The 52,622-nt window shown below is 63.1% G+C and carries 47 protein-coding genes and 1 pseudogene (1 of these 48 cut by a window edge); 21 read left to right on the top strand and 27 right to left on the bottom strand.

The window, feature by feature from the left end:
• The 11 genes from NKK51_RS03935 to puuE all read right to left on the bottom strand — a co-directional run.
• On the bottom strand, positions 1-889 hold an 889-nt coding region (locus NKK51_RS03935), incomplete at its 3' end, for an ABC transporter ATP-binding protein (RefSeq protein ID WP_352551310.1).
• Positions 889-1,713, bottom strand: a complete 825-nt coding sequence (locus NKK51_RS03930; RefSeq protein ID WP_023813640.1) for an ABC transporter permease — start codon at positions 1,711-1,713, stop codon at positions 889-891. The genes NKK51_RS03935 and NKK51_RS03930, both read right to left, overlap by 1 nt.
• A 9-nt stretch (positions 1,714-1,722) precedes the next feature.
• Positions 1,723-2,682, bottom strand: coding sequence for an ABC transporter permease (locus NKK51_RS03925; RefSeq protein WP_127289704.1), 960 nt, complete (start codon positions 2,680-2,682; stop codon positions 1,723-1,725).
• Positions 2,683-2,698: 16 nt separating this feature from the next.
• Positions 2,699-4,285: an ABC transporter substrate-binding protein gene (locus NKK51_RS03920; RefSeq protein WP_352551307.1), complete on the bottom strand. Its 1,587-nt coding sequence runs from the start codon at positions 4,283-4,285 to the stop codon at positions 2,699-2,701.
• A 154-nt stretch (positions 4,286-4,439) separates the two neighbouring features.
• Complete coding sequence (locus tag NKK51_RS03915) at positions 4,440-6,425, bottom strand: CocE/NonD family hydrolase (protein ID WP_352551306.1); 1,986 nt, start codon at positions 6,423-6,425, stop codon at positions 4,440-4,442.
• A gap of 79 nt (positions 6,426-6,504) precedes the next feature.
• Entirely contained in the window at positions 6,505-6,924 is a 420-nt protein-coding gene (locus NKK51_RS03910) for a type II toxin-antitoxin system MqsA family antitoxin (protein WP_352551304.1), read from the bottom strand.
• Positions 6,921-7,226, bottom strand: coding sequence for a type II toxin-antitoxin system MqsR family toxin (locus tag NKK51_RS03905; protein ID WP_128302768.1), 306 nt, complete (start codon positions 7,224-7,226; stop codon positions 6,921-6,923). The genes NKK51_RS03910 and NKK51_RS03905 overlap by 4 nt, the downstream gene beginning before the upstream one ends.
• Before the next feature lie 59 nt (positions 7,227-7,285).
• Positions 7,286-7,879 carry a nucleoside deaminase gene (locus tag NKK51_RS03900; RefSeq protein WP_352551302.1) on the bottom strand — a complete coding sequence of 198 codons (594 nt, stop codon included), beginning with the start codon at positions 7,877-7,879 and terminating at the stop codon, positions 7,286-7,288.
• Positions 7,880-7,946: 67 nt separating this feature from the next.
• Positions 7,947-8,438, bottom strand: a complete 492-nt coding sequence (locus NKK51_RS03895; protein WP_023813633.1) for an ureidoglycolate lyase — start codon at positions 8,436-8,438, stop codon at positions 7,947-7,949.
• Positions 8,435-9,298, bottom strand: coding sequence for a bifunctional allantoicase/(S)-ureidoglycine aminohydrolase (locus NKK51_RS03890; protein WP_352551300.1), 864 nt, complete (start codon positions 9,296-9,298; stop codon positions 8,435-8,437). Before NKK51_RS03890 ends, NKK51_RS03895 begins: the two co-directional genes overlap by 4 nt.
• 10 nt (positions 9,299-9,308) lie before the next feature.
• A complete protein-coding gene (gene puuE / locus NKK51_RS03885) occupies positions 9,309-10,727 on the bottom strand; it encodes an allantoinase PuuE (RefSeq protein WP_023813631.1) in 1,419 nt (472 codons plus the stop codon).
• 203 nt (positions 10,728-10,930) lie between these two features.
• Between puuE and uraH the strand changes: the two genes are divergently transcribed.
• The 4 genes from uraH to xdhC all read left to right on the top strand — a co-directional run bounded on the left by uraH (position 10,931) and on the right by xdhC (position 16,196).
• Entirely contained in the window at positions 10,931-11,305 is a 375-nt protein-coding gene (uraH, locus tag NKK51_RS03880) for a hydroxyisourate hydrolase (RefSeq protein ID WP_352551298.1), read from the top strand.
• A gap of 3 nt (positions 11,306-11,308) precedes the next feature.
• Positions 11,309-12,790, top strand: a complete 1,482-nt coding sequence (gene xdhA / locus NKK51_RS03875; protein WP_352551296.1) for a xanthine dehydrogenase small subunit — start codon at positions 11,309-11,311, stop codon at positions 12,788-12,790.
• Positions 12,790-15,141, top strand: coding sequence for a xanthine dehydrogenase molybdopterin binding subunit (gene xdhB / locus NKK51_RS03870; protein ID WP_352551319.1), 2,352 nt, complete (start codon positions 12,790-12,792; stop codon positions 15,139-15,141). The genes xdhA and xdhB overlap by 1 nt, the downstream gene beginning before the upstream one ends.
• A 62-nt stretch (positions 15,142-15,203) precedes the next feature.
• The gene (gene xdhC / locus NKK51_RS03865; RefSeq protein WP_352551295.1) at positions 15,204-16,196 is read left to right on the top strand and encodes a xanthine dehydrogenase accessory protein XdhC; all 993 of its coding nucleotides are present in this window, start codon (positions 15,204-15,206) and stop codon (positions 16,194-16,196) included.
• Positions 16,197-16,208: 12 nt separating this feature from the next.
• Here the strand turns inward: xdhC and NKK51_RS03860 are convergent, their stop codons facing one another.
• The 3 genes from NKK51_RS03860 to NKK51_RS03850 form a co-directional block, all read right to left on the bottom strand.
• Positions 16,209-17,465 (bottom strand): LLM class flavin-dependent oxidoreductase, encoded by a 1,257-nt coding sequence (locus tag NKK51_RS03860; protein WP_352551293.1) that lies wholly within the window; start codon positions 17,463-17,465, stop codon positions 16,209-16,211.
• Positions 17,462-18,475, bottom strand: coding sequence for an LLM class flavin-dependent oxidoreductase (locus tag NKK51_RS03855; protein WP_352551291.1), 1,014 nt, complete (start codon positions 18,473-18,475; stop codon positions 17,462-17,464). Before NKK51_RS03855 ends, NKK51_RS03860 begins: the two co-directional genes overlap by 4 nt.
• A gap of 103 nt (positions 18,476-18,578) precedes the next feature.
• Complete coding sequence (locus tag NKK51_RS03850) at positions 18,579-19,499, bottom strand: LysR family transcriptional regulator (protein ID WP_128302775.1); 921 nt, start codon at positions 19,497-19,499, stop codon at positions 18,579-18,581.
• A gap of 162 nt (positions 19,500-19,661) precedes the next feature.
• Here NKK51_RS03850 and NKK51_RS03845 point away from each other — a divergent pair, with 162 nt between their 5' ends.
• The 4 genes from NKK51_RS03845 to NKK51_RS03830 all read left to right on the top strand — a co-directional run bounded on the left by NKK51_RS03845 (position 19,662) and on the right by NKK51_RS03830 (position 24,180).
• Entirely contained in the window at positions 19,662-20,879 is a 1,218-nt protein-coding gene (locus NKK51_RS03845) for a urate hydroxylase PuuD (protein WP_352551289.1), read from the top strand.
• A 1-nt stretch (position 20,880) separates the two neighbouring features.
• Positions 20,881-22,197: a guanine deaminase gene (gene guaD, locus NKK51_RS03840; protein WP_352551288.1), complete on the top strand. Its 1,317-nt coding sequence runs from the start codon at positions 20,881-20,883 to the stop codon at positions 22,195-22,197.
• A gap of 217 nt (positions 22,198-22,414) precedes the next feature.
• Positions 22,415-22,918, top strand: coding sequence for a heme-degrading domain-containing protein (locus tag NKK51_RS03835; RefSeq protein WP_352551286.1), 504 nt, complete (start codon positions 22,415-22,417; stop codon positions 22,916-22,918).
• Positions 22,915-24,180 (top strand): glycerate kinase type-2 family protein, encoded by a 1,266-nt coding sequence (locus NKK51_RS03830; RefSeq protein WP_352442654.1) that lies wholly within the window; start codon positions 22,915-22,917, stop codon positions 24,178-24,180. The genes NKK51_RS03835 and NKK51_RS03830 overlap by 4 nt, the downstream gene beginning before the upstream one ends.
• Positions 24,181-24,243: 63 nt before the next feature.
• Here NKK51_RS03830 and NKK51_RS03825 read toward each other — a convergent pair whose 3' ends face one another.
• From NKK51_RS03825 to NKK51_RS03810, 4 genes are all read right to left on the bottom strand, one after another.
• Complete coding sequence (locus tag NKK51_RS03825; RefSeq protein WP_128302780.1) at positions 24,244-25,707, bottom strand: UdgX family uracil-DNA binding protein; 1,464 nt, start codon at positions 25,705-25,707, stop codon at positions 24,244-24,246.
• A 2-nt stretch (positions 25,708-25,709) separates the two neighbouring features.
• A complete protein-coding gene (locus NKK51_RS03820; protein WP_352551284.1) occupies positions 25,710-26,945 on the bottom strand; it encodes a putative DNA modification/repair radical SAM protein in 1,236 nt (411 codons plus the stop codon).
• Between the two features lie 86 nt (positions 26,946-27,031).
• Positions 27,032-28,417 (bottom strand): glutamine synthetase family protein, encoded by a 1,386-nt coding sequence (locus NKK51_RS03815; protein WP_031213699.1) that lies wholly within the window; start codon positions 28,415-28,417, stop codon positions 27,032-27,034.
• Between the two features lie 32 nt (positions 28,418-28,449).
• The gene (locus NKK51_RS03810) at positions 28,450-29,829 is read right to left on the bottom strand and encodes an aspartate aminotransferase family protein (RefSeq protein ID WP_352551283.1); all 1,380 of its coding nucleotides are present in this window, start codon (positions 29,827-29,829) and stop codon (positions 28,450-28,452) included.
• Between the two features lie 156 nt (positions 29,830-29,985).
• Between NKK51_RS03810 and NKK51_RS03805 the strand changes: the two genes are divergently transcribed.
• Entirely contained in the window at positions 29,986-30,438 is a 453-nt protein-coding gene (locus tag NKK51_RS03805) for a hypothetical protein (RefSeq protein WP_352551281.1), read from the top strand.
• Positions 30,439-30,444: 6 nt separating this feature from the next.
• Here the strand turns inward: NKK51_RS03805 and NKK51_RS03800 are convergent, their stop codons facing one another.
• From NKK51_RS03800 to NKK51_RS03790, 3 genes are all read right to left on the bottom strand, one after another.
• On the bottom strand, positions 30,445-31,419 hold the full coding sequence (locus tag NKK51_RS03800; protein ID WP_352551279.1) for a WD40 repeat domain-containing protein: 975 nt from the start codon (positions 31,417-31,419) through the stop codon (positions 30,445-30,447).
• Between the two features lie 146 nt (positions 31,420-31,565).
• Entirely contained in the window at positions 31,566-31,718 is a 153-nt protein-coding gene (locus tag NKK51_RS03795; protein ID WP_502902437.1) for a type II toxin -antitoxin system TacA 1-like antitoxin, read from the bottom strand.
• 44 nt (positions 31,719-31,762) lie between these two features.
• The gene (locus NKK51_RS03790) at positions 31,763-32,821 is read right to left on the bottom strand and encodes a CobW family GTP-binding protein (protein WP_352551278.1); all 1,059 of its coding nucleotides are present in this window, start codon (positions 32,819-32,821) and stop codon (positions 31,763-31,765) included.
• 198 nt (positions 32,822-33,019) lie between these two features.
• Between NKK51_RS03790 and NKK51_RS03785 the strand changes: the two genes are divergently transcribed.
• Together NKK51_RS03785 and NKK51_RS03780 are read left to right on the top strand one after the other, a co-directional pair.
• Positions 33,020-33,766 (top strand): intradiol ring-cleavage dioxygenase, encoded by a 747-nt coding sequence (locus NKK51_RS03785; protein WP_352551276.1) that lies wholly within the window; start codon positions 33,020-33,022, stop codon positions 33,764-33,766.
• Positions 33,767-33,981: 215 nt separating this feature from the next.
• Complete coding sequence (locus tag NKK51_RS03780; RefSeq protein WP_127289750.1) at positions 33,982-34,452, top strand: MarR family winged helix-turn-helix transcriptional regulator; 471 nt, start codon at positions 33,982-33,984, stop codon at positions 34,450-34,452.
• Between the two features lie 24 nt (positions 34,453-34,476).
• Here the strand turns inward: NKK51_RS03780 and NKK51_RS03775 are convergent, their stop codons facing one another.
• Positions 34,477-35,346, bottom strand: a complete 870-nt coding sequence (locus NKK51_RS03775) for an AraC family transcriptional regulator (protein ID WP_352551274.1) — start codon at positions 35,344-35,346, stop codon at positions 34,477-34,479.
• Between the two features lie 49 nt (positions 35,347-35,395).
• Between NKK51_RS03775 and NKK51_RS03770 the strand changes: the two genes are divergently transcribed.
• The 5 genes and pseudogenes from NKK51_RS03770 (at position 35,396) to NKK51_RS03750 (ending at position 39,449) form a co-directional block, all read left to right on the top strand.
• On the top strand, positions 35,396-35,803 hold the full coding sequence (locus NKK51_RS03770; protein ID WP_127289754.1) for a DUF2000 family protein: 408 nt from the start codon (positions 35,396-35,398) through the stop codon (positions 35,801-35,803).
• 199 nt (positions 35,804-36,002) lie between these two features.
• Positions 36,003-36,886, top strand: a pseudogene (locus NKK51_RS03765) (DMT family transporter).
• Between the two features lie 78 nt (positions 36,887-36,964).
• Positions 36,965-37,987 (top strand): LacI family DNA-binding transcriptional regulator, encoded by a 1,023-nt coding sequence (locus NKK51_RS03760; protein WP_183454510.1) that lies wholly within the window; start codon positions 36,965-36,967, stop codon positions 37,985-37,987.
• On the top strand, positions 37,984-38,967 hold the full coding sequence (locus tag NKK51_RS03755; protein WP_352551272.1) for a 2-hydroxyacid dehydrogenase: 984 nt from the start codon (positions 37,984-37,986) through the stop codon (positions 38,965-38,967). The genes NKK51_RS03760 and NKK51_RS03755 overlap by 4 nt, the downstream gene beginning before the upstream one ends.
• A 77-nt stretch (positions 38,968-39,044) precedes the next feature.
• The gene (locus NKK51_RS03750; protein WP_032909483.1) at positions 39,045-39,449 is read left to right on the top strand and encodes a hypothetical protein; all 405 of its coding nucleotides are present in this window, start codon (positions 39,045-39,047) and stop codon (positions 39,447-39,449) included.
• On the opposite strand, the gene NKK51_RS03745 is transcribed toward NKK51_RS03750, so the two are convergent.
• Positions 39,450-40,223, bottom strand: coding sequence for a gamma-glutamyl-gamma-aminobutyrate hydrolase family protein (locus NKK51_RS03745; RefSeq protein ID WP_023813605.1), 774 nt, complete (start codon positions 40,221-40,223; stop codon positions 39,450-39,452).
• 263 nt (positions 40,224-40,486) lie between these two features.
• On the opposite strand from NKK51_RS03745, the gene NKK51_RS03740 reads away from it, so the two are divergent.
• Positions 40,487-41,596, top strand: coding sequence for a TRAP transporter substrate-binding protein (locus tag NKK51_RS03740; RefSeq protein ID WP_127408373.1), 1,110 nt, complete (start codon positions 40,487-40,489; stop codon positions 41,594-41,596).
• Between the two features lie 83 nt (positions 41,597-41,679).
• On the opposite strand, the gene NKK51_RS03735 is transcribed toward NKK51_RS03740, so the two are convergent.
• From NKK51_RS03735 to NKK51_RS03720, 4 genes are all read right to left on the bottom strand, one after another.
• Positions 41,680-42,708: a zinc-dependent alcohol dehydrogenase family protein gene (locus NKK51_RS03735; protein ID WP_352551316.1), complete on the bottom strand. Its 1,029-nt coding sequence runs from the start codon at positions 42,706-42,708 to the stop codon at positions 41,680-41,682.
• 18 nt (positions 42,709-42,726) lie between these two features.
• A complete protein-coding gene (locus NKK51_RS03730; RefSeq protein ID WP_352551314.1) occupies positions 42,727-44,508 on the bottom strand; it encodes a TRAP transporter large permease in 1,782 nt (593 codons plus the stop codon).
• Entirely contained in the window at positions 44,508-45,092 is a 585-nt protein-coding gene (locus NKK51_RS03725; RefSeq protein WP_127412900.1) for a TRAP transporter small permease subunit, read from the bottom strand. The genes NKK51_RS03730 and NKK51_RS03725 overlap by 1 nt, the downstream gene beginning before the upstream one ends.
• Before the next feature lie 189 nt (positions 45,093-45,281).
• Positions 45,282-46,187, bottom strand: a complete 906-nt coding sequence (locus tag NKK51_RS03720; protein WP_352551270.1) for a branched-chain amino acid ABC transporter permease — start codon at positions 46,185-46,187, stop codon at positions 45,282-45,284.
• Between the two features lie 147 nt (positions 46,188-46,334).
• Here NKK51_RS03720 and NKK51_RS03715 point away from each other — a divergent pair, with 147 nt between their 5' ends.
• The 4 genes from NKK51_RS03715 to NKK51_RS03700 all read left to right on the top strand — a co-directional run.
• Complete coding sequence (locus tag NKK51_RS03715; protein WP_352551269.1) at positions 46,335-46,946, top strand: CGNR zinc finger domain-containing protein; 612 nt, start codon at positions 46,335-46,337, stop codon at positions 46,944-46,946.
• Positions 46,939-47,475 carry a hypothetical protein gene (locus NKK51_RS03710; RefSeq protein WP_127289768.1) on the top strand — a complete coding sequence of 179 codons (537 nt, stop codon included), beginning with the start codon at positions 46,939-46,941 and terminating at the stop codon, positions 47,473-47,475. The genes NKK51_RS03715 and NKK51_RS03710 overlap by 8 nt, the downstream gene beginning before the upstream one ends.
• 219 nt (positions 47,476-47,694) lie before the next feature.
• On the top strand, positions 47,695-51,189 hold the full coding sequence (locus NKK51_RS03705) for an indolepyruvate ferredoxin oxidoreductase family protein (protein WP_352551267.1): 3,495 nt from the start codon (positions 47,695-47,697) through the stop codon (positions 51,187-51,189).
• 144 nt (positions 51,190-51,333) lie between these two features.
• On the top strand, positions 51,334-52,622 hold the 5' portion of the coding sequence (locus NKK51_RS03700) for a putative bifunctional diguanylate cyclase/phosphodiesterase (protein WP_352551265.1). Its footprint extends 1,024 nt past the window's final position; the window shows 1,289 of its 2,313 coding nt (coding positions 1-1,289); the start codon lies at positions 51,334-51,336; the stop codon falls past the right edge of the window.

Genomic DNA, 52,622 nt, shown 5'->3' with positions numbered 1-52,622 from the left:
TGCGGCCATAGGCGGCGGTGACGTTCTTCACCGACAGGAACGGCGTCGTGCCGGGTTTCTGCTCCTGGTGTTCGATCTCATGCACCGAGACAAGCGCGTTGGTGTATTCCTGGCGCGGCTCCTTGATGATCTGCCTTGTGCCGCCCCATTCGACCAGCCTTCCATGGCGCAGCACCATGATCTCGTCTGAGACCTGGGCGACGACGGCAAGGTCGTGCGTGATGTAGAGCGCCGCGACATGGGTGTCGCGGATGGCGTCCTTGATCGCCGCCAGCACGTCGATCTGCGTCGTCACGTCGAGCGCCGTGGTCGGCTCGTCGAAGACGATCAGGTCCGGCTCCGAGCACAGCGCCATCGCTGTCATCACGCGCTGCAACTGGCCGCCCGACACCTGGTGCGGAAAGCGCTCGCCGATGGTTTCGGGGTTCGGCAGGCTGAGCTTCTTGAACAGCGCAACCGCGCGCTTCTCGGCCTCGGCACGTGTCGCCGTACCGTGCAGCAGCGTGGCTTCCACCACCTGGTCCATCAGCCGGTGCGCCGGGTTGAAGGCGGCTGCCGCCGATTGCGCGACATAGCAGACCTCGCGGCCGCGTAATTTGCGGAAGCCGTCCTTGCCGCCCTTGAGGATGTCGCGGCCGTTCAGGATCACCTCGCCGCCGGTGATGCGCACGCCACCGCGGCCATAGCCCATCGACGACAGGCCGATGGTCGACTTGCCGGCGCCGGACTCGCCGATCAGGCCGAGCACCTTGCCCTTCTCAAGCGTCAGCGAGACATCGTGCACCAGCACGATGTTCTTTGGCGGCTCTCCGGGCGGGAAGACGGTGGCCTCGATGCGCAGATTGCGGATGTCGAGCAGCAGGCCAGGTTTCGCTTTGGTGTCGGCCATCACCCGCGTCCTCCCTTGAGGCTTGTCGTCCGGTTGAGCACCCAGTCGGCAACCAGGTTGACGGAAATCGCCAGCAGGGCGATCGCCGCTGCCGGGATGAGTGCGGCCGCGATGCCGAAGACGATGCCGTCCTTGTTTTCCTTGACCATGCCGCCCCAGTCGGCGTCCGGTGGCTGCACGCCAAGGCCGAGGAACGACAGCGTCGACAGGAACAGCACCGCGTAGATGAAGCGCAGGCCAAGTTCCGAAACCAGTGGCGACAATGCGTTGGGCAGGATTTCGCGGAAGATGATCCAACCGCTGCCCTCACCACGCAGTTTCGCCGCCTCGACATAGTCCATGACGTTGATGTCGACGGCGACCGCGCGCGACAGGCGATAGACGCGGGTCGAATCCAGAATGCCCATCACCAGGATCAGCGTCACCAGATTGGTCGGCAGCACGGACAGCACGACGAGACCCATGATCAGCGTCGGGATAGACATCAAGAGATCGACGAGGCGCGACAGCAGCGTGTCGAACCAGCCGCCGAAGACGGCCGCCGAGAAGCCGAGGATGGCGCCGAGCGAGAATGACAGTGCGGTGGCCAGCACCGCGATGAACAAAGTGATGCGGGCGCCGTAGATCATGCGCGACAGAAGATCGCGGCCGAGATTGTCGGTGCCCAGCAAATGGGCAGCCGACATCGGTTCCCAGACATCGCCGACGATTTCGCCATTGCCGTGCGGCGCGATCCAGGGGGCGAAGACCGCCGCCAGGACGAACAATGCCGTCAGCACGATGCCGATCAGAGCGGGGATGGGGATGCGTTTGATATCGAGCATATCCGCCCCCTATTTCGGGTGTCTGAGACGCGGATTGGCGACGATGGCCGCTATGTCCGCAATGATGTTCAGGCTGATATAGACGGCGGCGAAGATCAGGCCGACCGCCTGCACCACCGGCACGTCTCGCTTGGTGACGTGGTCGACCAGATACTGTCCCATGCCTGGGTAGACGAAGATCACCTCGACCACGACGACGCCGACGATGAGGTAAGCGAGGTTGAGCATGACGACGTTGATGATCGGCGCGATGGCGTTGGGGAAGGCGTGCTTGCGGATGACGTTGAAGGCCGACAGGCCCTTCAGTTCCGCTGTCTCGACATAGGCCGACTGCATGACATTGAGGATCGCCGCGCGTGTCATGCGCATCATGTGGGCGAGCACGACCAGCGTCAGCGCTGCCGCCGGCAGGGCGATCGCCTGCATGCGCTCGCCAAAAGGCATGCCGTCATAGACGGTCGAGATGCCCGGGAAGATTTGCCATTTCACGGCGAAGAAATAGACCAGCACATAGCCGATGAAGAACTCGGGAAAGGAGGTCGAGGCCAGCGCCAGCCCGGAGATCAGCTTGTCGACCCAGCCATTGCGGTAGCGCACCGCGATCAGGCCGAGAATGATCGCCAGCGGCACGGCGACGATCGCCGCCCAGAAGGCGAGGAACAGCGTGTTCCACAGCCGCCCCTTGATCGACGTGGCGATATCCTGCCCGCTCGACATGGCCGTGCCGAGATCGCCGGTCAGCACACCGCCGAGCCAGCGGAAATACCTGATATAGGCCGGATCGTTGAGGCCGAGCTGCTCGCGCAGATTGGCGAGCGACTCCGGTGTCGCCGATTGCCCGAGAATGGCTTGCGCGACATCGCCGGGCAGGATCTGGGTGCCGGCGAAGATCAGGACCGAAACGGCCAACAAGAGGAGAATGCCCAGCGCAACGCGCTGGGCCACCAGTTTCAAGATGGGTGAGGACATATCCGCAAGGCCAAGCTCAGGCTTCGAGCCAGCACTTCGCCAGCGCGTAACCGTTCATCAGCTCCTGATGCGGATCGTCGACCCAGCCGCCGACCTTGGCGCCGGTAGCGTCGATGAACTGGTTGAACATCGGCAGGATCAGGCCGCCCTCGTCTCGTACCAGGACAGCCATGTCATGGTACATCTGCTTGCGCTTGGTCTCGTCGAGCTCGGCGCGCGCGGCCAGCACCATTTTGTCGAAGTCCGGACGCTTGAAACGCGTGTCGTTCCAGTCGGCGTTCGACAGATAAGCGGTGGAGTACATCTGGTCCTGGGTCGAGCGGCCGCCCCAGTAGGAAGCGCAGAAGGGCTGCTTGTTCCAGACTTCGTTCCAATAGCCGTCGCCAGGCTCACGCTTCAACTCGATCTGGATGCCGGCCTTGGCCGCGCTCTGCTGGAACAACTGCGATGCATCGACAGCGCCCGGGAAAGCGACGTCCGAGGTCCGCAGCAGGACGGCGCCATCGTGGCCCGACTTCTTGAAGTGGAACTTGGCCTTGTCGGGATCGTACTTGCGCTGCTCGATCTCGGTAAACAGCGGATAGGACGCATTGATCGGGAAGTCGTTGCCGAGCGAGCCGTAGCCGCGCAGGATCTTGTCCAGCATTTCCTCGCGGTCGATGGCCAGCTTCAGTGCCATGCGCAAATCGGCGTTGTCGAACGGCGCCGTGTTGCAATGCATGATGAACACGTAGTGGCCAGGACCCGCGTGGTTGCGGATGGTGACGCCCGGCAGGCGCTTGATCAGGTCGACGATCTTCGGCTCGACGCGGTTGACCATGTTGACCTGGCCGCCCTGCAGCGCGGCTGTGCGCGCCGTCGCATCGTTGATGACGATGATCTCGATCTGGTCGGCATGGCCCATCTTGTCGCCCTGCCAGTAATTGGCGAAACGCTCGCCGCCATGGCGCACGCCGGGCTCATTGGTCGTGACCTTGTAAGGACCGGCCGAGATGCCTGCGTCGGCCTTGTCCTTGCCGCCATTCGGTTGGACGATCAGGTGATAGTCGCTGAGCAAATAGGGCAGATCGGCATTGGCTTCCTTCAGGGTCAGCACGACTTCCTTGCCGCTGGCCTTGATGGTCTCGATGCCCTTCATGTAGCCGAGCGCGCCGGATTTCGACTTCTCGTCGGAATGGCGCTCAAGTGTGGCGGCCACGTCCTCGGGGGTCACCGTCTTGCCGTTGTGGAATTCGACGCCGTCGCGGATCTTCAGCGTCCACACCTTGGCGTCGTCCGACGAGCCGATCTCCTCGGCGATGCGGTTCTCGAGCTTGCCTTCCGGCGAAAGCTCGACAATCAATTCGCCCCACATCTTGCCGAAGGCGAACGGCACCTGAGTCATGAACAGTGCCGGATCAAGGCTGTTGGTGGACTCGCCGCCGACAAGTCCGGCCTTCAGTGTGCCGCCCTTGACCGGACCTGCCGCGCGTGCCGCGCTTGAAAGCAGCGAATTAGCGAAGGGTGCGGAGATACCGAGCGCCGCCGCCCGGCCGAGAAAATCACGACGGCTCAGTTTGCCCGACGCGACACGCCGGCTAAGAAATTCCAGTTCGTTCGACATTTTGAGTTCCTCACTCTGTTGGTTCGACTCTGCGGTCGTTTTTCTTGTTTCTTGTGAGGAGAATAATGACCGCAAGGGAAAGCGGTAAGCAAGACCGAATGCGACATGCCGTGGCGTAAATCGTACGTCGCAATTGGACCAATGAGCTCAGTGCTCAAAGAAGCGCGCGCGGCACCTTCTCCTCGAAATTGCGCTCGAAGACGAGCGTTTCGTCCTCATAGGCCTCGATTCTGGCGCTGACGATGAAGTTTTGCGCGTCCGATCGCATTTCGGCTGTCGTTTCGGTGCGTACCGACCATCCGTTTCGCGACAGGGTCTGCGTCCAGTGCGTCTTCCCTGAGGCCGACAGCGGATCGTCGGGATGGATCGTCCAGGTCTCGCGGGCAATGCTGCCATTGGCAAGACCGTGATCGAGATCGCGGACCTCACCGAAATCATCAACGATGAAAAGCGTCACGATTCCCGTCTTTTCGTCACGATCGATATGGCGCTCGGAATTGCTGGCGCGGATCGTCTCCGTTGCCCATGAGGTGGCACCTTCCGGCTCGGCGAACGCCGCTTCGTCGTCTGTCGCCAGCGGCCGCAGCGGCAAGCGGAGCGTCGCCGCCGACAAGGTCAGCCGGACCGGCTCCGGCGACGGCCAGATGGCAGGCCAATAGGCGTTCGAAACGGCAACACGCAGGTGGTGGCCGGGCGGAACGCGATAGCCGCATTGATCGAGCACGACGCGCACTGAGACGGTTTCACTCGGCACCAGCGCCTCGGGAAATTCGTGCGAATTGCGGTGCGTCAGATTGAGCACGCCATAGGAAATCAGTTCCGAGGCGCCGTCGGGATGCACGTCACAGAGTCGGATCGCAATGTTGGCCTGCGGACGGTCGGAGGACAGCCGCAATTCGACTTCCGGGGCGCCGACGATGTCGATGGCCTGACTGAGTTCCGGCTGGTCGAAACACACCGACAGCGCATCGTCGGGGCGCTGATCGCCTGGCAGTTCGGGGCCGAAGGTGAAGGGAAAATACTCGCCGCCGGCCAGGCCGCAGCTTTGCGGCGAGGCAACGATGGCCGGTTTTTCCGTTGCGGGGATCAGATCGACCGTCTGCGTCTTGATCGTTGGCGAGGGCCATTGCTGCTCGGCAATCCAGCGGCCGGGACGCTCGGGGTGCCAGCGCGCCGGACGCACGCTGTCCATGACATAGGCGCGGTAGGCCGGGTCGGACTCGACACCGGTTTCGACACTCTTGAGCCAGCGGTCCCACCAGCGCAAGGCCTCCTGCAGGAAGCCGATGGCGGGTTTTGGTCCTGCGTAATGCGGGTATTTGTGAATCCATGGCCCGATAATGCCCTTGACCGGGGCTTCGATGTTGCTGGCCAGATGCGAGACCGTGTTGCGGTAGCCGTCATGCCAGCCGCCGATCGACAGCACGGCGGCTTTGACGGCGGAAAAATCCTCACAGATCGAGCCGCGCTTCCAGTAGGCATCGCGGTGCTGGTGCTTCAGCCACAGCGGCGCCAGGAAGGATTGGTTCTCCAGCCGGGTCAGCCACAGATCGCGCCATCTGTTGTCGCCGGCCAGCAGCGGGTCCGGCGGCCGCGATGAGTAGGACAGCATGGTCGAGGCCCAGCCGAAGTTCTCGATCAGCAGGCAGCCGCCCTTGTAGTGAATGTCGTCGGCGTAGCGGTCGACGGTCGAGCACAAGCTGATCACCGCTTTGAGCGCCGGCGGCTGCTTGGCCGCCACCTGCAGGCAGTTGAAGCCGCCCCAGGAAATGCCCATCATGCCGACATTGCCGTTGCACCAGGGCTGGCTTGCCGCCCAGGCGATGATGTCGCAGGCGTCCTGCAATTCCTGCTCGGAATATTCGTCGTCCATCAGCCCTTCGGAATCGCCATTGCCGCGCATATCGACCCGGATCGAGGCGTAGCCGTGGCCGGCGAAATAGGGATGCGTCAGCTGATCGCGAAAGATGGTGCCGTCGCGCTTGCGGTAGGGCAGATGCTCCAGGATCGCCGGCACTGGATCGTCGCCGGCATCCTCCGGCATCCAGACCCGCGCCGACAGCCGGCAGCCATCCGGCATGACGATGCCCATATCCGGGAACTCGACGACCTTGCGGGGAAATTCGGTGACTGTTTTCATGGCCCGCATAACGCCCCGCGGCGCGACGACTTTCAATCACCATTCGCGACTGGAGCAGCGAAAAATGCGACCTGTGCCGCTACCGCAATTCATCCAGCAGTTCGGGATGTTTTTCCAGCAGCGTCATCAATTGAATGGTCGGGCCACTCGGCTCGATCAGGCCCCTTTCATACTTGTCGAAAGCATTCTCGCCGACCTTGAACAGGGATCCTGCCTCGCGCTGCGACAGATTGAGCTTTGTGCGCATGCGGCGGATGGTTGCCGGGGCCGGCACGCCATCGATCCTCTCCTTGAGGGCGCGTAGTGCGGCATCGACGGCAGCCATGTCGCCTCCGATATGCACACCCTCGTCACCGGATGCTGGATAGTAACCCGGAAAGTCGACAATTATGCTCTCGCCCTTGTACGCCACTGTGAATGGACGCACGTCACGCGTGAGCGTTTCCCCGGTTTCGGGGGAAATCATGGTCCGATTTTCTTCTCTTGTCGCCATGGTCATTTCTCCTTGAACGACATGACCGTGAACTCGGTCACGACATCCGCTTGGAATTTCACGTAGAGGATCAGGTCGCGCACGGGCACGTGATAGGCATCCTGCCAGACCCGGTGATCCGCAAAGGTCGTCATGGATTTCACGAACATTTTCCTCGTCATGCCGCCGATTACCTCGACGACGCCGGCACGGTCGAAGCCAAGGCCTGTGGCATCCCGCAGAGCGGACGTCGTGATCGCCAGCGTATCGACAGACCCGAACGTCGTCTTGATGGCATCAAGATCGTAGGTGGGCCTTCGTTTCTCCATGACGCAATATGCCACCATAAAGGTGGCAATTCAAGGGTGCCCCCGGTAGGCCGAGAGCCCTAATTCAGCGGGATGTCGTTATCGTCCTTGTTCGCCTGATAGACGCCGGACAGATCATCGTAGCGCGCCGAAATCGCGCCGATGCGTATTTCCAGCCGTTGCCGCTCTACCTCGGGCAACGCTCGCACCAGCATGCGGATAGAAAAGCTCTTCCAGTAGGCATTCTCGGCATTGTAGCCGCCGGGGTCGAGGGTGAAGACCTCTTTCAGGATCTTCAGATCGTGCGGGATGGCAAAACTGTCGCGCGAATCCTCGTGGCTGAACAGATAGTAGAAATTGTCGAAGCCAGTCCAGGTGATCGCCGACAGGCAGAGCGAGCAGGGCTCATGCGTGGCGATGAAGATCGCGTCTTTCGGATCGACGCGCTCCGCCTTCGGCATTTCGTAGAAACGTTTCAGGCAGTGCACCTCGCCATGCCAGAGCGGGTTTTCCCTCTCGTTGTTGGTCTCGGCCAGCACCAGCGAACGGTCGTCCTTACGCAGGATCGCCGCGCCGAACAGCTTGTTGCCATGGACAACACCGTCGGCCGTCTTCGGCACGATGTCGTGTTCGATCACGTCGAGCAGGCGGTCGATCAAAGAAATGTCGGTCATTTCAGGCTCTCCTGCTGCATGTCGCCCAAAAGTGCCCCGGTTTTGGGGTAACGACATGCACAAAAAATTAAGGGAGATGGATCTCGTAAGCATGCGAGAAATGGAATTCTTCGAGGTTGGAGCCGTCGCCGCCACGGTCGACAATCAGGAAATCCTGCGCCTCGCCAAGCGGCGTCAACACGCCGTGCCAGAGATTACGGGAATAGTTGATGCCTTGTCCGGGTGCGGTGATGAAGGCACGCGGCTCATCAGGCCCTTGCTCGCCATCATGGCAGACGACGACCAGGAATGGGCGCGGCGACAGCGGGATGAAGGCCTGGCTGCCGAAGGGGTGGCGCTCGACCATGCTCAGCTTCAGCGGCAATTCGTAGGGCGTGCCGCGCACCATCGAGATCAGCACGCGGGCGTTTGGTCCGGTCGCCTCGGCGGTCGCCAGATCGTGGTAGCGCTCGGCCCTGCCGCCATTGATCGGGTAGTGGTTGTCGCCGCCCATATCGATGACGTCGCCGAACGGAGCAAAGCTCTCGCGGGTCAGTGGCCGCGCAATGATCCGCGTCACCGCGTCCGCCCGGGGACACTGGCGCCGCCGAGTTTGGCGTGCCGGTTGACGTCCTTGTAGAGCAGATAGCGGAATTTGCCCGGGCCGCCCGCATAGCAGGCCTGCGGGCAGAAGGCGCGCAGCCACATATAGTCGCCGGCCTCGACCTCGACCCAGTCCTGGTTGAGGCGATAGACCGCTTTGCCTTCCAGCACATAGAGCCCATGCTCCATGACATGGGTCTCGGCGAAGGGAATGACCGCGCCGGGTTCCAGCGTGACGATGGTCATGTGCATGTCGTGGCGCAAATCGGCCGGATCGACGAACCGCGTCGTCGCCCAGCGGCCTTCGGTGCCGGGCATAGGCGTTGGCGCGATCTCCTGCTCGTTGGTGAAGAAGGCTTCCGGCACATCAAGACCGTCGACCACATCGTAAGCCTTGCGAATCCAGTGGAAGCGCACGTCGGCCTTGCTTTCGTTGCGAACCGTCCAGCCGCTGGCCGGCGGCAGGAAGGCAAAGCCGCCGGGCCGCAAGACATGCTTCTTGCCGGCAAGCAGAACCGTCAACTCGCCCTCGACCACGAACAGGGCGCCCTCGGCGCCGGCATCGGGTTCCGGCCGCTCGCTGCCGCCGCTCGGCGCGACCTCGACAATGTATTGCGAGAACGTCTCGGCAAAACCGGATAGCGGTCGCGACAAGATCCAGGCGCGGGTCTTGTCCCAGAACGGCAACGCACTGGTCACGATGTCCTGCATCACACCCCGGGGAATGACGGCATAGGCCTCGGTGAAGACGGCGCGGCCGGTCAGAAGCTCGCTCTGGCCGGGGTGGCCGCCATGTGGTGCGTAATAGGTTCGCTCGGGCATCCTGATCGTATCCATGGGTTCAAACCTATTGCGGAAGCATGTCCTTGAGGCGGAGCAGCGCGATGCGCTCGACCTGTTTGCAGGCGGTTTCGAATTCGACGCCGCGGCTGTTGCCGATGCGCGCCTCGAATTCCGCCAGAATCTCTTGCCTCGTCTTGCCCTTCACCGCGATGATGAAGGGGAAACCGAAAGTGGTGACGTAGGCGGCGTTGAGCTTGGAAAACAGTTCGCGCTCCTTGTCGGTCAGCGCGTCGAGGCCGGCAGAAGCCTGTTCCCTGGTCGATTCCGCCGTCAGCCGTTTGGCCTTGGCAAGTTTGCCGGCAAGGTCGGGATGAGCGTTGAGCACGGAAAGCCGCTCGGTTTCGCTGGCGGACCGGAAGACACGGCAAAGCGCATTGTGCAGGCCGCCTGAAGTGTCATGCGCCGGGCCCAGTTCCAGTTCGTAGGCGCGTTCGGCGATCCACGGCGAATGCTCGAACACGCCGCCGAAAGTGTGGACGAAGGTCTCGAATTCCATCTTCGAGGGGCGGAGTGCCGCCGGTTGATAAGGATTGACCTCTTGCCAGTGGCGGGCGATGTCGATGCGCCGCGCCAGCCAGACCCTGTCGTGCGACTTCACATAGTCGACGAAGCGCTTCAGCGCCGCCACCCGGCCCGGCCGCCCGACGAGGCGGCAGTGCAGGCCGATGTTCATCATGCGTGGCCGGCCTGCCTTGCCCTCGGCATAGAGCGTGTCGAAGCTGTCCTTCAAATAGGCAAAGAACTGGTCGCCGGAGTTGAAGCCCTGCGGCGTTGCGAACCGCATGTCGTTGGCGTCGAGCGTATAGGGAATGATGAGCTGCGCGCCGCCATCATGCTCGAACCAGTAGGGCAGCTCGTCGTCATAGGTGTCCGACACATAGTCGAAACCGCCTTCTTCCGCCACAATCCTCACTGTGTTGATCGATGTGCGACCCGTATACCAGCCGGTCGGGCGCGCGCCGGTCACTTCGTAGTGCAGCTTGATCGCCGCCTCGAGGTCGCGGCGCTCATCCTCGGCGCTGTGGTCGCGGTAGTCGATCCATCTCAACCCGTGCGAGGCGATCTCCCAGCCGGCTTCCTGCATGGCCGTGACTTGATCCGGCGAACGGGCGAGCGCGGTGGCGACGCCATAGCAGGTGATCGGCACCTCGGCCTCGCTGAACAGCCGCAGCAACCGCCAGAAACCGGCGCGGGCACCGTATTCGTAGATGGATTCCATGTTCCAGTGGCGCTGGCCCACCCAGGGTGCCGCGCCGACGATTTCCGACAGGAAGGCTTCGGACGCCTTGTCGCCATGCAGCACGCAGTTCTCGCCGCCTTCCTCGTAGTTGACGACGAACTGCACGGCGACATGCGCGCCGCCAGGCCATTTCGGGTCCGGCGGATTGACTCCGTAGCCGCGCATGTCTCTGCTGTAACGCATCGTCCCTCCCGCCGGGCATGGCCCGAAGTATGATCAGAATATCGAAAGGGTGCTTCTCGCATTCCCCCGAAAATTTTTGAAAGTGTTTTTGTCGCACTCCGCTCGACCGGGACTTATGCATCGCCTTTAATTGGCGCACAATTCACTGTTGATACTTGATCGTACCGGGCCAATTCGCTCGTACCGGAAATGGGAGGCGGCCAATGGCAGAAACGTCGAATGCCGATGGCGGGCGTCTGACGACCCATGTCCTCGACACGGCGACAGGCAAGCCGGCGGCGGGATTGTCGATCGCGCTTTATCACCTCGACGGCAAGGCACGGACACATTTGAAGACTGTTGTCACCAATGCCGACGGCCGTTGTGACAAGCCGCTGCTCGCCGGCGCGGAGTTCCGCACCGGCGAATATGAACTGGTCTTCGCTGCAGGCGACTATTTGCGCCAGCAGGGGTTGAGCCTGCCGAAAACGGCCTTTCTCGATACGATACCAATCCGCTTCGGCATGGCCGAGCCCGTGCACTATCATGTGCCACTGCTGGTCTCGCCCTACGGCTACTCGACGTACAGGGGGAGCTGAGGCATGGCCAAAATTAGCATCCGCAATGAAATCCGCTTCATCCTCAACGGCAGGGACGTCGCGCTTTCGTCGGTGGCACCCGACGGGACCCTGCTCGACTGGCTGCGGCTCGACCGGTCGCTGCGCGGCACCAAGGAAGGCTGCGCCGAGGGCGATTGCGGCGCCTGCACCGTGTTGGTCGGCAAGCTCTCGGCCGGCGGGCTGGTCTATGAAAGCGTCAATGCCTGCATCCGTTTCCTCGGCTCGTTGGACGCCACCCATGTCGTGACCGTCGAGCATCTGCGCGGCGTATCAGGCCAACTGCATCCGGTGCAGCAGGCGATGGTCGATTTCCACGGCTCGCAATGCGGCTTCTGCACACCGGGCTTCGTCATGTCGCTCTATGGCCTGTGGATGAAGTCGTCGAATCCGTCGAACGCGGATATCGAAAAGGCCTTGCAAGGCAATCTCTGCCGCTGCACCGGCTACGAGGCGATCATGCGCGCTGCGCATGCCATCTCCAGCTACGGCAAGGCGGTAAAGGATCCGCTGGCCACGGAGCGCAAGGCGATCACCGCGAGGCTCGAGGCCATGCATGACGGCGCCCGGATTGAGATCGGTTCGGCCAAGACGCGGCTGGTCGTGCCGGCCGATGTCGATGATTTCGCCGCCGTGCTGGACAAGGAACCCGGCGCCACCATCGTTGCCGGCTCGACCGATGTCGGCCTCTGGGTGACCAAGCACATGCGCGATATTTCGCCGGCCATTTTCATCGGCAATCTCGACGGACTTTGCACCATCTCGGAAGACAACGGCATCATTTCGATCGGCGCGGGCGTCACCTACACTGATGCCTTCGCGATATTGGCGAAGCGTATCCCGGCGCTGGGGCCGTTGTTCGATCGCATCGGCGGCGAACAGGTGCGCAACATGGGGACCATCGGCGGCAATATCGCCAACGGCTCGCCGATCGGCGACACGCCGCCGCCCTTGATCGCTCTTGGCGCAAGTCTCACCCTGCGCAAGGGCAAGAAGCGGCGCTCGATTCCACTGGAAACCTTCTTCATTGCCTATGGCAAACAGGACCGGCGGCCGGGCGAATTCGTCGAGGCCGTGCACGTTCCGGTTCCGGTCAAGGGCACGAAATTCGCCGTCCACAAAATCACCAAGCGCCGCGATGAGGACATCACCGCGGCCCTCGGCGCCTTCTTCTTGACGCTGGCCAGCGATGGCACGGTGGCGGAGGTGCGCATTGCCTATGGCGGCATGGCGGCGACGCCGAAGCGGGCGTCTTCTGTCGAAAAAGCGCTGCTCGGCAAGCCATGGACGGAGACCACGGTTGACGCGGCGATGGTCGAATATGCCAGGGATTTCACCCCGCTCACCGACATGCGGGCCTCGGCCGAGTATCGTGCGCTCGCGGCGCGCAATCTCTTGCTGCGCTTCTTCGCCGAGACCAGCGGTACCAGGGAGCCGATCCAGGTTTCGAGGCACGAGGCGGCATGATGAACAAGCACGCTCCCCCCAATCTGAAGGCTGAAAAGATCGCCGGCGGCGTCGCCACCGATCAGCGCCACGACTCCGCCCACAAGCATGTCAGCGGCACGGCCGTCTATATCGACGACATGCCGGAACCGGCCGGCACGGTGCATGGCTGCCTCGGGCTTTCTGCCGCCACGCATGCCACGATTACCAGCATGGATCTCTCGGCGGTGCGTACAGCGCCCGGTGTTGTCGACGTGCTGACGGCCAAGGATGTGCCGGGCGAGAACGACATTTCGCCGACAGGCCGCCACGACGAGCCGGTGCTGGCCGACGGCAAGGTGCAATTCTATGGCCAGCCAATCTTTTGCGTCATTGCGCAGACGCGCGAGCAGGCGCGTCGCGCCACCAGATTGGCCAAGGTCGAATACAAGGAATTGCCCTTCGTCACCGACATTGGCGCGCTCGATCCGAAGAAGGACAAGCTCGTCACGCCGCCTCTCACCCTGAAGCGCGGCGATGCCGCTACAGCGATCCGTCAGGCGCCGCGCCGGCTAAAGGGAAAAATGCGCATCGGCGGCCAGGAACACTTCTACCTCGAAGGCCATATCGCCATGGCCATTCCGGGCGAGGATCAGGACGTCACCATCTATTCCTCGACCCAGCATCCGAGCGAAGTCCAGCACATGGTCAGCCATGCGCTCGGCGTGCCGAGCAACGCCATCACGGTGGAAATCCGCCGCATGGGCGGCGGCTTCGGCGGCAAGGAAACGCAAGGCAATCAGTTTGCCGCATTGGCGGCGATCGCCGCGAAGAAACACCATCGCGCCGTGAAGATCCGGCCGGACCGCGACGACGACATGATCGCCACCGGCAAGCGTCATGATTTCCTCGTGGACTACGAGGTCGGCTTCGATGACGAGGGCAACATCCTCGGTGTCGATTTCATGTTCGCGGCGCGCTGCGGTTTCTCGTCGGATCTGTCAGGCCCGGTGACCGATCGCGCGCTGTTCCACTGCGACAACACCTATTTCTGGCCGGCAGTGCATGCGCAATCGGCGCCGCTCTACACCAACACCGTGTCGAACACCGCTTTCCGTGGTTTCGGCGGTCCGCAAGGCATGGTCGGCGCCGAGCGCGTCATCGACGAGGTCGCCTTTGCAGTCGGCAAGGATCCGCTCGAGATCCGCAAGAAGAATTTCTACGGCACCTCAGACCGCAACATCACGCCCTATCACCAAACGGTCGAGGACAACATCATCCAGCGCATCGTCGCCGAACTGGAGGAAAGCGCCAGCTATGCGCGGCGGAGGCGGGAAATATCGGCCTTCAACGCCAACAGCCGTTTCATCAAGCGCGGCTTGGCGCTGACGCCGGTCAAATTCGGCATCTCGTTCACCGCCACCCACTACAACCAGGCCGGCGCACTGGTGCATGTCTACACCGACGGTTCGGTGCATCTGAACCATGGCGGCACCGAGATGGGGCAAGGCCTCTACGTCAAGGTGGCGCAAGTGGTGGCGGAAGAGTTCCAGATCGACCTAGACCAGGTGAAGATCACCGCGACCACGACCGGCAAGGTGCCGAACACTTCGGCCACGGCGGCGTCGTCCGGCTCCGACCTCAATGGCATGGCGGCGCAAAACGGCGCTCGCCAGATCAAGGACCGGCTGATCGATTTCGCCGCCGAAAAATATCAGGTGCCGCGCGATCAGGTGCTGTTCCTGCCCAACCGGGTGCGCATCGGCAACCAGGAGATCGCCTTCGCCGACCTCGTCAAGCAGGCCTATATGGCCCGCATCCAGCTGTCGGCGGCGGGTTTCTACAAGACGCCGAAAATCCATTGGAACCGCGACAAAGGCGAGGGCCGCCCCTTCTACTATTTCGCCTATGGCGCGTCGTGTTCGGAGGTCTCGGTCGACACGCTGACCGGCGAATACATGGTCGAGCGCACCGATATTCTGCATGACTGCGGCCGATCTCTGAACCGCGCCATCGACATCGGCCAGATCGAGGGCGGCTTCATCCAGGGTATGGGCTGGCTGACGACGGAAGAACTGTGGTGGGACGCTAAGGGCCGGCTGCGCACGCATGCGCCGTCGACCTACAAGATCCCGCTCGCCTCCGACCGGCCAAAGATCTTCAACGTCACTCTGGCCGACTGGCCGGAAGCGGGCGAGCCGACGATCCACCGCTCCAAGGCGGTCGGCGAGCCGCCGTTCCCGCTCGGCATGTCGGTGCTGCACGCGCTGTCGGACGCGGTGGCCAGCGTCGCCGATCACAAGATCTGTCCGCGCCTCGATGCGCCGGCAACGCCGGAACGGGTGCTGATGGCGATCGAGCGGCTGAAGAAAGAGACGAAGGCCGGCGCCTGAATCCGGCAGAACGTGCAATCCGGGCCGAAAAAACCTATATTTCCCGTTCGGGAACGTGAACAATGAACTCGAAAGTGCAAAGCCTGAAAGCCTTTCTCGCCAGCGCCGGCCGGGTTGCCTTGGTCGAAGTGGCTGGCACAAAAGGCTCGACGCCACGCGAGAAGGGCGCCTTCATGCTCGTCTCGCAGGCGGCGATCTTTGGCACGATCGGCGGCGGTCAGCTCGAATATATGGCGATCGACAAGGCCAGGCAGATGCTTTTCTCCCCCCTTGAGGGGGAGATGGCCGCAAAGCGGCCAGAGGGGGTCGGCAGAGGCAGCGCGCGACCTAAAGCGTCGAGCACTGCTGCGACGACCCCACCCGACGGCTTCGCCGCCACCCTCCCCTCAAGGGGGAGGGATATTCGCGCGACCCTCGACGTGCCTTTGGGCCCCGAGATCGGCCAATGCTGCGGCGGGCGCGTCGAAGTGCTGATCCGGCTCGTCGATGCAGCCCTTGCCGCCGATCTGGTTGCGGCTGCGGAAGCCGAGGAGGCGCACCTGCCGCGTGTCTACATCTTCGGCGGCGGCCATGTCGGCCAGGCGCTGGCGTCGACGATCGCACTTCTTCCCGTGCACGGCATCGTCATCGAGACGCGGGCCGAAGCACTGGAAGGCATGCCGGAGACCGTCGAGACCCGGCTGACGCCGATGCCCGAGGCCGAGGTGCGAAACGCTCCCGCCGGCACCGCCTTCGCCATCCTGACCCACGATCATGCGCTGGATTTCCTGATCGTCGCCGAGGCGCTGAAGCGCGGCGATGCCGCCTATGTCGGCATGATCGGCTCGAAGACCAAGAAAGCGACGTTCAGGAACTGGTTCCTGAAATCGGCGGCAGGCAGCGAGGCCGAGTTTGCCCGCCTCGTCTCGCCGATCGGCGGCGATACGGTCAAAGACAAGCGCCCACAGGTCATCGCGGCGCTGGCGGCAGCTGAGATCATGACGGCGCTGGTCAGTCACAGCGCAGCCTTAAGTGCCGACCAGCAAATTCCGCATGGCAGGGTGATGGCGGGCTAAGCTGCGCCGCAGCTAAACCGGCCGCTTCAGCCCCAGATGGTCGCGCAGTGTGCGGCCGTCGTACTCCTTGCGAAACAGGCCGCGTCGCTGCAGTTCCGGCACGACGAGCGTGGCAAAGGCATCCAGTTCGCCTGGGAAATATGAGGGCATGACGTTAAAACCGTCGGCCGCGCCACCCTCGAACCGAGCCTGCAGTTCGTCGGCGACTTGGGCCGCAGTGCCGACGATGCGCCAATGGCCACGCGCGCCGGCGAAATGCCGGGCAAGCTGGCGGATGGAGAGGCCGTCGCGGCGCGACTGCTCGACGACCAGCGCCTGCCGGCTTTTCATCCCCTCGCTCTCCGGCAATTCCGGCAGCGGTCCGTCGATCGGATAGCGCCACAGGTCGGAGATGCTGAGATAGCTGGACAGCAGCGCAACGCCGACATCGTCGGGGATCAGCTCCTGCAACTCCTCGTATTTCTCGCGGGCCTCCGCTTCGGTCTCCGCCACCACCGGCGCGACGCCGGGCATGATCTTGATGTCGTCAGGCTCGCGCCCATAGGCCGCCAGACGTCCCTTGAGATCGTCGTAAAAGGCCTTCGCTTCCTCGAAGGTCTGCGCCGCGGTGAACACCACATCGGCGGTGCGGGCGGCAAGGTCGCGGCCGACATCCGAGGCGCCAGCCTGGACCATGACCGGGGCGCCCTGCGGCGAGCGTGGCAGATCGAGCGGGTCGCGAACCGAAAAGCTCTGGCCGTCGTGACCGGAGGCGCCGAGCTTGCCGTTCCAGAGCCCGGTGACGACTTCGGCGAATTCACGCGCGCGCTCATAGCGATCGGCATGGGGCTTGAGGCCGGTCGAGCCGAAATTGGCGGCCTCCATGGGGCTGGCCGAGGTGACCAGGTTCCAGCCGGCCCTGCCGCCACTCAGATGATCGAGCGACAGGAAGGTTCGTGCGAGCCCATAGGGCTCGTTGTAGCTCGTCGAGGCTGTCGAGACGAGGCCGATGCGGCTGGTCTGGACGGCAAGCGCCGAAAGCAGACTGATCGGCTCGAAGCCGATCGAGCGCGACGTCTGGCTGGCGATGCCGATATTGGCCTCGCGCAGGCCGGCGGCGTCCTCGCAGAAGATCATGTCGAACTTCGCCGCCTCCGCCGTGCGCGCCAGCGCGATGTAATGGTCGATGTCAGTGCCGGCGGTGATGTGCGCCTTGGGATGGCGCCAGGCGGCGATGTGGTGGCCTGTCGCCCACAGAAAGGCGCCGAGCTTCATCTGGCGAGCGGTCATTGGTCACCTCCGCCGGCAAGCCCGAGATGCGAGCGCAGCGTTTTTCCGCGATTGCTTTCTCGAACCAAGCCACGCCGCCGCAGTTCCGGCAGAATCAAGCCGACGAAATCGCCTAGCGCTGAAAGCTGTGCCGGCATCTGGATGGTGAACCCGTTGCAGCTTTTCGCCCGGAAGCCTTTTTCCATGCTGTCGGCGACGGCAGCCGGCTTGCTATCGGCGATAAGCGCGACGTTCGTCAGCAGCTTCACGGCATCCGGATCGCGTCCGCACGCCGTGACACGGCGCCTGATATCGTCATAGCGTGCTGTCGCGCCCTCCACCGGTCCGTTATCCAGCAGGATGACATCGGCGGTGCGGGCGGCAATATCCAGGTCTGATACCGACAGTCCCGACAAGACGAGCACCGGTGTATCCTGCGGCGACCGCGCGACGTTCAGCGGTCCGCGCACGGAAAAGGACGCGCCCTTGTGCTCGAGCAGGTGCATTTTTTCGGGGTCGTGGAAGCGGCCGCCGCTCTGGTCGAACAGCAGCGCGTCCGCATCCCAGCCCTGCCACAGACCTTGCACGATGCCGATATATTCCTCACTGCGACGGCGGAAATCGTCAGGCGAAAATCCTTCGGGCCGGCTGAAATTGGCTGTTTCCCGTGGCGCCTGCGCCATGGTCGCGTTCCAGCCACTGCGGCCATGGCTGATGATGTCGAGCGAAGCGAAACGGCGCGCCAGATTGTAGGGTTGGTGGGCAATTGTCGAGGCAGCGGCAACCAGGCCGATCCTGCTTGTGACAGTTGCCAATGCGGCCAGCAAAGTGGTCGCTTCGAAGGGCATCGGACTGTTCGCGGCACCGCCGCCGGAAGCCGGCGCTGAATCGGCAAGCAGCACCATGTCCAGGCCCGCCGCTTCGGCCTTTTGCACTAAACCGGCCAGGCGGCTGAATTCCCGCCCCGGTGATGGATCGATGGTTCCCGGAAACAGCGAAACGGCAAGATGCATTGTGGCGCCGTTGTCCATCGATGGTCCCTGCGAGACGAAATACCACCCGAACTATGTTCGCCACATCCAGGGATGGCAACCGCTGGCGCTGGGCCAAGCGCCGGTCACGTGCCGGCCAGCATTATTTCCCAGCTAGCAGATCGTTGATCAGTCGCTGGCAGCGCTCGGCCATGAAGTCGAGCAGCAGCCGTACTTTTGGATCCTGCAGCTTCTTGTGCGGATAGACGGCGGCGAACTGCACCGGTGTCGGTGGCGTGCTGCTCAGGATCACCTTCAGCCGCCGGTCGCGGATGAATGGCTCGACCTCGAAGCGCGGCTTGTTGATGATGCCGCGCCCCGAAAGCGCCCAGCCGGTCAGCACGTCGCCATCGTCGGTGTCGTAGGGCCCGTGCACCTCGAATTTCTGCGGGCCTGTGGGGGTCTGCAGCGTCCACACATATTCGCGCGCGCCGGAATAACGCAGCATCAGGCAGTCGTGCTTCTTGCCGATCAGCTCCTGCGGCTCCAACGGTTCGCCGCGGGCCTCGAGATATTTCGGCGCCGCCACCAGCACGCGCTCGCATTCCATGATGCCGCGCATCCTGAGGCTGGAATCTTCGATGATGCCGAGCCGGAAGGCGACATCGATGCCTTCCTTCATGATGTCGACATTGTGGTCCGAAAGCCTCAGCCTCACCTCGATGTCTGGGTATTTGTCGTGAAAATCGGGAATGCCCGAGGCGACCAGCCGGCGGCCGAGGCCCAAGGGTGCCGTAACGCGGATGGTGCCGCGCGGCTGGCCGGAAAGCGCCGAGACCGCGGCTTCCGCCTCGGTGATCGCCTCCAAGACCTGCTTGGCGCCCCCGTAAAAAACCGTGCCATGCTCGGTCGGCATCAATTGCCGCGTCGTGCGGTTGAACAGACGCACGCCCAGGTGCTTCTCCAACTCCTTGATGCGGTTGGAGGCGACCGCCGGCGAAATCCGCATGTCGCGACCGGCCGCCGACAGATTGCCGAGTTCGACCACGCGAACGAAGACGGCAATGTTGTCCAGATAGGCCATGCGGTTTCGTGGCTTTCCTGAGGCCGCCTTCGGGCGGCTCCCATCCTGCTGCGTGTGACTACCCTAGTATTTTCCATTTTTTTTTGAAAGTCATCGTGCGCCTCGCCTCTTTCCGTTTGCGCTCCAACCCGTAAAGTCGCCCAATCGGCAGGGACGATTTCAATGATGGATTTCGCGATTTTCTGGGACTGGCTAAGTTTTGCCGTGCGCTGGCTGCACGTCATCACCGGCATCGCCTGGATCGGCTCGTCCTTCTACTTCGTCGCGCTCGACCTCGGCCTGCGCCAGCGTCCCGGCATGCCCGTCGGCGCCTTCGGCGAGGAATGGCAGGTGCATGGCGGCGGCTTTTACCACATCCAGAAATATCTGGTGGCGCCGGCCGAAATGCCCGAGCATCTGACCTGGTTCAAATGGGAATCCTACGCCACCTGGCTGTCCGGCTTCGCCATGCTGTGCGTCGTCTATTATGCCGGGGCCGATCTGTTCCTGATCGATCCCAACGTGCTCCCAATGTCCGTCCCGGTCGGCATCCTGCTGTCGTTGGCAACGATCGGCGTCGGCTGGGTGGTCTATGATCTGCTGTGCCGCTCGCCGCTCGGCAAAAGCGACACCGGCCTGATGCTGGTGCTCTACTGTGTGCTGGTGTTCATCGCCTGGGGGCTGACGCATCTCTTCACCGGCCGCGCCGCCTTCCTGCATCTGGGCGCCATCACCGCCACGATCATGTCGGCCAACGTCTTCATGGTCATCATCCCCAACCAGAAGATCGTTGTCGCCGACCTCATCGCTGGCCGCAAGCCCGATCCGAAATACGGCAAGATCGCCAAGCAGCGCTCGCTGCACAACAATTATCTGACGCTGCCGGTGCTGTTTCTGATGCTGTCGAACCATTATCCCCTGGCGTTCGGCACTGAGTTCAACTGGGTCATCGCCTCGCTGGTGTTCATCATCGGCGTGCTGATCCGGCACTATTTCAACTCGATCCATGCCCGCAAAGGCAATCCGACCTGGACCTGGATGGCGGCACTCGTCCTGTTCATCGTCATCATCTGGCTGTCGACTGCGCCGAAAGTGCTGACCGGCGAACCCAAGGAATCCGCGTCGGCGCAAATCTATGTCGCTTCAGCGCATTTCCCGGCCGTGCGCGACACCGTGCTCGGCCGCTGCTCGATGTGCCATGCGGCGGAGCCGGTCTATGAGGGCATCTATCATGCACCGAAGGGCGTGATGCTCGACACCGATGCGGATATCGCCAACCACGCCCGCGAGATCTATCTGCAGGCCGGTCGCAGCCACGCCATGCCGCCCGCCAACGTCAGCCAGATTACCGACAAGGAAAGGGCACTGCTGGTGGCTTGGTTCGAAGGCGCAGGGAGATAGCATGAACTCGACACTTCTGCGCGGCCGCACGCTGTCCTTCGTGCGCTGGCCGCAGACCATCGACGATCATTCCGCCTGGCGCTACGAGGAGGATGGCGGCCTGCTGATCCGCGACCGCCGGATCGTCGCTGCGGGCACCTATGCCGATGTTGAAAAGCAGGCCGGCGAGACGGCGAAGAAAATCGACCACCGGCCGCATCTGCTGCTGCCCGGCTTTATAGATGCCCATGTGCATTTTCCGCAGATGCAGGTCATCGCCTCCTATGGCGCAGAACTGCTCGACTGGTTGAAAACCTACACCTTTCCGGAGGAAACGAAGTTCGCCAACGCCCAGCACGGCCGCCGCATCGTGCGGCTGTTCCTCGACGAAATGGTGCGCCACGGTACAACGACGGTCGCCGCCTACTGCTCGGTGCACAAGGCTTCAGCCGAAGCCTTTTTCGCCGAGTCGCATGACCGCAACATGCTCAACATTGCCGGCAAGGTGATGATGGATCGCAATGCGCCCGACGGCGTGCTCGACACACCGCAATCGGGTTACGACGACACGAAGGCGCTGATCAAGGAATGGCATGGCAAGGGACGGCAGCACTACGCCATCACGCCGCGCTTCGCCATCACCTCGTCGCCGGAGCAGATGGAGATGGCGGGCGCGCTGTGTCGGGAATATCCCGACCTGCACATGCAGACGCATCTGTCGGAAAACCACGCCGAAATCGCTTTCACGCAGGAACTCTACCCGTGGTCGCGCGACTATACCGACGTTTACGAGCACTACGGGCTGTTGGGCAAAAAGAGCCTGTTTGGACATTGCATCCATCTGTCGGAGCGCGAAGCGGATGCGCTTTCGGACTCGGGCTCGGTAGCGGTGTTCTGCCCGACCTCCAACCTGTTCCTCGGTTCCGGCCTGTTCGACTACCAGCGCTTCCGGCGCCGCGACAAGCCGGTCCGGATCGCCGCTGCCACCGATGTCGGCGGCGGCACCAACTACTCCATGCTGCGCACCATGGACGAGGGCTACAAGGTGATCGCGCTGAACGGAGAGAAGCTCAACCCGCTCCAGTCCTTCTGGCAGATGACGCGCGGCAATGCCGAGGCGCTGTCGGTGGCTGACAAGATCGGCACGCTGGATGAAGGCAGCGATGCCGACATCGTCGTGCTGGACGCCAGGGCAACGCCGGCGATGCGGCTCAGGATGGAAACGGTCGAGACGCTGGCGCAGGAACTGTTTCTCCTGCAAACGCTGGGTGACGACCGCACTGTCCGCGAGGTTTATGTGGCGGGGCGGCCAGCCAAGGCGGATATGATCGCGGGGTAAGAACCCTCACCCGGATTGCCAACCAAATTGCAAGGGCAATTCGGGGCAATCCGACCTCTCCCCGAGGGGAGAGGAGATCGCCAGTGCCGACGCTTTCCTCTTCTCCCCACCGGGGAGAAGGTGGCCGCGAAGCGGCCGGATGAGGGGCCGCTCCACGGAAGCTTGACCGAGCGGAGCTTGTCGTACACACGACGTGTGACGATTTCGGAGAAAGAAAATGGCCGTTGCTGACGACATCGCTCTGATCAAGAGACAGGAAGAGACCCTTGTCTTCGCCACCTTCGACGAGGCCGTCGCTTTCAAAATCGGCTCCGCCATTCGCGATCGTGCAATTGCCGAGAACCTGCCCATCATAGTCGACATCAGGCTGTGGGACCGGCCGCTGTTCTACGCCGCGATGCCGGGTTCGAACGCCTCGAACCCCGACTGGGCGCGGCGCAAGACCAATGTGGTCAAGCGGTTCCTGAGAAGCACCTACCGCATGGTGCTGGAACAGCAGCGCCCGGACCGCAGCTTCAAGATCGGCGAAGGGCTGGATATTGCCGACTACGTGCTGGCCGGCGGTGGCTTTCCGGTGACCGTCAAGGGCGCCGGCGTCATTGGTGTGATCGCCGTCTCCGGACTGCCGGAGCGGGAGGATCATGGCGTCGTCGTCGATGCGCTGTGCGATCATTTGGGCGTCGACAAGCGCGGGCTGGCATTGCCTCGGGACGCCGAATGACCGTGCTCGATCCCAAGGCCTTCCTGACCTCCATCTTCAACGCCGCCGTTGCCGCCGCCGATCCGGAACGAACCATCCGGGATCATCTGCCGGCCAAGCCAAAGGGTCGTACCATCGTCATCGGCGCGGGCAAAGGCTCGGCGCAGATGGCGGCAGCGTTCGAGAAAGTGTGGGCCGGCCCGATCGAAGGGCTGGTCGTCACCCGCTATGGCTATGGCGCGACCTGCGAGCGCATCGAGATCATCGAGGCGGCTCATCCGGTGCCGGACGCTGCCGGTCTGGAAGCCTCGCGGCGCCTGCTCGCCAAGGTCCAGGGGCTGACTGAGGATGACCTAGTGGTGGCGCTGATTTCCGGCGGCGGATCGGCGCTGTTGCCGTCGCCCGCCGGCGGCTTGACGCTGGCCGACGAGATCGCCGTCAATGAGGCGCTGCTCGCCTCGGGTGCGCCGATCGCGGCGATGAACACCATCCGCAAGCACCTTTCCACCATCAAGGGCGGCAGGCTGGCAGCGGCCGCATGGCCGGCCAGGGTGGTGTCGCTGATCGTCTCCGATATTCCCGGCGACAATCCGGCAATGGTCGCCTCCGGCCCAACCGTACCGGATACAGGCAGCCGCGCAGACGCGCTGGCCTCGATATCGGCCTATGGCATGAAACTGCCGGCCTCGGTGATGGCGCATATCAATTCGCCGGCCGCCGATGCGCCAAGCCCGGATGACGAGCGCTTTTCGCGCAACGAGGTGCATTTGATCGCTTCGGCCGGGGTGTCGCTCGAAGCGGCTGTTGCGGAAGCGAAACGGCAAGGCGTTGAAGCCATCATCCTCTCCGATGCGATCGAGGGCGAAGCGCGCGAAGTCGGCGGCGTCCATGCCGCGATCGCGCGCGAAGTGGCGACGCGCAACCGGCCATTTCAAAAGCCGGTGCTGATCCTGTCGGGCGGCGAGACAACCGTGACGCTGCGCGCAAAAGGCAAGGGCGGCCGCAATTCGGAATTCCTGCTGGCCTTCGCCATCGGCATCAATGGCGTCGACGGCATTCACGCGCTGGCCGCCGACACCGACGGCATCGACGGTTCGGAAGACAATGCCGGCGCCTTCGCCGATGGCTCGACCGTATCGCGCATGCGCGCAGCCGGGGTGGACGCCAAGGCTATGCTTGCCGGCAACAATGCCTGGACGGCCTTCAACGCGGTTGGCGATCTTTTCGTACCCGGCCCGACCGGTACGAATGTCAACGATCTCAGGGCAATTCTGATCAGGTAGCTGAAGCAATTCCAGGAAGTGTGAAGCGGTTTTCCGTCTGGAATCGCGCAAAAACAAAACTGATCAGGCGGCCATCAGCCGCTTCACCAGCTTCATATCCTGCAGGAACCGTTCGCGTTCGGCTTCCTTGTCCGCCCGATCGTGGATGCGCAGGATGAAGGAGGGATGGATGGTGATGAACACGCGCAATCCGTCCTCGCGCTCGATCACTTGTCCGCGCATCTTTGTCACCGGGATCGCCTTGCCGAGCAGCGACATCGCCGCTGTCGCGCCGAGTGCCACGGCGAGGTTAGGCTTAATCAGCTCGAATTCTTGGTCGATCCACCAGCGGCAGGCCTGAATCTCACCGGAATTCGGCTTGGAGTGGATGCGGCGCTTGCCGCGCGGCTCGAACTTGAAGTGCTTGACTGCGTTGGTGACATAGACCTTTTGCCGATCGACACCGGCATCGTCCAGGATCGCATCGAACACCTTGCCGGCCGGACCAACGAAAGGTTTGCCGGCGAGATCCTCCTGATCCCCCGGCTGTTCGCCGACGAAGATCACTTTGGCATTGTCGGGGCCCTCACCGAAGACGGTCTGCGTCGCGTCGCGCCAAAGCGGGCAGCGACGGCAGCCTTTCGCTACCTCACGCAACTCGGAAATCGTGCTTGCGGCATCGTCCTCCGCCGTCTCGGCAGGCTGTTGCTTCGGCCAATGCCGTGCCTGCACCTTTGCGTGGTGCGGCGCGGGTGTTGTCGGCATCTTCGCAATCATGTCCTTGGCGGCCTTGTCCGCTCCTGCGATCATGTCTGGAATGAGCGAGGCCTCGGGAAGGTTCCGCCAATATTTCTTTGGCATCTCCCTTTGCATCGCCTTCACCTTCAGCCGCGCCGGGTTGAAGATGTTCTCGAAATAAGTCCGCCAGAGCGCCTCGGTGTCGTCTTGATCAGGCGCATCGCCCTTGGCAGCACCCGGCCCCATCGCCAGCCTTTCGCCATCCCAATCGGCGGAGGCATAGGGCGTCAGGATCGTCCAGCGCATGCCGGTGAAACGCCTGACGAAGAAATCGGCGTTGCGCTCGACGATGAAATGATCCGGCTCGAACCAGGCGACATAGCGCTCATCGGCACCGTCGCCGATTTTTCGGAAGCGCACGAAGGCGTGCATCTTGTGGCTGTCGCGCCGCACCGCCTTTTCCATGGTCTCAAGCCGCCTGGTGTCGGGATCCGACGCGATTTCCAGCAGTTTAGGCTCGTCGCGCAATCGCCAAAGCACTCTGTAGAGAAAGGCAAACCGGCCGGAATCGGAATGGCAGAACGCCGTTTCGGCATGCCCGATGAAGTCGCGCGGCACGACGAGCTGCGCGCCCGCAGGCACTTCAGGCAATTCTGCCTGATCAGAGCCCGGCGCGACATGCCAGCCGACGTCCTCGGGCCTGACCTCATTCAGGGCGAGCCGCCGTGCCGCGTCACGCCAGCCGGCAAAATCCGTCTCGCTGTCGAGCCGAACTCTGTATCTGGCGAGATCGAGTTGCGCCGGCCGCATGATCAGAACAACGACAATTGTTCGCAGGAGTAGGCGATCCTGTCGCGCAGGCCGGCCTTGTCGGTCAGCGCACCAGGTGACCAGCCTTCGGCGATGATGAAGGGCCTGAGCTTGGCGACCGACTGGCAGATCCGTCCGACGTCCTCGAGCCGCATGCGCCGGTGCCGGCGCGTCTCCAAAATCTTCGCCACCACCTTGGTGCCGAGACCCGGCACCCGCAGCAGCGCTTCGCGGTCGGCGCGGTTGATGTCGACCGGAAACTGTCCCCGGTTGCGCAGCGCCCAGGCGAGCTTCGGGTCTATGGCGAGATCGAGCATGCCGTCGCTGCTCCCGGCAAGGATTTCCGGCTGTGAAAACCCATAGAACCGCATCAGCCAGTCGGCCTGATAGAGCCGGTGCTCGCGCATCAGCGGTGGTTTCAGCAAGGGCAGCGACGATGACGAATCCGGAATGGGGCTGAAAGCCGAGTAATAGACGCGCCGCAGATGATAGCTGCCATAGAGCCGCGCGCTGGTGTGAAGGATGCCGTCGTCGGATGTCTTGTCGGCGCCGATGATCATCTGCGTCGACTGACCGCCCGGCACAAAGCGTTCGCGCTTCTTGGTCTTCAAAGTCGGCTCAGCCTTCTCCTCCATCTTCTGGCGCAGCCTGGCCATGGAAAGCCGGATTGTCTCCGGCTTCTTCTCGGGCGCCAGCCGCTTCACGCCCTCATCGGTCGGCAGTTCAACGTTGATCGACAACCGGTCGGCATAAAGCCCTGCCTTCTCGACCAGTTCCGCCGAACTTTCCGGGATCGTCTTCAGATGGATGTAGCCGGAGAACTTCTCCTCCAAGCGCAGCCGGCGTGCCACCTCGACCATCTCGCCCATGGTCTCGTCCGGTGAGCGGACGACGCCGGAGGACAGGAACAGGCCTTCGATATAGTTGCGCCTGTAGAAATCCATGGTCAGTTTCGCCACCTCTTCGATGGTGAAACGGGCGCGCCGCACATTGGACGACGAGCGGTTGATGCAATAGCTGCAATCGTAGATGCAGAAATTGGTCAGCAGGATCTTGAGAAGGGAAATGCAGCGGCCATCCGGCGCGTAGGAATGACAGATGCCCATGCCTTCGGTGGAGCCGATGCCGCCGGATTTCAAGGAATCCTTTTTTGCAGCACCGGAAGAGGCGCAGGAGGCATCGTATTTGGCGGCGTCGGAGAGGATCGCCAGCTTTTCACGGACGGTAAGTGCGTTCATATGTTCATGATATGTTCTGAACAGGAGATCCGCTACCTCATTTGATGGAGGCGGCGAAAAAGTGATCGCCGCCCATCATGAATCCATCAAACCTCGTGCAGATAGAGGTGGTAATCCAGTTCGCTGACCGTGCGTGCCACCCGCAGATACTCGGACTGTTTGATCGCCACGAAGGTCCGGTGCAGGTCCTCGCCGAGCGCGTTCTTCAGGAAGCTGGACGTCCGCGCCGCTTCGATCGCGGCGCGCCAGTCGACAGGCATGGTCGTGCGCGTGACCGCTGCCTCATAGCCGTTGCCGGTCGTTTCGGGGCCCGGATCGAGGCCTTCATCCATGCCCTTGATGATGCCGGCGAGCACGGTCGCGGCGATCAGATAAGGGTTGGCGTCGACGCCGGACGGGCGGTGCTCGATGCGCCGGTTCTTCGCGTCGCCTGCCGGCACGCGTAGCGCCACCGAGCGGTTGTTGACGCCCCAGGTCGGCGCCACCGGCGCATAGGATTGCGAGACGAAACGCCGCCAGGAATTGGCGTGCGGCGCAAACACCAGCATCGATTCCGCCATCGTCTGGATGAGGCCACCAAGCCCCTGCAGCAGCGGCAGCGACCAGCTCTCGCCACCGGCTTCGGCAAAGACGTTTCTTCCGGCCTTGTCCTGCAGCGAGACGTGGAAATGCATGCCCGAGCCGGCATATTTCTCAATCGGCTTGGCCATGAAACAGGCGGTAACGCCATGGCGGCGCGCCTGCGCCCGCACCAGCCGCTTCAGCATGACCAGGTCGTCGGCCGCCCGCATCACGTCCTTGCGGTAGTTCAGCGTCAATTCGTACTGGCCGGGCGCATATTCGGAAATCACCGTCTCGGCCGGAATGCCTTGCGCCTTGGCCGCCGCATAGATGTCGGAAAACAGCGGCTCCATGCCGTGCAGATGATCGACGGAATAGACTTCGGTCTTGCCCGAGACGCGGCCATCGAGAACCGCGCGCGCCGGCTGCACCTTGCCGTCGGCGTCGCGCTCATTGGCCAGCAGGAAGAATTCGAGCTCGAAGGCGCCGGCCGGATAGAGACCCTTGGCCGCCAGGATGTCGACTTGCCGCGCCAGCGCCAGCCGGGGGTCCGACGACATCGGCCGGCCGTCGAGCATGTACATCGCCATCAGCAACTGGCCGCGCGGCGGGCTCGTGCCGTAGAGCGGCACCAGCGTGCCGGGGATCGGCCAGGCGCGTAGGTCGCCGTCGCCGGTAGTCCAGATCAGCCCGGTCTCGTGCACATCCTCGCCGGTGATGTCGAGGCCGAGGATCGAGATCGGCATATGGCGGCCGCCCTCGAAGATGCTTTTCAGCTCATGCCGGCGCACGATCTTGCCACGGCCGACGCCATTGGCGTCGGTCAGCACGATATCGAAGGCTTCGATCTCGGGATGGGCGTCGAGAAAGGCTTGCGCCTCGGCTGACGTCGAGCCCGAAGGTGAGGTCATCATGGCATTGGGGTGGACCATCGCCGCTTGTCTCATGCCGCAAGCTTTGCCGCAACCGCGCCGAAGGCGGTGATCAGCCGGTTGACCTGGGTCCCAGTGGTCGCCGGCGAGATCAGCATCATGTTGTGGAAAGGTGCGATCAGCACGCCGCGATTGACCAGCGCGACATGGATGGCAGCCTCCAGTTCCGGTGCATGCGCCACTTCCGCCTCGGCGCCATTGCGCAGCGGACCGGGCGCACAGATGAACTCGACACGAGCGCCGACACGGGAAACATGCCAGGGCAGACGATAGCGGTCGATCACGCCGGTCAGCCCGGCATCGAGCCGCCGCGCCAGATGATCCATCCGGTCGTAATTTTCCTGCGTCATCACCTCTTCGAGCGTGGCGCGCATCGCCGCGAACTGCAGCGGGTTGGCCGAGAGCGTCGTGCCCATGCCGGAATAGCCCGGCTCCTTGGTCCTGTTGTAGTCGGCGTAGCGTGAGGCAACGTCGTCGCTCATGCCCCACACACTTGCCGGCACACCGCCGGCAATAGGCTTGCCCAGGACGAAGAAGTCCGGGTCGAGGCCATATTCCATCGTGTAGCCGCCGGGGCCGGTCGAGATCGTGTGCGTCTCGTCGATCAGAAGCAGCGTGCCGGTTTGGCGCGTCAGTTTGCGCAGGGCGTCATGGTAGCCCGGATCGGCCAGCACCATGCAGGAATTGGTCAGCACCGGCTCGGCGATGACGCAGGCGACGTCCTTATCCCTGAGCGCGGCTTCGAGTGCTGAGATATCGTTGAACTCGATGACCTTGGCCGTGCGGGTCAAGTCGCGGAACTCGCCCGCCAATCCTGGCCGGTTGACGGGCTTGCCGTCGATCAGCCGCACCATCGTTTCGTCGACCGAGCCATGATAGCAGCCGTTGAAGACCAGGATTTTTTCGCGGCCGGTGACGGCACGGGCAACACGCAGCGCAAAGCGGTTGGCGTCGGTCGCCGTCGTCGCGATCTGCCAGAATGGCATGCCGAAGCGCTGCTGCAGCAGCGGCCCTATGGCCAGCGCATCTTCCGAAGGCAGCATATAGGTCAGGCCGCGTCCGGCCTGGCGGCAGATGGCGCGTGCCACCGGCGGCGGCGAATGGCCGAACATCGAGCCGGTGTCGCCAAGGCAGAAATCATCGAGCCGGTTGCCATCGATGTCGATGATCGTTGCACCCCTGGCGCTGTCGACCAGGATCGGAAATGGCGTGGGCCAGTCGTTCATCCAGTGCATCGGCACGCCGCCGAAGAAGCCGGGCAGGCCGTTGCCGATCTTGGCTTGCGATTTTGGCCGCGCCTTGCGGAAGGCTGCCCCCTCGGTTTCGCGCAAATCGGCAATGCGGTCGCGGCCGATGCCGCCGATGGACGTGTTGGACGTGTCGCTGTGCATGAAAACCCCTCTGGTCGATCCCTCTTAGCCAATCCGTGTCCGCATCCGCAATTGGCCGCGCATCTGCCCTGCGTTGGCTCAGCCTTTGGCGGCGGCGCTTGACCGTGCTGCCGAAGTCAGCGCCAATATGAGCGGGAATTGAGGTGGAGGGGTAAAATGCGAACGATCATGTGTGTGGCAATGCTTCTGTCGTCGGCTGGCGCTGCCTTCGCGTCGGGTGGCATCTGGTGCTCCACCGAGGACACGGCGGCGACATTCGAGGTCGAGGCAGGCGTCACCAGAGGCATGGGCGGGCCGACCTTCAACTTTCGCGGCAACCTCGAAATTCTGAGCCGGCCTGCCGGCGACAGCCTGCGGAAGACCGTGTTCGGGGATTCCAACCTGACGCAGTACTGGCTCGACGGCAAGGAATTGCGGCTGAACATCTATCGTGAGCACGAGGCCGCGCAAAAGATCAACTCGGTCGAACTGACGATCCTGACCAAGACCAGCGACGAAGGCGTCTATGACGGGAACTATACGCTCGCCATCTACGACGCCGCGGCGGATACGGACCAGGACGGCAAACCGGTTGAAATCAGCGGCAAAGTGTCGTGCGGAGCGGAGTGAGCGGGGTCAGGCCGTGATGTCGATGACGCCGCAGTCGCCGGCGGCACTGCCGAAGGCGACACGGCGTTCTTCCTTGTCCCACATCATCGAGGTGATGGCGCCCTTGCCCGGCCGTCGCAACAGCACTTCCTTCGCGTCGGCAAAACGCACCGCCATCACCATGCCGTCATCATAGCCGACGGCGACGACATCCTGGCTCGGGTGGCAGGCGACAGCCGTCACCATGGCGTTGCCGCGCGTGCCGAGCTCCAGCGGTGCCTTGCCCATGGGACCATCCTTGCCTGAAAACGGCCAGACGATCGCCGCCGGCGCGCCGGAACTCGCCAGCCACTTGCCCTTCACGCTCCACGACAGGCTTTTGACCTTGCCGGGATAGCCGGTCATGCGCATGTGTTTGCCGTCGGCGAGCTTCCAGCCGTGCAACGCGTTTTCCTGCATGGTGGTGACGAGGAAGGCGCCATCCGGCGAGAAGGTGATGCCGGTATGGGCGCCGGCCCATTCGAGTTCCACCGGCTTGCCCTCTGCGGCCGGGAAATGCAGCGTCGCGCCATTGTAGCGGGCGACGCCGAAGCGCATGCCTTTGGGCGAGAAGGCCAGCCCCTCGACCGAACGCGGATGGACGAATTCCCTGGTCTTGCCGTCGGCGAAGCGCACGAAGGCGGTCTTGCCTGAGGCATAGGCGATGGCGCCTTGCGGCCCGGCGGCAACGCTGGTGATCCACTTCTTGGCCGCGCTTGCCAATTCGGTGACCTCGCCGCCCGCCTTCACGGCAAACACCTTGCCGTCCTCGCCGCCGGTGATCAGCCGGTCATTGGCTGCATCATGGAAGGCGGCAAGCACCCCGTCATTGGCCTGAACTGTCTTGTGGCCATGGTCGAGCCGATGGACGGCGCCGTCGGCCATCGCAAAATGCGGCACGTCGCCGAGAAAGACGGCGGCGATGCAATGTCCCTGGAGATCAAGCGGGGCGACGGTTGGCATGGTTATCTTTATTCACCTGGACGAGATTGCAGAGACAACCCGGCGGCTTACTCGACGTTTGCGGTTCCGGCAACCATAAGGGTTGCCATCGAAGGATGTTCGATCGCGCTGTTTCGCGATCGACTCCTCGCGTTAAGCGGGTGCCGTTACAGTGTGTTTAACGCCGCTATCACTTTGCGTAGCTTGGCGTTGGGCTTCGGCGGGCGTTCCAGCAGATCGAGGATACGCACGAAATCGGTGGCGGACACCCTCACTACCTCGGCGGCATCGATCGCGGGCTGGGCTTCATGCTCAGTCATGCTATCGGTCGATCTAGGCATCACTTGTTCCTACCCGAGCAAAATTACGCCTGGCAGGCGTCAAAGCTCTTCCTCAGCCGTTCGGCGTCGAGTTCGCGGCCGATGAACACCAGCCGGCTCTCATGCTTCTCGCCGTCCTTCCAGGCGCGCTGGTGGTCGCCCTCGATGATCATGTGCACGCCTTGGATGACATAGCGCTCATCATCGCCCTTGAGCGCGATGATGCCCTTCAGCCGCAGGATGTTGGGGCCTTCCATCTGGGTGATCTTCTCGATCCACGGGAAGAATTTCTTCGGATCCATCTCGCCGCCGCGCAACGACACCGACTGCACGGTCACATCATGGATGTCGGACGCATGTGCGTGATGGTGGTGCCCGTCATGATCATGATGGTGATGATCGTGGCCGTCATGATCGTGGTCGTGGTCATGATGATCGTGATCGTCATGTGCCTCGAGGAAGTGCGGGTCGTTTTCCAGCGCCCTCGACAGGTCGAAGGCGCCTCGGTCGAGCACTTCGGACAGGTCGACGCCGGCTCGCGTCGTGCGATGGATCTTTGCGGCCGGATTGATGGCGCGGATCGTCGCCTCGACCTTGGCGAGCTCTTCTGATGTGACGAGGTCGGTCTTGTTGAGCACGACGACGTCGGCAAAAGCGATCTGGTCCTCGGCTTCCCTGGAATCCTTGAGCCGCAGCGGCAGATGCTTGGCGTCGACCAGCGCCACCACCGCATCGAGCCTGGTCTTGGAGCGCACGTCGTCGTCCATGAAGAAGGTTTGTGCCACCGGCACCGGATCGGCCAGCCCGGTGGTCTCGACGACGATGGCATCAAAGCGGCCGGGGCGGCGCATCAGGCCCTCGACGACACGGATCAGGTCGCCACGCACCGTGCAGCAGACGCAGCCATTGTTCATCTCGTAGATTTCCTCGTCGGATTCCACGATCAGATCGTTGTCGATGCCGATTTCACCGAACTCGTTGACGATGACGGCGTAGCGCTTGCCGTGGTTTTCCGACAGGATGCGGTTGAGCAGCGTCGTCTTGCCGGCGCCGAGATAGCCGGTGAGAACGGTTACGGGGATCTGCGTCTGTACGTCGCTCATGGCTTGCCTCGAAAGTGCTGGGCCGCGAAAATTCGGCCTAAGAAATAGGATTGTCGGTTCCATATAGGATGTGCGCCGGGCTTTTGCACGGGGCAAACCGATGGGCCAAACCGGCTTGCTGCATTGCCGGATTTTGACTGGCGAGAGCCGCTGTGATTGCCTAGTCATGATGCGGAAGGCCAATTCGAGAGGCAAGATATGTCCGGCAAGCCATCCTCTTTCTCATTGAGCCGGCGCCAGGCGCTCGGATTGATCGCGGTCACCGCCGGAGGTGGTGCCTTCCTGCCGGCCTCGGCGATAGCCGCCCAACCTTCGGCTACCCAGGCCTCGTTTTATGCCGGACTGGCTCTGTTCGAAAACGGCGCCGGTGTCTGCACCATTACGCCTGAAGTGACCGAGGGACCGTTCTATTTCGACCCGAAACTCGAACGTGCCGATGTCACCGAAGGCAAGAAAGGTATTGCCCTTGACGTCCGGCTGCAGGTCGTCGACGCGGACTGCCGCCCACTTGCCGGCGCCCGCGTCGACATCTGGCATTGCGACGCGCAAGGCGCCTATTCCGGCTATCCCAGACAGGGTGACGGCCGCGACGTCGACACGTCGGGCCAGACCTTCCTGCGTGGTTGGCAGAAGACCGACGCAAGCGGCATCGTTTCCTTCGCCACCATCTATCCCGGCTGGTATCGCGGCCGCACCACCCATATCCATTTCAAGGTCTTCCCCGACGACAATTCGGTGATGACCGGTCAGTTGTTCTTCCCCGACAGCCTCAGCGAGCAGATTTTCACCACGGTCGCACCCTACAACGACCGGCCGGGCAAGCGCGACACCTCGAATGCCGCGGACGGCATAGCCAGGCAGGCCGGACCGCAATCGCAGGCCGCGCTGCGCGAGCTGGAGGATGCCTATCAGGCGCTGATGATCGTAGCGGTGAAGCCTGGCTGAGCGGTGATCACTCCACCACCCTGCTTGCGGCGAAAACTCCGACGGGGAATTCGTTTGTCATCTAACTGAAATAAACATCTGGCATTAGCCACGGCGGACACCACAATGCTTGCCGGCAAAGCTGTTTGAAGCACCGGAATCTTTTTGATCGTCGATTGCCAACCGGCCGGCTGCCTCTATGCTGCCCGCACCGGTACGGCCGAAGAGGGAAGACCATGGCCAAGGCGGACAAGACTGCGACAATGAGCCGGCTGCATTCCGCGGCAAGGCTGGCAAGAACGGCGCTGGCTGCCCGGCTTCTGGCGCACGGTTTCTATGCCGGCCAGGACCAGATCATGCTGTCGCTCGACCGTGAGGACGGCCAAACGCCGGGCAATCTTGCCGGACGCCTCGGCGTGCGCCCGCCGACCATCACCAAGACCATCAACCGGCTGCAGGCGCAGGGTTTCCTGGAGAAGCGCGCTTCGTCGGCCGATGCCCGTCAGGCGCATATCTTCCTCACCGACACCGGTCGCGACATCATCCATGCCATCGAGAAATCGGTGAAGAAGACCGAAAAGCAGGCGCTGAAGGGCCTCGACAAGAAGGACCAGAAGTCGCTGTTCAAACTGCTTGCCCGCATCGAGGCCAACCTCTCGAACGAGGAACTGGTGCTCATCGACGACGACGCCGAATCGGACGACTGACCGGCGGATTGTCGCGGCAGGCGATCAGGCCGCCGCGGCAGAGCCCTGGATCAGCGACGACCAGCGTCCCGGTGTCATGCCGAATGCCTTCTTGAATTGCCTGATAAAATGGCTCTGGTCGCTAAAGCCGGCTTCGACTGCGATCTGTGCCAACGGTTCGCCGGCGGCGATCATCCGCCGCGCGCGCTGAAGCCGGCGCATCACCAGGAAGCGATGCGGACTGGTCGAGAAAGCGGCGCGGAAATGCCGCGACAAGGCATAGCGGTCGAGCCCGGTTACCGCTTCCAGTTCACCGGAGCGCACCGGCCGGGTCAGGTTTTCCGTAAGATAGTCGCGCGCCAGCGCAGCCGCCCGCCACGCCGTCCTGGTCATTGGCTTCGCCGGCTGGCCGCCATGCCGGATCAGGCTTTGCATCAGTTGCGTCAGAAAGTCGTCGACGAACAGCTCGTCGAGTTCCTGCTCCAGCGGCCCCAGCGCCGAAAGCAGCGTTGCGCAAAAGGCCGCGTCCGTCACCACGCCATCCCTGACAAAAGGCAGCGAATCGCCGCCAAGGCAGGCGAGCATCAGCGACGGCTCCAGATAGAGCATTCGATAGCGCAGGCCGTCCTCGGTGCCGGCGCCGCCGTCATGCAACTCGTCGGGATGCAGCACGATGATCTGGCCCGGAAGGCTGTGGCGCGCAGCGCCGAGATAGCGAAACGTCTGCACACCGTGCAGCGTCACCCCGATCGCATAGGTGTCGTGGCGATGCAGGTCGAACGCGCTGCCATGGAAGCGCGCCTCGATCCGCTCCATGCCTGCGGGATCGGGGGCGGAGATGATACGGTTTTCCGCCGCATCGACGCACAAACGTCCAAGACCCTTGAAAGCCTGGCTGTCTAGATCGTGCGACATCGTCCCCTTCAGCCTCGCATTGGGGCACAACCGAATGGCCAAATGTCTCATGTTCGATACGAAATTTGCAATCGTGCTCCGGGAGGATCTGCCGGTCTGGCAGAAACTCAACGTCACCGCTTTCCTGACCAGCGGCATCGTCGCCCAGTTTCCCGACATCATCGGCGAGCCCTATCACGACCGCGCCGGCAATCTCTACAACCCGCTGTCGATCCAGCCGGTCATCGTTTTGTCCGCCGACCAGACGACGCTGGGCACGATCCACCGGCGCACGCTGGAGCGCGGCGTGACCACCTCCCTCTATGTCGAGGAGATGTTTTCGACCGGCTTTGACGCGGCCAACCGCGCCGTCTTCGCCGAATTCGCGCCTGAAGACGCCAAGGTGGTCGGGATCGCGCTTCGCGCCGAGAAGAAGCTGGTCGACAAGATCACCAAGGGCACCCGTATGCACCCGTAGCTTTCAAAGGTATCGACTAAGCCTGCCGCCGACACTTGTTGTGCCAGCCGGCTTTGGCGTGGCGACAGCCGACAATTGCCTTGCCGGGAGCCGGCAATTCCCGCAAAGGTGGGCTTCAGCCCAGCTTCCCACCGGCCTGCAAGTGAGTGCTCCCCAAAGACATGTAGAAAGCGCGACGCCCCCGGTGGCGATCCTGTGCATGCTTTCCACCTATGTCTGCTTCACCTTCCTCGACACATCAAGCAAATACCTCGTCCTTGCCGGCGTTTCCGTGCTGGTCGTTGCCTGGGTGCGCTTTGCCGTGCATGTGGTGCTGGTCGGCGCGCTGCTGCGCGGCTGGCGCGAACCGGTGCGGTTTCGTCCGGTCAACCTGCCGGCGCATATCTTGCGTGGCGCGTTCCTGTTCGGATCGACCATCTTCAATGTGCTGGCGCTCAAATCCCTGCAACTGGCCGAGACAACCTCGATCTATTTCTTCGGGCCGATGGTGATCACGGCACTGGCCGGTCCGCTGCTTGGCGAGTGGGCCGGCTGGCGGCGCTGGCTGGCCATCCTGGCGGCCTTTGCCGGCGTCCTCATCATCACCCGGCCGGGCGTCGACGTTTTCGGCATCGGACATCTCTTCGCGCTCGGCTCGATGCTGTCGAACTGCTTCTACGTCGTCATGACGCGCCGCATGTCGGCGACCGAGACATCGGAGAGCCTCATCCTGTTCTCGGCGCTGGCGCCGGCGCTGCTGTTGTTGCCTTTGCTGCCGTTTTCGTTTTCCTTGCCGCATGACGGCTGGCACTGGTTCGTGCTGCTTATGCTCGGCGTGTTCGGCGGCGTCGGCCACTGGCTGCTGGTCCAGGCCTACCGGCTGGCGACAACCACGGCATTGGCGCCTATCCCTATTCGCAGATGGTGTGGATGATCATTTCAGGCTGGATCGTCTTCAAGCAGTTTCCCGACCGCTGGACGCTGGTCGACGCCGCCATCATCGTCGCCAGCGGCCTCTACATAGTCCATCGCGAGCATCGGCTTCGGCTGCAGAGCCGTGCCGCCTCGGATGTCGAGGCCGAAGCGTTGGCAAAAAAACTTTGATTTGCCCCCGATCGGTGGCATAACGCCGCCTTTAAACAGTTTAGGTCTGGAAATTCAGGTCCGGGGGAGCGCAAGGCGCTGGCACAGAAAATCAAGCTTTCGACGATCGCGGATGCGCTCGGCGTGTCCACGGCCACGGTCTCGCTGGCGCTGCGCGACAGCCCTCTGGTTGCCGGGGCCACCCGCGATCGCATCAAGGAACATGCCCGCGCCATCGGCTATATCTACAACCGCCGCGCCGCCAGCCTGCGCACCTCGCGGTCGGGCATTGTCGGCGTCGTCGTCCATGACATCATGAACCCGTTCTTCGCCGAGATCCTGCGCTCGATCGAAAGCGAACTCGACCGCAGCCGGCAGACCTTCATCCTGTCCAACCACTATGATCAGCTCGAAAAGCAGCGCACGTTCATCGACACGCTTTTGCAGCTCGGCGCCGACGGCGTCATCATGTCGCCGGCCATCGGCACGCCGGCCTCCGACATCGTGATGGCCGAGGAGAACGGCCTGCCGGCGGTGCTGATCGCGCGCACTGTCGAGGGCGCCGACGTGCCGGTCTTCCGCGGCGACGACTCTTATGGAACAGGCCTCGCCACCAACCACCTGATCTCGCTCGGCCACAAGCGCATCGCCATGATCGGCGGCACCGACCAGACCTCGACCGGCCGCGACCGCTACCAGGGCTATGTCAACGCCATGGACGCGGCCGGGCTGGAAGTCAGGCCGTCCTGGCGCATCGCCGGCCCGCGCACCAAGCAAGCCGGTTTCGAGGCCGCCGGGCAGTTCCTGGCGCTGAAGGACAGGCCCACGGCCGCCTGCTGCTGGAACGACCTTGTCGCCATCGGCCTGATGAACGGCATTGCCCGTGCCGGCCTGGTGCCGGGCGTCGACATCTCGGTCACCGGCTATGACGACCTCGAAGAGGCGGCGATCGCGACGCCGGCGCTGACCACCGTCTGGAACGGCCAGCGCGAGGTTGGCCGCCGCGCCGCCAGCGCACTGCTCGACAAGCTCAACGGGCAGACGGTGCGGCCTTCGCAAGAATTGATCAAGCCGGAACTGCATGTGCGTCAGTCGACCGGCAAGCCGGTGGAGCGTGCATGACCAAGGCCGAACAGCTGCAGACCGTCGCCATCCTGGTGCCGGGCGATTTCAACGACCACGCGGTCGACCGCATCAATCACACATTCAGGCCTGTCCCGATCGCACGCGCCGATCCGTCCCTGGTTACCGACGAGATGCGCAGCAAGGTGCGTGGCATCGCTTCGTTCGCCGGCATCAACGCGGCGATGATGGATGCACTGCCCAATCTCGAACTCATCGCTTCCTTCGGCGTCGGCTATGATTCGGTCGATGTCGGCCATGCGGCCGCGAAAAACATCATGGTCACCAACACGCCTGACGTGTTGACCGAGGAGGTCGCCGACACCGCCATCGGGCTGCTGATCAACACCGTCCGAGACCTGCCGCGCGCCGAAACCTGGCTGCGCGACGGCAGCTGGGTGCGCAAGGGCAACTATCCGCTGAGCCGGCTGACCTTGCGCGGGCGTAAGGTCGGTATCTTTGGCATGGGCCGCATCGGGCAGGCCGTCGCCCGGCGTCTGGAAGCCTTTGACCTGCCGGTCGCCTATCACAACAGGCGCCGTGTCGAAGGCCTTTCCTATCAGTACCACCCGACCCTGAAAGGGCTTGCCGAAGCCGTCGATACGCTGATTTCGGTCGTGCCGGGGGGCGCCTCGACGGAGAACGCGGTCAATGCCGAGATCCTGTCGGCGCTTGGCGCCAACGGCGTCTTCGTCAACATCGGCCGTGGCAGCACTGTCGACGAAGCAGCGCTTGCGGCAGCCCTTGTCACCGGCACCATCGCCGCCGCCGGCCTCGACGTCTTTGCCGACGAACCGAACGTGCCCAAGGCGCTGCTCGATGCGCCCAACACCTCGCTACTGCCGCATGTCGGCTCGGCCTCGGACCATACCCGCCGCGCCATGGCGGATCTCTGCGTCGACAATCTGGTCTCCTGGTTCACCGAGCGCCGTCCGCTGACCCCGGTGCCCGAGACGGCGGAAGTCAAGGCGCGAGCTTGAGGCTGCCTCACTTATTAACGTCAGCTTAACCCTTTGGAATCATTCTTCAACCTATCCGTGTACGTGGATGAAGAATGATGAAAGCACTTTCCGCATTGATCGCTGCCGCAGCGCTGTTTGGTGGCATTCAGCTGTTTCATGGCGGCAGCGTGGAAAGCGTGGCCAACGAGGCCGCCCTGTCCAACAGCTACAGGCTGGTCGCCAATGGCGATGAGGCGGTCTGTGCAGTCAGCCGCGGGGCTGAAATTTCGGACGGTTTGTCGCTGCTCACCGTTGCTCCGAAATGCCGCCGGCTCTTGCCGGGCATAGAGCAGGCGAAGTTCTGGCGCGAGCAAAACGACGGCACGGTCGCCTTCAGCGCCAACGGCGTCGATCCGATCGTCACCTTCGCGACTGCCGACGGCGACGGCTACGAATCCTATGCCCCGGCGCTGCCGCTGCTGTCGCTGGCGGCCATAGGCGATAAGAAATCTGGCGACTGATTATTCCGCTGCGGCCCGTGCGCCAGCCTTCGCTGCGGCGTGCAGCCGAACCGCATCGCCGAAGGCACGGAATATCTTCACCGAATTGCTGTCCGACTTGACCCAATATTCCGGATGCCATTGCACGCCGACGGCGAAGGCGCGGGCGTCGCGCACCGAAACCGCCTCGACTGTGCCGTCGCTGGCGACGGCCTCTATCTGCAGCTTCGAGCCGAGCCGGTCGATCGCCTGGCGGTGCAACGAATTGACCTTGATGTCGCCGGCACCGAACACACCGGCCAGGCAACTGTCGGGTTTGATAGAAATGGTCTGGTGGATGGCGAAGCGTTCGTCCTGCTTGTCGCTCACCGGTGCGCGGTGGTCGAGCGAACCCTCGCGCTCCTGGATCTCGGTGCCGAGCGTGCCGCCCAGCGCCACGTTCAATTCCTGGATGCCGCGGCAGATGGCGAGCAGCGGCACGCCGCGTTCGATCGCCCGCCGGATGAGCGGCAGCGTCGTGGCGTCGCGCGCCGGATCATAGGGGCCATTGGCTTCGCTGGCGTCGCCGCCATAAAGCGAGGGGTGCACATTGGATTTCGAGCCGGTGACCATGACGCCGTCGACCGACGACAGAAGTTCGTCGAAATCGAGCCGGTCGCCGAACGATGGCACCAGCACCGGAAACACGCCGGCGCCGGTGATCGCCGCTTCCAGATATTGTTGTGGGGCTGCATGCCAGGTGTAGTTGTCGAACTGACGGACGTCGGTCGATATGGCGACGAGCGGCTGGTGCATTTTGGCTCTATGTTCCATCTGGGCAAGGATGTCCTGCCTGCAAAATAGGCCATCGCCGGGCATTTTTCCATGCCAAGTTTCAACGTGTCGCATGGGCCACGATATGGCCTGTTAGACTATAGTTGCAGGGTAGCTGGGCTTCGCCGTCAAATCGGGTCGGCCTGCTGGACTCGACTTCTTGCCCGTGTATTGTCTCGAACGAACCGACAGGGAAACCGAGGATTTCCTGACGTCGGCCTGTTGATCCAAAAGGGAGGAAGTTCATGGATCGTCGTTCATTCATTCGCAAGGCCGGTGTCACCGGCGTCGGTGCCGCGGCGGCGGCGGCCACGCTGGCGGCGCCTGCCATCGCCCAGTCCAATCCCAAGGTGACATGGCGGCTGGCGTCGTCCTTCCCGAAGTCGCTCGATACCATCTATGGCGGCGCCGAGGTGTTCTCGAAGATGCTGTCGGAAGCCACCGACGGCAATTTCCAGATCCAGGTTTTTGCTGCCGGTGAGCTCGTGCCTGGCCTGCAGGCCGCCGACGCCACCACGGCCGGCACGGTCGAGGCCTGCCATACGGTGGCATATTATTACTGGGGCAAGGACCCGACATGGGCGCTCGGTGCGGCGGTTCCCTTTTCGCTCAACGCACGCGGCATGAATGCCTGGCATTACCATGGCGGCGGCATCGACCTGTTCAACGAGTTTCTCGCCACGCAGGGCCTTTTCGGCCTTCCGGGCGGCAACACCGGCGTCCAGATGGGTGGCTGGTTCCGCAAGGAAATCAACACGGTGGCCGACCTTTCCGGCCTCAAGATGCGAATCGGCGGTTTTGCCGGCAAGGTGGTGCAGAAGCTTGGCGTCGTGCCGCAGCAGATCGCCGGCGGTGATATCTATCCCGCGCTGGAGAAAGGCACCATCGACGCGGCCGAATGGGTTGGTCCCTATGACGACGAGAAGCTCGGCTTCTATAAGGTCGCGCCCTATTATTACTATCCCGGCTGGTGGGAGGGCGGTCCGACCGTCCACCTGATGTTCAACAAGGCGAAGTACGAAGAACTTTCGCCGACGTACAAGTCGCTGCTGCGCACTGCCGCACAGGCGGCCGACGCCAACATGCTGCAGAAATACGATTATCTGAACCCTGCGGCGGTGAAGCGGCTGGTGGCTGGCGGCGCGAAACTGCGCCCGTTCAGCCAGGAGATCATGGCCGCCTGCTTCGAAAAGGCCAACGAGGTCTATACCGAAATGGAAGCCTCCAACGCGCCGTTCAAGAAGATCTGGGAATCGATCAAGGGCTTCCGCAAGGAGCATTATCTCTGGGCGCAGGTGGCCGAATACAATTACGACACCTTCATGATGGTCCAGCAGCGCAACGGCAAGCTGTAGTCGGCCGGACTTCTGCTCAAAAGCTCTCTGGGCGGAACACTCAGGGAGCTTTTCTGTATATCCCGGGAGGCGAAGCCGGCGGTTCAGCCTAGGCGCGGCACCACCAGAACCTTGACCTCGCCGGGCGCCGGCGGATTGGCGATCACCGCTGGCGCTTCTTCAAGCGACACCTGCCTGGAGATCAGCCTGTCGATCTCGATCGCACCGGAAGCGATCATTTCGGCGGCGCGGCGGTGGGTGTAGGGATTGAGGAAGGAACCGAGCACCCTCAGTTCGCGGAACAACAGGTCGAACGGCTCGAATTCCGCCTTCATGCCTTGTGGCGTCACGCCGACGATGACGACGGTGCCGCCGGCGCGGGCCAGCCGCATGGACTGCTCGACGGTCTCGCGCACGCCCGCGCATTCGAAGACGACGTCGACACCGCCTGGCACCAGCCCCGCCGGTCCGGCGATGGCATCGATGACATCGGCGGCGGTTGGATCGATCGTCACCGTCGCGCCGAGGTCCTCGGCGAGCGCGCGCCGCGAAGCTTGCCTAGTCGACAGAATGATGGTCGTGGCTCCCGCCAATCTTGCCAGCTGCACGGTGAGCAGGCCGATCACGCCGCCGCCAAGCACGACCACCGAACTGCCCGGTTTGATCCCGGCAAGGTCGACGCCATGCAGGCAACAGCCGAGCGGCTCGCAGAAGGCACCGTGCATGGGGTTCAGGCCGGCAGGCAGGACGAAAGCCTGCTTCTGCGGCAAGGCAAGGTATTCGGCAAAGCCGCCGTCGCGATGAATGCCGATGGCGCGCAGATTGCTGCAGAGATTGACTTGTCCCGCGTGACAACGCGCGCAGCGCCCGCAGGCGATGTTGGGGTCGCCGGTGACACGATCGCCGATGGCAAAACCCGAGACCGATTTTCCGATCGCCTCGACGATGCCGGAGAACTCATGGCCGGGCGTCACCGGCGGCGTGCACGGAAATTCGCCGTGAAACAGATGCCGATCCGTTCCGCAGACGCCGCAGGCTTCGATGCGCACCAGTAGCTCATCCGCACCGATGTCAGGCATGTCGACGTCGCGCAGCGTGATGCCGCCCACTGCTTCCAGCCGCACCGCTTTCATGGTTTTGACCATGCCGGTTCAGTTGAAGCTTGGCGGTTGAGACAGGTCAGGCTGTGGCGCTGCCGGCTTTGCCGGTGTCGGATCGCCGAAAGTGGGGGGTTGCGAAAGGTCAGGAGCTGCCGGCGCCGTGCCGCCACCAGCGGGCGCCGCTCCATCCGTCGGCGGCGTGCCGAGCGGCGACAGGCCGGGCACCTCCGGTACCTTGTAGTCGATGGTGCCCGGATCGACGGTCGTTTCCTTGTAGTGCATCACCATTTGCGGGAAGGCGATGGTCAACCCGATCATGATCACCTGGATGCAGACAAAGGGCACCGCGCCCCAATAGATCTGTCCGGTGGTCACCGGCGCGATTTGTTTGCCGGTGAGACGATCGAGATAAGGCACGCGCGCGGCCACCGAACGCAGGTAGAACAGCGCGAAGCCGAAGGGTGGGTGCATGAAGCTGGTCTGCATGTTGACGCCCAGGAGCACGCCGAACCAGATCAGGTCGATGCCGAGCTTGTCGGCGGCGGGCGCCAGCAGCGGTACGATGATGAACGCCAATTCGAAGAAGTCGAGGAAGAAGGCGAGGAAGAAGACGAGCATGTTGACGCCGATCAGGAAGCCGACCTCGCCGCCCGGCAGCGACGTCAAAAGGTGCTCGACCCAGATGTGGCCGTTGACGCCGTAGAAGGTCAGTGAGAACACCCGTGCGCCGATCAGGATGAACAGCACGAAGGACGACAGCCTTGTCGTCGAGGCCAGCGCCTGCTTGACGACGTCAAGCGACAAGCGCCCCTTTGCCGCCGCCATGAACAAGGCGCCGACGGAGCCCATGGCGCCGCCTTCGGTCGGCGTGGCGATGCCCAGGAAGATTGTGCCCAGCACCAGGAAGATCAGCGCCAGTGGCGGGATCAGCACGATGATCACCTGCTGCGCGAGCCTGGACATCATGTTGAAGTTAAGACGTTTGTCGGCAATGGCCACGATGTAGATGAACAGCACTCCGGCAGTCGCGCCGAGAATGTCGGCATTGTCGCCATGCGCCGGCGCCAGATAACGATACGCCGCGTAGGAAACCGCTGATGTGACCAGCAAAGCCACCAGCAGCGACATCACGCCATGGCCGAGTGTACGAGCCTCGAGCGGCAGCGCCGGCATCGAGTTCGGCCGGATGATCGACATGATCAGGATGTAGGACATATAGAGGCCGGTGAGCACGAGGCCTGGGATCAGCGCGCCCGCGTACATATCGCCGACCGAGCGGCCGAGCTGGTCGGCAAGCACGATCAGCACCAGCGACGGCGGGATGATCTGGGCAAGCGTGCCGGAGGCGGCGATGACACCGGATGCGAGCCGGCGGTCATAGCCATAGCGCAGCATGATCGGCAGCGAGATCAAGCCCATGGCGATGACGGAAGCCGCCACCACGCCGGTGGTCGCCGCCAGAAGCGCGCCGACGAAGATCACCGCATAGGCGAGGCCGCCACGGATGGGCCCGAACAGCTGGCCGATCGTGTCGAGCAGGTCTTCGGCCATACCCGACCGCTCGAGCACGATGCCCATGAAGGTGAAGAACGGGATGGCCAGCAGCGTGTCGTTCGACATCACCCGGCTGCCGTAGAAATTATCCGGCAATGCGTGCAGGAGCGGCCAGGCGAGGTTGATCGATCCTCCGGAATAGGGGGACAGCAGCACGCCGATGAAGAAGAACATCAAGCCGTTGGCGGCCAACGAAAAAGCGACGGGGTAGCCGATCAGCAGGAAGATGATCAGCGAGGCGAACATGATCGGCGCCATGTTCTGCGCGATGAACTCCATCACGAGCGCACCTCGTCGGCCAGCGCCTTGGCTTCGAGTTCGGCCTGCTCATGCACCGATATGAAGGGATTGGGGTCGTCCATGTCTCCGCGCATGATGGCGATCTTCTTGATGATTTCGGAGATGCCCTGCAGCGCGAGCAGGAAAAAACCGATGAGCAGGATGGCCTTGGCCGGCCAGATGATCAGCCCGCCGGAATTGTTGGACATCTCGCCGCTGCGAAACGACAGCGACACATAGGGCACGAAATAGATCACCATCAGCGTCACGAACGGCATCAGGAAGAAGAGATGCCCGAGCAGGTCGATCCAGTGCTGTACGCGGCGTGAAAACAGGCCGTAGACGATGTCGATGCGGATATGTTCGTTCTGCTTCAGCGTATAGGCGGCGGCTAACATGAAGGCGGCGCCGAACAGGTACCATTGCAGCTCGAGCCAGGCGTTCGAGGATATGTCGAACACCTTGCGGATAATGGCGTTGGCGGCGCTCACCAGGATCGCCAGCAGGATCAGCCACGATATCCATTTGCCGATGAATTCGTTGGCGCGATCAATAGTCCTGGATAGAGCAAGAAGCCCTGCCATGCATTTCCTCCCTTGTACCGGAGGCGTGCCGGCTTCCCCCTTTTTGTCCGTCACGCCGCGTGGTCCAACGGTATGCCGCGCGTGGACTGACGGGTCAACAAGGATAGAGGCGGCAAAATATCGTCGCTTGGCAGGCAGTGCCGGATACTGGCGGTCTGCCCCCGCGTCATGCAACCAAAGTCTGATGGCTCAGGCGAGCTTGCCGGTGTCGCGGCCGGCGCCGATCAGGATCAGCGTCGTGACCAGGAACAGATACATCCACGCGTCGCGCCACTCGACCGGGAAATAGCCGGCCCACAGCGATTCGGCCATACCGAAGGCGGCCGCGCCGAGTGCTGCGCGCGACGGCGAGAGATAGCCGCCGACCGCCGTCACGAACAGGATCTTCAACCCGTAGACGAGGCCCGAGCCGAAGCTGACATTGCCGTAATAGAGCCCGGCCATCACACCGGCCAGCGCGGCGCAGAAGCCGCCGAACAGCACCGCGTGCCGGAACACCGCGCGTACGTCGACGCCGCACATCGCCGCCGTCTTGGGATCGTCGGAGACGGCACGCCAGCGCCGGCCGAAGCTCGACCGGGCAAACGCCCGGCTGGCCAGCACGATTGCCGTCAGCACCACCGCGCAGTCGATGAGCTGGATGAGCGTCAGCGTCGCCTTGAAGGTCGCGCCCTGCGCGAAAACGATAGGCTGCGCCAGCATCGGCGGGAGCCACAGATCATGCGTGTCGGCGGCGATGCGGCTCGCTTCGGACAGCAGCAGCAGGATGCCGAGCGTCGTCACCACGATCGCATTTGGCGTGCGGTCGGCCAAAGGTTCGAAGACACTGCGCGACAGCACGTGGCTGATCAGCGCAGCATAGAAGAACGCAGCGACGACGCCGAGCGCCACCGCCGCCAGCAGCGTCAGCCACAGCATCTGATAGCCGAAGGCCGCGGTCAGGATCATCGTCTGGCCGCAAAAGGCGAACAATGCGCCATAGGCGAGATTGGTGCGGTGCAGGATGCCGTTGGTCAGCACATAACCAAAGGCGAGCAGCGCATAAAGCGCGCCCGAGTGCAGCCCGTTCAACACCTGCTGGAAGAAATAGAGCATGCAAAACCTCGAAGCATGCCGCCAAAAGTGCGAAGCGGTCTTGGCCAACGACATGCTCAAAAGGCTGCGGAGACCGCCGCATCCCGGAGTGAGGTTGCATCGCTGAATATAACTTGTCAAATACGATTTATCGGTTAGATTTTTGGCATGACAGTATCGTGGACCCCGCACCGCTTCACCGGCGGCTTGCTTGCGCTCGACACGGCGAACACCGTCGTGCTGCGCGGCGATCCGGAGCGGACGTTCGATCGCTTCGACGATCCGGCCGAGATTGCCCGCTTCGCCGATGCGGCGAGCCGCTTTCGCGCCGCCGAACTTGGCGACAGGCCGTTGGCGGTATCCTCGGCGGTGGCGATCGCGCCCGTCGTGCTGTCGATCCGCGAGGCGACCGACCGGCTGTTCCGTGGAGCGGCGTCGAAGGGCGCGGTTGCCACCACTGATCTGCCCGGATTCCTGAGAGCCTGCGCCGATGGCCTTGCCGGCAGCCGGACCGAGATCGGTGCGCCGGGGAGGCCGTTCGGTGATCCCCTGACGCCGATCGCCTTCGAGGCGGCACTGGCGGTTTCGGCGCTGTCGCTTCTGCGCGACGACACCGTCGCGAGGCTCAGGATCTGTCCCAACTGCACCTGGCTGTTCGTCGACAGAAGCCGCAATTCCAGCCGCCTTTGGTGCGACATGGCGGTGTGCGGCAACAGGCAGAAGGCAAGCCGTCACTATCGTCGCCGTCGCATGGCGGAAAATGAGGTCAAGAATGCGTAGCGGCCTTTCCCATTCGATCCTTGTCGGCGCGGCACTCATCGCGGCCGTTGCGCTCGGCGCCTGCCGCGATACCGGCAATGACGAAGGGAAGCTGTTCGAGATTTCCGGCAAGATATTCGTCTTCAACTACCGCCTCGCAAGGGCGACTTATGTCGTGACGCTGCGGCCGCTGAAGCCGATGGGAGAGGGCCAGGTCGCGGTCGCCAGCTTCCAGGATCCCGCCGGCGGCGCGCCTCTGGTGGTCGAGCAGAAGGTCTGGCCGAAGCTCGACAAGGTGACGCTGGAGAGCCCGGCACTGACCTGCGTCGTCAAGAACAAGCCCTATGCGATTGCCATCAGCATCAAGGGTGCCGACGGCGCGGTCCTGCAAAAGATCGACACCACGCTGATGTCGACGGAAGACCAGTCGATCCTGCCCGACCGGCCGCTGGTCATCGACCAGCTCTACACCGCCAATCCCGATCTCGTCGGCCATCCCGACGGCAAGCTGCCGGGCGAGCCGAAGCCGGATTGCTCGAAGGGCGGCTGACGCGTCGCGGCCATCCGGGCCGCAGCTGAAATTTTCGTGCGCCGGGCAACGTCCGCGGATCGGTTTCATACCCGATTCAGGATGGTCGCGGACTGTTCGTTGCGCGTTGCCTGGCATCTGCGATTTTGTTTGACCTGCCTTGCAAGGGGAGAAAGGATGCGTCATCCGACCCCGACGTTGGCTGCCTGCCCCGCGTGGCCTCCGCAGAGGAAATGCCTGATGACGCTGCACGACGTCGCGCTCGACGACAAGTTCGATCTCGCAAAGGAGCGCATCTTCCTGTCCGGCGCGCAGGCGGTCATCCGCATGCTGCTGATGCAGCGCGAGCGCGATCGCCGCGCCGGCTTGAACACGGCCGGCTTCGTCTCCGGCTATCGCGGTTCGCCGCTCGGCGGCCTCGACATGCAGCTGTGGAAGGCGAAGAAACAGCTCGCCCAGGCTGACATCGTCTTCCAGCCGGGTCTCAACGAGGAGCTTGCCGCCACCGCTTGCTGGGGCGCGCAGCAGACGGAACTTCTGGGCGAGGGCACCCATGACGGTGTCTTTTCGGTCTGGTACGGCAAGGGGCCGGGCGTTGACCGCTCAGGCGACGTGTTCCGCCATGCCAACCTCGCCGGCTCGTCGAAGCATGGCGGTGTGCTCGCCTTGATGGGCGACGACCATATGGCCGAATCCTCGACCAACGCGCATGCCACCGAATTCCTGTTCGTCGACACGATGGTGCCGATCCTCAATCCCGCCGGTGTCCAGGAGATCATCGATTACGGGCTCTACGGCTTTGCCATGTCGCGCTTTGCCGGTACCTGGGCGGCGATCAAATGCGTCAAGGACAACATCGAATCGACCGCCTCGGTCGATGCCTCGCTCGAGCGGCTGAACATCGTCGTGCCGGACTTCGACATGCCGCCTGGCGGTCTCAACATCCGCCACGAGATCGACATGCTCGGCCAGGAGGAGCGGCTGCATGAGCACAAGCGCGCGGCGGCCTCCGCCTTCATCCTTGCCAACGGGCTGAACCGCATCGTCTATTCGGGCGGCCGCAACCCGAAGATCGGCATCATCACGCTCGGCAAGAGCTACCTCGATGTCCGCCAGGCGCTGGACGACATCGGCATCGACGAGGCGGCCGCCAACCGCATCGGGGTGCGGCTGTTCAAGGTAGGCTGCCCCTGGCCGCTCGACCTGCATCACATCGCCGATTTCGCCCAAGGCCTCGACACCATTGTCGTCGTCGAGGAGAAGCGCTCGCTGATCGAGGTGCAGTTGCGCGAAAGCCTTTATGGCACTGCCACCCAACCAGTCATTATCGGCAAGAAGGACGAGCGCGGCGACTGGCTGTTTCCGGCCAAGGGCGCGCTCGATCCCAACGAGATCGCCATCGCGCTTGGCGAGAGGATCGTCAGGACCATCGGCCCGTCCGAAGAGATTTCGGCGCGGGTGGCAAAACTGCGCCAGTTCCAGGCAATGCTCACCGAGGCCACCGACATCGGCTCGCGCACGCCGTTCTTTTGCTCCGGTTGCCCGCACAATTCGTCCACCAAGGTGCCGGACGGCTCTATCGCCGCGGCCGGCATCGGTTGTCACTTCATGGCGCTGTGGATGGACCGCAACACCGTCGGCTTCACGGCCATGGGCGGCGAGGGCGCGCAATGGGTCGGCCAGGCGCCGTTCTCCAAGCGCGAGCACATCTTCCAGAATCTTGGCGACGGCACCTACAACCATTCCGGTACGCTGGCGATCCGCTTCGCGCTGTCGAGCGACGCCAACATCACCTACAAGATCCTCTACAACGACGCCGTCGCCATGACCGGCGGCCAGCCGCACGAAGGCGGCCTAACCGTCGACATGATCGCCAGGCAGGTGCGCGCCGAAGGCGTCGACCGCATCGCCATCGTCACCGATGAGCCCGGCAAATATGCCGGGAAGGCCGAATTCCCGGCCGGCGCCACCATCCATCACCGCGACGACCTCGATCTCGTCCAGCGCGAGCTGCGCGACGTCAAGGGCGTTTCGGTGCTGCTCTACGACCAGACCTGCGCCGCCGAAAAGCGCCGCCGCCGCAAGCGCGGCACCTTCCCCGATCCCGACAAGCGGGTCTTCATCAACGAACTGGTCTGCGAAGGCTGCGGCGATTGCGGCGTGCAGTCGAACTGCGTCTCGATCCAGCCGGTCGAGACCGAATTTGGCCGCAAGCGCAAGATCGACCAGTCGAGCTGCAACAAGGATTTCTCCTGCGTCAACGGCTTCTGCCCGTCCTTCGTCACCGTGCACGGCGCTAAGATCCGCAAGGCCGAGGGCCTTGCCGGCAAGGCCGATCCGCTGGAAGGCGTGCCCGTGCCGGCGCAATTCCCGCTTGGCGAGCAGGGCTGGGCGGCGATCATCGATGGCGTCGGCGGCACCGGCGTCGTCACCGTCGGTGCGGTGCTTGGCATGGCGGCGCATCTCGAGGACAAGGGCTGCGGCATGATCGACATGGCCGGCCTCGCCCAGAAGGGTGGCTCGGTGTTCACGCATGTTCGCATCGCCCGCACCCCGGACGACATCCATGCCATCCGCGTTTCGGCCGGCAAGGCAGATCTGGTGCTTGGCTGCGATCTCGTCGTGTCGGGCGCCAAGAAGGTGCTGACCGCTGTGCGCGAGGGCCACACCATCTTCGTCGCCAACACCGCCGAGATCATGCCCGGCGAATTCGCCCGCTCGGCCGATTTTTCGTTGCCGACAGAGCGGCTGAAAAAGGCGATCCGCGCGGCAGCGGGCGACGACAAGGCGCATTTCTTCGACGCCACCCGCACCGCCACGGCACTTTTCGGCAATTCGCTCGGCGCCAACATGTTCATGCTCGGCTTTGCCTTCCAGCACGGCGGCCTGCCATTGTCGGCCGAGGCCGTCGAAAAGGCGATCGAGCTCAACGGCGAAGCCGTGGCGATGAACCTCGCCGCTTTCCGCTGGGGACGTCGTGCTGCCTATCAGCCGGATTTCGTGCGCCGGCTCGTTGCCCAGCCGGGTCCGGCCGTGGCTGGAAAGGCCGACCAGGCCACGGATATCGCCGAGACGCTGGACGACATCATTGCCCGCCGCGTCGCCTTCCTAACCGCCTATCAGAATACGGCCTACGGCAAGCGTTATGCCGAAAAGCTGGCCGTTTTGCGCGCCGCCGAAGCGAAGGCCGTGCCGGGTTCGACTGCGGTGGCGCAGGCAGCCGCCAGGAACCTGTTCAAGCTGATGGCGATCAAGGACGAATACGAGGTGGCGCGTCTTTACACGGACGGCTCTTTCGTCGCCGAACTTGGAAAACAGTTCCAGAGCTATGAAAAGCTCGAATTCCACCTCGCTCCGCCGATCATGGGCCGTCGTGGCAATGACGGCAGCCCGAGGAAATCAAGCTTCGGTCCGTGGATGATGAAGGGCTTTCGGGTTCTGGCGGCGATGAAGGGCCTGCGCGGCACCGCCTTCGACCTGTTCGGCTACACCGCCGAACGGCGCATGGAGCGGCAGCTGCTGGCGCGGTACGAGGCGGATCTGGAGCTCATCGCCGGATCGCTGGCCCCGGCCAGGGTCGATGCGGCTGCTGCATTGGCTTCGGTGCCTGCCCTCATTCGCGGCTACGGCCACGTCCGTCGAGCCAGCGCCGACAAGGCTTCGAGCGAACGCCAAAGGCTGCTCGAACGCCTGTCGAGTACGCCGGCGCGGCCCGAACTTCAGGCCGCGGAATGATCGATACGCCTTGTTTACCTGAACGACAGTTTCCTTGCTTTCCGTTACGTCACCCGGCTTGACGGCAGGAGCGGCGGGGCCTCTCTAAATCTTTCTTAAGGCGGATGTGGCACTGCTTGGCTCCCCAGGGTTGGGATTCAGGCGTTGAATCTGATAAAGAAGAACGAGATCCCGGTCGACGTCTACATTCCGTTCGTGGAAACCTTGTTTCGCGACGGGTTGACGCTTTCGATAGGATTCTTTGCCCAAACCCTGCTGGTCGTGCTGGTTTACTGGAAAACCATGGATCCGGCCTATCTCGCGGTCACCCTCGGACTGCTGGCCGTCGCCTTCCTTCGTCTTCGCAACATCAGGAAATATCGTCACGCTCCTTCGCCTCAAAATTGGGAAGAGGCGCGTCGCCGCGAGAACGACTACATACTGTACGGCTCGATGCATGGCTTCATGCTTGGTGCTTTTTGCTTTGTCGGCATCTACCTTGCCTATGATCCGTTCGCGGAAATAGCTGCCGTCTGCGTGACGCTTGCCTCCGCCACGTCTATTGCTGGCCGCAACTATGGTTCGCCCAGGATGGTCGTGATCTTCATTATGACCATGACTTGGCCGATCTCGCTGGGCTTCATCCTGCGGGGCGATCCCTATCACTTCATTCTCGGCCTGCTTTCGGCGCCATTTCTTTTTGCCATCAAGCGCTTCGCCGATCTGGTCCGCGAGGTGCTTTTCGCCGCCCTGTCCGAGGAAAAGAAGGCCAACCGCATCGCTCAGCGCTTCAACCGGGCGCTCAACACCATGTCGCATGGCCTTGTCATGCTCGGCCCGGACGGCCGCGTCGCGGTGGCCAATGCCGAGGCCGCGCATCTGATGTCGCTCAAGTCGCCCGACGCGCTGCTCGGCCGGTCGATCCATGGTCTGTTGATGCGCGGTGTCGCCGGCGGCATGCTGGCGCCCAAGGATTGCCGCTACATCGAGGCCCAACTGACGCGTGCCCTGCGCGAGGGCCGCGACCGCAAGGTGCTGGTTTCCCTCGCCAACGGCCAGCATTACGAGTTCTCGGCTCGCGAAGGCAGCCAGGAACTGGGCGTCATCACCTTCGAGGACGTCACCGCCCGTGTCGAGGCGGAAGACAAGATCCGCTTCATGGCACGTTACGACAACCTCACCGGCCTGCCCAACCGCGCCTATTTCCATGAACTGGTCGGCGAGGCCATGGTATCCGGCGATCGCGATCGTCTCTGCGGCCTTGCGGTGCTCGACCTCGACGATTTCAAGAGCGTCAACGACACGCTTGGCCATCCGATCGGCGATGGCTTGATCTATGCCGTTGCCGAGCGGCTTGCCGCCATTGCCAGGCAAGATATCACCGTCAGCCGTTTCGGTGGCGACGAGTTCATGATCTTCTTCGACCGCGTCGAGGATGAGAGCCATCTGACCAG

Source organism: Mesorhizobium sp. M0011 (assembly GCF_040324155.1).
GTDB lineage: Bacteria > Pseudomonadota > Alphaproteobacteria > Rhizobiales > Rhizobiaceae > Mesorhizobium.
Note: the sequence above shows the minus strand (reverse complement) of the source record. Positions and strands in the feature narration are given on the sequence as shown.

What these genes read in the sequence shown, in the direction of transcription:
- xdhC (WP_352551295.1), top strand. Translation starts at nt 15,204, where the DNA reads ATGAACTCGAAAGTGCAAAGCCTGAAAGCCTTTCTCGCCAGCGCCGGC.
- NKK51_RS03890 (WP_352551300.1), bottom strand. Translation starts at nt 9,298, where the DNA reads ATGGATACGATCAGGATGCCCGAGCGAACCTATTACGCACCACATGGC.
- NKK51_RS03910 (WP_352551304.1), bottom strand. Translation starts at nt 6,924, where the DNA reads ATGACCATGGCGACAAGAGAAGAAAATCGGACCATGATTTCCCCCGAA.
- NKK51_RS03740 (WP_127408373.1), top strand. Translation starts at nt 40,487, where the DNA reads ATGGATCGTCGTTCATTCATTCGCAAGGCCGGTGTCACCGGCGTCGGT.
- NKK51_RS03745 (WP_023813605.1), bottom strand. Translation starts at nt 40,223, where the DNA reads ATGCACCAGCCGCTCGTCGCCATATCGACCGACGTCCGTCAGTTCGAC.
- NKK51_RS03785 (WP_352551276.1), top strand. Translation starts at nt 33,020, where the DNA reads ATGTCCGGCAAGCCATCCTCTTTCTCATTGAGCCGGCGCCAGGCGCTC.
- NKK51_RS03925 (WP_127289704.1), bottom strand. Translation starts at nt 2,682, where the DNA reads ATGTCCTCACCCATCTTGAAACTGGTGGCCCAGCGCGTTGCGCTGGGC.
- NKK51_RS03725 (WP_127412900.1), bottom strand. Translation starts at nt 45,092, where the DNA reads ATGGCAGGGCTTCTTGCTCTATCCAGGACTATTGATCGCGCCAACGAA.
- NKK51_RS03855 (WP_352551291.1), bottom strand. Translation starts at nt 18,475, where the DNA reads ATGGACAACGGCGCCACAATGCATCTTGCCGTTTCGCTGTTTCCGGGA.
- NKK51_RS03735 (WP_352551316.1), bottom strand. Translation starts at nt 42,708, where the DNA reads ATGAAAGCGGTGCGGCTGGAAGCAGTGGGCGGCATCACGCTGCGCGAC.
- NKK51_RS03800 (WP_352551279.1), bottom strand. Translation starts at nt 31,419, where the DNA reads ATGCCAACCGTCGCCCCGCTTGATCTCCAGGGACATTGCATCGCCGCC.
- NKK51_RS03815 (WP_031213699.1), bottom strand. Translation starts at nt 28,417, where the DNA reads ATGACCTCACCTTCGGGCTCGACGTCAGCCGAGGCGCAAGCCTTTCTC.
- NKK51_RS03905 (WP_128302768.1), bottom strand. Translation starts at nt 7,226, where the DNA reads ATGGAGAAACGAAGGCCCACCTACGATCTTGATGCCATCAAGACGACG.
- NKK51_RS03830 (WP_352442654.1), top strand. Translation starts at nt 22,915, where the DNA reads ATGACCGTGCTCGATCCCAAGGCCTTCCTGACCTCCATCTTCAACGCC.
- NKK51_RS03805 (WP_352551281.1), top strand. Translation starts at nt 29,986, where the DNA reads ATGCGAACGATCATGTGTGTGGCAATGCTTCTGTCGTCGGCTGGCGCT.
- xdhB (WP_352551319.1), top strand. Translation starts at nt 12,790, where the DNA reads ATGAACAAGCACGCTCCCCCCAATCTGAAGGCTGAAAAGATCGCCGGC.
- NKK51_RS03715 (WP_352551269.1), top strand. Translation starts at nt 46,335, where the DNA reads ATGACAGTATCGTGGACCCCGCACCGCTTCACCGGCGGCTTGCTTGCG.
- NKK51_RS03845 (WP_352551289.1), top strand. Translation starts at nt 19,662, where the DNA reads ATGATGGATTTCGCGATTTTCTGGGACTGGCTAAGTTTTGCCGTGCGC.
- NKK51_RS03720 (WP_352551270.1), bottom strand. Translation starts at nt 46,187, where the DNA reads ATGCTCTATTTCTTCCAGCAGGTGTTGAACGGGCTGCACTCGGGCGCG.
- NKK51_RS03820 (WP_352551284.1), bottom strand. Translation starts at nt 26,945, where the DNA reads ATGAACGCACTTACCGTCCGTGAAAAGCTGGCGATCCTCTCCGACGCC.
- NKK51_RS03810 (WP_352551283.1), bottom strand. Translation starts at nt 29,829, where the DNA reads ATGCACAGCGACACGTCCAACACGTCCATCGGCGGCATCGGCCGCGAC.
- xdhA (WP_352551296.1), top strand. Translation starts at nt 11,309, where the DNA reads ATGGCCAAAATTAGCATCCGCAATGAAATCCGCTTCATCCTCAACGGC.
- NKK51_RS03770 (WP_127289754.1), top strand. Translation starts at nt 35,396, where the DNA reads ATGTTCGATACGAAATTTGCAATCGTGCTCCGGGAGGATCTGCCGGTC.
- NKK51_RS03795 (WP_502902437.1), bottom strand. Translation starts at nt 31,718, where the DNA reads ATGACTGAGCATGAAGCCCAGCCCGCGATCGATGCCGCCGAGGTAGTG.
- NKK51_RS03920 (WP_352551307.1), bottom strand. Translation starts at nt 4,285, where the DNA reads ATGTCGAACGAACTGGAATTTCTTAGCCGGCGTGTCGCGTCGGGCAAA.
- NKK51_RS03860 (WP_352551293.1), bottom strand. Translation starts at nt 17,465, where the DNA reads ATGACCGCTCGCCAGATGAAGCTCGGCGCCTTTCTGTGGGCGACAGGC.
- NKK51_RS03780 (WP_127289750.1), top strand. Translation starts at nt 33,982, where the DNA reads ATGGCCAAGGCGGACAAGACTGCGACAATGAGCCGGCTGCATTCCGCG.
- NKK51_RS03930 (WP_023813640.1), bottom strand. Translation starts at nt 1,713, where the DNA reads ATGCTCGATATCAAACGCATCCCCATCCCCGCTCTGATCGGCATCGTG.
- NKK51_RS03915 (WP_352551306.1), bottom strand. Translation starts at nt 6,425, where the DNA reads ATGAAAACAGTCACCGAATTTCCCCGCAAGGTCGTCGAGTTCCCGGAT.
- NKK51_RS03850 (WP_128302775.1), bottom strand. Translation starts at nt 19,499, where the DNA reads ATGGCCTATCTGGACAACATTGCCGTCTTCGTTCGCGTGGTCGAACTC.
- NKK51_RS03750 (WP_032909483.1), top strand. Translation starts at nt 39,045, where the DNA reads ATGAAAGCACTTTCCGCATTGATCGCTGCCGCAGCGCTGTTTGGTGGC.
- NKK51_RS03775 (WP_352551274.1), bottom strand. Translation starts at nt 35,346, where the DNA reads ATGTCGCACGATCTAGACAGCCAGGCTTTCAAGGGTCTTGGACGTTTG.
- NKK51_RS03705 (WP_352551267.1), top strand. Translation starts at nt 47,695, where the DNA reads ATGACGCTGCACGACGTCGCGCTCGACGACAAGTTCGATCTCGCAAAG.
- guaD (WP_352551288.1), top strand. Translation starts at nt 20,881, where the DNA reads ATGAACTCGACACTTCTGCGCGGCCGCACGCTGTCCTTCGTGCGCTGG.
- NKK51_RS03835 (WP_352551286.1), top strand. Translation starts at nt 22,415, where the DNA reads ATGGCCGTTGCTGACGACATCGCTCTGATCAAGAGACAGGAAGAGACC.
- NKK51_RS03730 (WP_352551314.1), bottom strand. Translation starts at nt 44,508, where the DNA reads ATGGAGTTCATCGCGCAGAACATGGCGCCGATCATGTTCGCCTCGCTG.
- NKK51_RS03825 (WP_128302780.1), bottom strand. Translation starts at nt 25,707, where the DNA reads ATGCGGCCGGCGCAACTCGATCTCGCCAGATACAGAGTTCGGCTCGAC.
- NKK51_RS03900 (WP_352551302.1), bottom strand. Translation starts at nt 7,879, where the DNA reads ATGACCGACATTTCTTTGATCGACCGCCTGCTCGACGTGATCGAACAC.
- NKK51_RS03790 (WP_352551278.1), bottom strand. Translation starts at nt 32,821, where the DNA reads ATGAGCGACGTACAGACGCAGATCCCCGTAACCGTTCTCACCGGCTAT.
- NKK51_RS03755 (WP_352551272.1), top strand. Translation starts at nt 37,984, where the DNA reads ATGACCAAGGCCGAACAGCTGCAGACCGTCGCCATCCTGGTGCCGGGC.
- NKK51_RS03710 (WP_127289768.1), top strand. Translation starts at nt 46,939, where the DNA reads ATGCGTAGCGGCCTTTCCCATTCGATCCTTGTCGGCGCGGCACTCATC.
- puuE (WP_023813631.1), bottom strand. Translation starts at nt 10,727, where the DNA reads ATGCGTTACAGCAGAGACATGCGCGGCTACGGAGTCAATCCGCCGGAC.
- uraH (WP_352551298.1), top strand. Translation starts at nt 10,931, where the DNA reads ATGGCAGAAACGTCGAATGCCGATGGCGGGCGTCTGACGACCCATGTC.